54 protein-coding genes and 1 pseudogene (1 of these 55 running past the window's edge) are annotated in these 57,172 nt (G+C 63.8%); 33 read left to right on the forward strand and 22 right to left on the reverse strand.

Annotation, left to right across the window (positions count from 1 at the left end):
• Positions 1–164 precede the first annotated feature (164 nt).
• From kdpF to X739_RS157405, 7 genes and pseudogenes are all read left to right on the forward strand, one after another.
• On the forward strand, positions 165–254 hold the full coding sequence (kdpF, locus tag X739_RS21090) for a K(+)-transporting ATPase subunit F (RefSeq protein WP_015315765.1): 90 nt from the start codon (positions 165–167) through the stop codon (positions 252–254).
• 20 nt (positions 255–274) lie between these two features.
• Positions 275–1,978 (forward strand): potassium-transporting ATPase subunit KdpA, encoded by a 1,704-nt coding sequence (kdpA, locus tag X739_RS157425; RefSeq protein WP_023793814.1) that lies wholly within the window; start codon positions 275–277, stop codon positions 1,976–1,978.
• On the forward strand, positions 1,962–2,201 hold the full coding sequence (locus X739_RS157420; protein ID WP_245273799.1) for a hypothetical protein: 240 nt from the start codon (positions 1,962–1,964) through the stop codon (positions 2,199–2,201). The genes kdpA and X739_RS157420 overlap by 17 nt, the downstream gene beginning before the upstream one ends.
• Entirely contained in the window at positions 2,198–4,291 is a 2,094-nt protein-coding gene (gene kdpB / locus X739_RS157415; RefSeq protein ID WP_023781230.1) for a potassium-transporting ATPase subunit KdpB, read from the forward strand. The genes X739_RS157420 and kdpB overlap by 4 nt, the downstream gene beginning before the upstream one ends.
• Positions 4,292–4,302: 11 nt before the next feature.
• On the forward strand, positions 4,303–4,866 hold the full coding sequence (gene kdpC, locus X739_RS157410) for a potassium-transporting ATPase subunit KdpC (protein ID WP_023793817.1): 564 nt from the start codon (positions 4,303–4,305) through the stop codon (positions 4,864–4,866).
• A gap of 57 nt (positions 4,867–4,923) precedes the next feature.
• A pseudogene (locus X739_RS01000000165900) lies at positions 4,924–7,730 on the forward strand (sensor histidine kinase KdpD).
• Complete coding sequence (locus tag X739_RS157405; RefSeq protein ID WP_023770567.1) at positions 7,730–8,419, forward strand: response regulator transcription factor; 690 nt, start codon at positions 7,730–7,732, stop codon at positions 8,417–8,419. Before X739_RS01000000165900 ends, X739_RS157405 begins: the two are co-directional and overlap by 1 nt.
• Positions 8,420–8,442: 23 nt before the next feature.
• Here X739_RS157405 and X739_RS157400 read toward each other — a convergent pair whose 3' ends face one another.
• The 8 genes from X739_RS157400 to X739_RS157365 form a co-directional block, all read right to left on the reverse strand.
• Positions 8,443–9,954 carry an MFS transporter gene (locus X739_RS157400; RefSeq protein WP_023793819.1) on the reverse strand — a complete coding sequence of 504 codons (1,512 nt, stop codon included), beginning with the start codon at positions 9,952–9,954 and terminating at the stop codon, positions 8,443–8,445.
• Between the two features lie 198 nt (positions 9,955–10,152).
• Positions 10,153–10,635 carry a DUF992 domain-containing protein gene (locus X739_RS157395; RefSeq protein WP_023781232.1) on the reverse strand — a complete coding sequence of 161 codons (483 nt, stop codon included), beginning with the start codon at positions 10,633–10,635 and terminating at the stop codon, positions 10,153–10,155.
• A gap of 90 nt (positions 10,636–10,725) precedes the next feature.
• Positions 10,726–11,202, reverse strand: a complete 477-nt coding sequence (locus X739_RS157390; RefSeq protein ID WP_023770564.1) for a DUF992 domain-containing protein — start codon at positions 11,200–11,202, stop codon at positions 10,726–10,728.
• A 205-nt stretch (positions 11,203–11,407) separates the two neighbouring features.
• The gene (locus tag X739_RS157385; protein WP_023770563.1) at positions 11,408–12,250 is read right to left on the reverse strand and encodes a tetratricopeptide repeat protein; all 843 of its coding nucleotides are present in this window, start codon (positions 12,248–12,250) and stop codon (positions 11,408–11,410) included.
• 141 nt (positions 12,251–12,391) lie between these two features.
• A complete protein-coding gene (gene rpsU / locus X739_RS157380) occupies positions 12,392–12,658 on the reverse strand; it encodes a 30S ribosomal protein S21 (protein WP_010911429.1) in 267 nt (88 codons plus the stop codon).
• 175 nt (positions 12,659–12,833) lie between these two features.
• A complete protein-coding gene (locus tag X739_RS157375) occupies positions 12,834–13,220 on the reverse strand; it encodes an SET domain-containing protein-lysine N-methyltransferase (RefSeq protein ID WP_023770562.1) in 387 nt (128 codons plus the stop codon).
• A 127-nt stretch (positions 13,221–13,347) separates the two neighbouring features.
• The gene (locus tag X739_RS157370) at positions 13,348–14,106 is read right to left on the reverse strand and encodes an SDR family oxidoreductase (protein WP_023793824.1); all 759 of its coding nucleotides are present in this window, start codon (positions 14,104–14,106) and stop codon (positions 13,348–13,350) included.
• Between the two features lie 102 nt (positions 14,107–14,208).
• The gene (locus X739_RS157365) at positions 14,209–14,583 is read right to left on the reverse strand and encodes a DUF2568 domain-containing protein (protein WP_245273800.1); all 375 of its coding nucleotides are present in this window, start codon (positions 14,581–14,583) and stop codon (positions 14,209–14,211) included.
• Between the two features lie 197 nt (positions 14,584–14,780).
• Here X739_RS157365 and X739_RS157360 point away from each other — a divergent pair, with 197 nt between their 5' ends.
• From X739_RS157360 to X739_RS157325, 8 genes are all read left to right on the forward strand, one after another.
• Positions 14,781–16,034: a sarcosine oxidase subunit beta gene (locus X739_RS157360; protein ID WP_023793829.1), complete on the forward strand. Its 1,254-nt coding sequence runs from the start codon at positions 14,781–14,783 to the stop codon at positions 16,032–16,034.
• Between the two features lie 2 nt (positions 16,035–16,036).
• Positions 16,037–16,459, forward strand: a complete 423-nt coding sequence (locus X739_RS157355) for a hypothetical protein (RefSeq protein ID WP_023770559.1) — start codon at positions 16,037–16,039, stop codon at positions 16,457–16,459.
• A gap of 11 nt (positions 16,460–16,470) precedes the next feature.
• Positions 16,471–16,767, forward strand: a complete 297-nt coding sequence (locus X739_RS157350; protein ID WP_023770558.1) for a sarcosine oxidase subunit delta — start codon at positions 16,471–16,473, stop codon at positions 16,765–16,767.
• Positions 16,764–19,757: a sarcosine oxidase subunit alpha gene (locus X739_RS157345; RefSeq protein ID WP_023793831.1), complete on the forward strand. Its 2,994-nt coding sequence runs from the start codon at positions 16,764–16,766 to the stop codon at positions 19,755–19,757. Before X739_RS157350 ends, X739_RS157345 begins: the two co-directional genes overlap by 4 nt.
• Entirely contained in the window at positions 19,750–20,331 is a 582-nt protein-coding gene (locus X739_RS157340; RefSeq protein ID WP_023770556.1) for a sarcosine oxidase subunit gamma, read from the forward strand. The genes X739_RS157345 and X739_RS157340 overlap by 8 nt, the downstream gene beginning before the upstream one ends.
• A 58-nt stretch (positions 20,332–20,389) precedes the next feature.
• The gene (locus X739_RS157335) at positions 20,390–20,614 is read left to right on the forward strand and encodes a hypothetical protein (RefSeq protein ID WP_023770555.1); all 225 of its coding nucleotides are present in this window, start codon (positions 20,390–20,392) and stop codon (positions 20,612–20,614) included.
• A gap of 76 nt (positions 20,615–20,690) precedes the next feature.
• Positions 20,691–21,476, forward strand: a complete 786-nt coding sequence (locus X739_RS157330) for a ThuA domain-containing protein (protein ID WP_023770554.1) — start codon at positions 20,691–20,693, stop codon at positions 21,474–21,476.
• Positions 21,476–22,525, forward strand: a complete 1,050-nt coding sequence (locus tag X739_RS157325; RefSeq protein WP_023770553.1) for a Gfo/Idh/MocA family oxidoreductase — start codon at positions 21,476–21,478, stop codon at positions 22,523–22,525. The genes X739_RS157330 and X739_RS157325 overlap by 1 nt, the downstream gene beginning before the upstream one ends.
• Positions 22,526–22,575: 50 nt before the next feature.
• Here the strand turns inward: X739_RS157325 and X739_RS157320 are convergent, their stop codons facing one another.
• From X739_RS157320 to X739_RS157295, 6 genes are all read right to left on the reverse strand, one after another.
• The gene (locus tag X739_RS157320; protein WP_023770552.1) at positions 22,576–22,824 is read right to left on the reverse strand and encodes a DUF680 domain-containing protein; all 249 of its coding nucleotides are present in this window, start codon (positions 22,822–22,824) and stop codon (positions 22,576–22,578) included.
• Positions 22,825–23,042: 218 nt separating this feature from the next.
• On the reverse strand, positions 23,043–23,687 hold the full coding sequence (locus tag X739_RS157315; RefSeq protein WP_023770551.1) for a TetR/AcrR family transcriptional regulator: 645 nt from the start codon (positions 23,685–23,687) through the stop codon (positions 23,043–23,045).
• 119 nt (positions 23,688–23,806) lie between these two features.
• The gene (locus X739_RS157310; protein ID WP_023770550.1) at positions 23,807–24,559 is read right to left on the reverse strand and encodes an SDR family oxidoreductase; all 753 of its coding nucleotides are present in this window, start codon (positions 24,557–24,559) and stop codon (positions 23,807–23,809) included.
• 28 nt (positions 24,560–24,587) lie between these two features.
• A complete protein-coding gene (locus tag X739_RS157305; protein ID WP_023793836.1) occupies positions 24,588–25,622 on the reverse strand; it encodes a phosphotransferase in 1,035 nt (344 codons plus the stop codon).
• The gene (locus X739_RS157300; protein WP_023770549.1) at positions 25,619–26,104 is read right to left on the reverse strand and encodes a MaoC family dehydratase; all 486 of its coding nucleotides are present in this window, start codon (positions 26,102–26,104) and stop codon (positions 25,619–25,621) included. The genes X739_RS157305 and X739_RS157300 overlap by 4 nt, the downstream gene beginning before the upstream one ends.
• 39 nt (positions 26,105–26,143) lie before the next feature.
• The gene (locus X739_RS157295) at positions 26,144–26,959 is read right to left on the reverse strand and encodes an SDR family oxidoreductase (RefSeq protein ID WP_023770548.1); all 816 of its coding nucleotides are present in this window, start codon (positions 26,957–26,959) and stop codon (positions 26,144–26,146) included.
• A gap of 112 nt (positions 26,960–27,071) precedes the next feature.
• Here X739_RS157295 and X739_RS157290 point away from each other — a divergent pair, with 112 nt between their 5' ends.
• From X739_RS157290 to X739_RS157265, 6 genes are all read left to right on the forward strand, one after another.
• Positions 27,072–28,313: an acyl-CoA dehydrogenase family protein gene (locus X739_RS157290; RefSeq protein ID WP_023770547.1), complete on the forward strand. Its 1,242-nt coding sequence runs from the start codon at positions 27,072–27,074 to the stop codon at positions 28,311–28,313.
• Between the two features lie 45 nt (positions 28,314–28,358).
• Complete coding sequence (locus tag X739_RS157285; protein ID WP_023793839.1) at positions 28,359–29,396, forward strand: zinc-binding dehydrogenase; 1,038 nt, start codon at positions 28,359–28,361, stop codon at positions 29,394–29,396.
• Between the two features lie 210 nt (positions 29,397–29,606).
• Positions 29,607–30,773 (forward strand): glycosyltransferase 87 family protein, encoded by a 1,167-nt coding sequence (locus X739_RS157280; RefSeq protein WP_023770545.1) that lies wholly within the window; start codon positions 29,607–29,609, stop codon positions 30,771–30,773.
• A complete protein-coding gene (locus tag X739_RS157275) occupies positions 30,766–31,752 on the forward strand; it encodes a glycosyltransferase family 2 protein (RefSeq protein WP_023770544.1) in 987 nt (328 codons plus the stop codon). The genes X739_RS157280 and X739_RS157275 overlap by 8 nt, the downstream gene beginning before the upstream one ends.
• Complete coding sequence (locus X739_RS157270; RefSeq protein WP_023770543.1) at positions 31,749–32,567, forward strand: ChbG/HpnK family deacetylase; 819 nt, start codon at positions 31,749–31,751, stop codon at positions 32,565–32,567. The genes X739_RS157275 and X739_RS157270 overlap by 4 nt, the downstream gene beginning before the upstream one ends.
• Positions 32,564–32,971 carry a GtrA family protein gene (locus tag X739_RS157265; protein ID WP_023793842.1) on the forward strand — a complete coding sequence of 136 codons (408 nt, stop codon included), beginning with the start codon at positions 32,564–32,566 and terminating at the stop codon, positions 32,969–32,971. Before X739_RS157270 ends, X739_RS157265 begins: the two co-directional genes overlap by 4 nt.
• 6 nt (positions 32,972–32,977) lie before the next feature.
• On the opposite strand, the gene X739_RS157260 is transcribed toward X739_RS157265, so the two are convergent.
• The 3 genes from X739_RS157260 to X739_RS157250 form a co-directional block, all read right to left on the reverse strand.
• The gene (locus X739_RS157260) at positions 32,978–36,109 is read right to left on the reverse strand and encodes an efflux RND transporter permease subunit (protein ID WP_023793844.1); all 3,132 of its coding nucleotides are present in this window, start codon (positions 36,107–36,109) and stop codon (positions 32,978–32,980) included.
• The gene (locus X739_RS157255) at positions 36,106–37,266 is read right to left on the reverse strand and encodes an efflux RND transporter periplasmic adaptor subunit (protein ID WP_023781249.1); all 1,161 of its coding nucleotides are present in this window, start codon (positions 37,264–37,266) and stop codon (positions 36,106–36,108) included. Before X739_RS157255 ends, X739_RS157260 begins: the two co-directional genes overlap by 4 nt.
• A 199-nt stretch (positions 37,267–37,465) precedes the next feature.
• On the reverse strand, positions 37,466–38,293 hold the full coding sequence (locus X739_RS157250) for a MurR/RpiR family transcriptional regulator (RefSeq protein ID WP_023770541.1): 828 nt from the start codon (positions 38,291–38,293) through the stop codon (positions 37,466–37,468).
• Positions 38,294–38,438: 145 nt separating this feature from the next.
• Here X739_RS157250 and X739_RS157245 point away from each other — a divergent pair, with 145 nt between their 5' ends.
• The 12 genes from X739_RS157245 (at position 38,439) to X739_RS157190 (ending at position 52,766) form a co-directional block, all read left to right on the forward strand.
• Positions 38,439–39,257, forward strand: coding sequence for an N-formylglutamate amidohydrolase (locus tag X739_RS157245; protein ID WP_023770540.1), 819 nt, complete (start codon positions 38,439–38,441; stop codon positions 39,255–39,257).
• A gap of 21 nt (positions 39,258–39,278) precedes the next feature.
• Positions 39,279–40,835, forward strand: a complete 1,557-nt coding sequence (locus tag X739_RS157240) for an amino acid permease (protein ID WP_023770539.1) — start codon at positions 39,279–39,281, stop codon at positions 40,833–40,835.
• 88 nt (positions 40,836–40,923) lie between these two features.
• Positions 40,924–42,294: a glutamine synthetase family protein gene (locus tag X739_RS157235; RefSeq protein WP_023770538.1), complete on the forward strand. Its 1,371-nt coding sequence runs from the start codon at positions 40,924–40,926 to the stop codon at positions 42,292–42,294.
• A 103-nt stretch (positions 42,295–42,397) separates the two neighbouring features.
• Positions 42,398–43,786, forward strand: coding sequence for an aldehyde dehydrogenase family protein (locus tag X739_RS157230; RefSeq protein WP_023793848.1), 1,389 nt, complete (start codon positions 42,398–42,400; stop codon positions 43,784–43,786).
• A 16-nt stretch (positions 43,787–43,802) separates the two neighbouring features.
• Positions 43,803–44,975 carry an iron-containing alcohol dehydrogenase gene (locus tag X739_RS157225; protein ID WP_023770536.1) on the forward strand — a complete coding sequence of 391 codons (1,173 nt, stop codon included), beginning with the start codon at positions 43,803–43,805 and terminating at the stop codon, positions 44,973–44,975.
• Between the two features lie 243 nt (positions 44,976–45,218).
• Entirely contained in the window at positions 45,219–46,325 is a 1,107-nt protein-coding gene (locus X739_RS157220; protein ID WP_023770535.1) for an ABC transporter substrate-binding protein, read from the forward strand.
• A gap of 145 nt (positions 46,326–46,470) precedes the next feature.
• Positions 46,471–47,307: an ABC transporter permease subunit gene (locus X739_RS157215; protein ID WP_198019181.1), complete on the forward strand. Its 837-nt coding sequence runs from the start codon at positions 46,471–46,473 to the stop codon at positions 47,305–47,307.
• The gene (locus tag X739_RS157210; RefSeq protein ID WP_023770533.1) at positions 47,304–48,095 is read left to right on the forward strand and encodes an ABC transporter permease; all 792 of its coding nucleotides are present in this window, start codon (positions 47,304–47,306) and stop codon (positions 48,093–48,095) included. The genes X739_RS157215 and X739_RS157210 overlap by 4 nt, the downstream gene beginning before the upstream one ends.
• 16 nt (positions 48,096–48,111) lie before the next feature.
• Positions 48,112–49,176 carry an ABC transporter ATP-binding protein gene (locus tag X739_RS157205; protein ID WP_023770532.1) on the forward strand — a complete coding sequence of 355 codons (1,065 nt, stop codon included), beginning with the start codon at positions 48,112–48,114 and terminating at the stop codon, positions 49,174–49,176.
• A 158-nt stretch (positions 49,177–49,334) separates the two neighbouring features.
• Complete coding sequence (locus tag X739_RS157200) at positions 49,335–50,888, forward strand: sodium:proton antiporter (protein ID WP_023770531.1); 1,554 nt, start codon at positions 49,335–49,337, stop codon at positions 50,886–50,888.
• Between the two features lie 116 nt (positions 50,889–51,004).
• Entirely contained in the window at positions 51,005–51,913 is a 909-nt protein-coding gene (locus X739_RS157195; RefSeq protein ID WP_023770529.1) for an endonuclease/exonuclease/phosphatase family protein, read from the forward strand.
• Positions 51,914–51,920: 7 nt separating this feature from the next.
• Positions 51,921–52,766 carry an EamA family transporter gene (locus X739_RS157190; protein WP_023770528.1) on the forward strand — a complete coding sequence of 282 codons (846 nt, stop codon included), beginning with the start codon at positions 51,921–51,923 and terminating at the stop codon, positions 52,764–52,766.
• 4 nt (positions 52,767–52,770) lie between these two features.
• On the opposite strand, the gene X739_RS157185 is transcribed toward X739_RS157190, so the two are convergent.
• The 5 genes from X739_RS157185 to X739_RS157165 form a co-directional block, all read right to left on the reverse strand.
• The gene (locus tag X739_RS157185; protein ID WP_023770527.1) at positions 52,771–53,988 is read right to left on the reverse strand and encodes an MFS transporter; all 1,218 of its coding nucleotides are present in this window, start codon (positions 53,986–53,988) and stop codon (positions 52,771–52,773) included.
• A gap of 88 nt (positions 53,989–54,076) precedes the next feature.
• The gene (locus tag X739_RS157180) at positions 54,077–54,394 is read right to left on the reverse strand and encodes a Dabb family protein (RefSeq protein WP_023770526.1); all 318 of its coding nucleotides are present in this window, start codon (positions 54,392–54,394) and stop codon (positions 54,077–54,079) included.
• Between the two features lie 9 nt (positions 54,395–54,403).
• A complete protein-coding gene (locus X739_RS157175) occupies positions 54,404–56,032 on the reverse strand; it encodes a choline dehydrogenase (protein ID WP_023770525.1) in 1,629 nt (542 codons plus the stop codon).
• 12 nt (positions 56,033–56,044) lie between these two features.
• Complete coding sequence (locus tag X739_RS1000000169185; RefSeq protein WP_023770524.1) at positions 56,045–56,806, reverse strand: 3-ketoacyl-ACP reductase; 762 nt, start codon at positions 56,804–56,806, stop codon at positions 56,045–56,047.
• Positions 56,803–57,172: the 3' end of a GMC family oxidoreductase gene (locus X739_RS157165; RefSeq protein WP_023793855.1), read on the reverse strand. It continues 1,133 nt past the right edge of the window; only the last 370 of its 1,503 coding nucleotides appear in the window; its start codon lies off the right edge, out of view — the gene reads right to left on this strand; the stop codon is at positions 56,803–56,805. Before X739_RS157165 ends, X739_RS1000000169185 begins: the two co-directional genes overlap by 4 nt.

Genomic DNA, 57,172 nt, shown 5'->3' on the forward strand with positions numbered 1-57,172 from the left:
GTCTCACGGTATTGCCGACCTGTTTTTGGCAGGCGAACGGTAGAAAATGGAAGCAAGGAAAAGCACAATGGACTTTATTGTTCTCGGGGTCGGGGCTTTGTTCTTCGGCCTGTCCATCGTCTACGTCAAAGCTTGCGATAGAATTTAGGCTGAAGGATCGGACCATGCTTGTCGATTACATCCTCGGCGGTGGCGTGACCTTGTTCCTGCTCGCCTACCTCACCTACGCGCTCATTCGTCCAGAACGCTTCTGAAGGCACGGAAAGCCACAACCATGACACTGAACGGATGGATACAGATCCTGGTCTTTTGCGGGATCCTCGTTTTGCTGGTGAAGCCGCTTGGCTTCTACATGCACCGCGTCTTCAATGGCGATCGCACGCCGCTTTCACCGATCCTCGGCCCGCTTGAGCGCGGGCTTTACCGCATTTGCGGAACCAGCGAGCGCGAGGAGCAACACTGGACCACCTATGCGGTGGCTCTCCTGCTGTTCAACCTGGCGGGCTTCCTGGTGCTCTATATCCTGCAACGCCTGCAAGGCAGTCTGCCCTACAATCCCGCCGGCATGAGCGCGGTCGACCCGGCGCTCGCCTTCAACACCGCCGCCAGCTTCATGACCAACACCAACTGGCAGAACTACGGTGGTGAAAGCACCATGTCCTACCTCGTGCAGATGGCCGGGCTGACGGTCCAGAATTTCGTTTCGGCCGCCACCGGCATCGCCATTGCAATCGCGCTGATCCGCGGCTTTGCCCGCGCTTCCGGAAGATCGATCGGCAATTTCTGGGTCGATATGACGCGCGCCACGCTCTATGTGCTCTTGCCGCTCTGCATCGTGCTCACCCTGTTCTATGTCTGGCTCGGCATGCCACAGACGCTGGGGCCTTACGTGGACGCCACGACGCTCGAGGGCGCCAAGCAGACGATCGCGCTTGGGCCGGTGGCCTCGCAGGTCGCCATCAAGATGCTCGGCACCAACGGCGGCGGTTTCTTCAATGCCAACGCGGCACATCCATTCGAAAATCCCGACGCCTTCTCCAATCTGATCCAGATGCTGTCGATCTTCGTCGTCGGCGCCGCATTGACCAACGTCTTCGGCCGCATGGTCGGCAACCAGCGCCAGGGCTGGGCGATCCTCGCCTCCATGGGCGTGCTATTCATCGCCGGCGTCGCCGTCTGCTATTGGGCGGAAGCCGCGGGCAATCCGCTGGTGCATGCGCTGGGCATCGACGGCGGCAACATGGAAGGCAAGGAGACCCGCTTCGGCATCGTGCTCTCGGCTTTGTTCGCCGTCATCACGACGGCCGCTTCCTGCGGCGCGGTCAACGCGATGCATGACAGCTTCACCGCGCTCGGTGGCATGATCCCGCTCATCAACATGCAACTCGGCGAGGTCGTCGTCGGCGGCGTCGGCGCCGGCTTCTACGGCATGCTGATGTTCATCCTGATCGCCGTCTTCGTCGCCGGCCTGATGGTCGGCCGCACGCCGGAATATCTCGGCAAGAAGATCGAGGCCAAGGAGGTCAAAATGGCGATGCTGGCCATCCTGTGCCTGCCGCTGGCGATGCTGATCTTCACCGCGATCGCGGTGGTGCTGCCGAGCGCGGTGGCATCGATCGCCAATGGCGGGCCGCACGGCTTCTCCGAGATCCTCTACGCCTACACCTCGGCGGCGGCCAACAACGGTTCGGCCTTCGGCGGCCTCAGCGGCAACACGCCCTGGTACAACATCACGCTCGGCATCGGCATGCTGATGGGCCGCTTCCTGGTCATCATCCCGGCGCTCGCCATCGCCGGCGCGCTGGCGGCGAAGAAGACCGTCCCCGCCTCGGCCGGCACCTTCCCGACCGACGGTCCGCTGTTCGTCGGGTTGCTGGTCGGCGTCATCGTCATCGTCGGCGGCCTGACTTTCTTCCCGGCGCTCGCCGTCGGACCTGTCGTCGAGCACTTGGCGATGATCCATGGACAGACATTCTGAGGCAGACATGTCCTGGTTCAGCAACAAGCGCCGTAATGTCAGGCGTCGGGCCGATCCGGGCAAGGAGGGGCTGCCGCCTCCCTTCCCGACCATGTCGACGTTTCTTGGGCTTGCCGCCGCCATGATCGCGCTTTGGCTGCTGGCCTACGGGCTTCCTCATCTTTTCTCCGCATCCGACCGATCGCCGCCGCACACCAACACTGAAGCCGGAGCTTCGAAATGAGTCAGTCAAAGTCAGCCAGCATCATGGATGCCGGCATCCTGTGGCCCGCCATCGGCGGCGCCTTCCGCAAACTCGATCCGCGCACGCTGGCCCGCAACCCGGTGATGTTCGTCGTCGCCGTCGTCTCGGCGCTGACATCGGTGCTGTTCGTCAAGGACCTCGTCACCGGCGGCGGTGATTTGCTGTTCACGCTGCAGATCATCATGTGGCTGTGGTTCACCGTGCTGTTCGCCAATTTCGCCGAAGCCGTCGCCGAAGGGCGCGGCAAGGCGCAGGCGGAATCGCTGCGCAAGGCCCGCACCGAAACCCAGGCCAAGCTTTTGACGGGCGAGGACCGCACCAGGTTCAAGCTGGTGCCCGGCACCAGCCTGAAGGTCGGCGATGTCGTTCTCGTCGAGGCCGGCGACATCATCCCGTCCGATGGCGAGGTGGTGGAGGGCGTCGCCTCGGTCAACGAGGCGGCGATCACGGGGGAGTCCGCACCGGTGATCCGCGAATCCGGCGGCGACCGCTCGGCCGTCACCGGCGGCACGCAGGTGCTGTCGGACTGGATTCGCGTGCGCATCACCGCCGCCGCCGGTCACACGTTCCTCGACCGCATGATCTCGCTGGTCGAAGGCGCCGAGCGCCAGAAGACACCCAACGAGATCGCGCTCAACATCCTGCTCGTCGGCATGACGCTGATCTTCGTGCTGGCTACAGCGACCATCCCGAGCTTTGCCCACTACTCGGGCGGCTATATTTCGGTGACCGTGCTCGTCGCCCTGTTCGTGACGCTCATCCCGACCACGATCGGCGCGCTGCTGTCGGCCATCGGCATTGCCGGCATGGACCGGCTGGTGCGCTTCAATGTGCTGGCCATGTCGGGTCGCGCCGTCGAAGCCGCCGGCGACGTCGACACGCTGCTCCTCGACAAGACCGGCACCATCACGCTCGGGAACCGCCAGGCGACGGAATTTCGCCCGGTCAAGGGCGTCAGCGAGCAGGAACTGGCGGACGCGGCACAGCTTGCCTCGCTCGCCGACGAGACGCCGGAAGGCCGCTCGATCGTGGTGCTGGCCAAGGAAAAGTATGCCATCCGTGCCCGCGACATGGCGACATTGCGTGCTACCTTCGTGCCCTTCACCGCGCAGACCCGCATGAGCGGCGTAGACATCGACGGTTCCTCGGTACGCAAGGGCGCGGTCGATTCCGTGCTCGCCCATGTCAGCCAGGCGACATCGGCCAGCAGCGCGACGCGCCCGAACAGCGACACGATCAGGGATTTGCAGGCGATCGCCGATGAGGTTGCGAAATCCGGCGGCACGCCGCTGGCGGTCGAGCGGGACGGGCGCCTGCTCGGCATCGTGCACCTCAAGGACATCGTCAAGGGCGGAATCCGCGAGCGTTTCGCCGAGCTGCGCAAGATGGGCATCCGCACGGTCATGATCACCGGCGACAACCCGATGACGGCAGCGGCCATCGCGGCCGAAGCCGGCGTCGACGATTTCCTTGCCCAGGCGACACCGGAGGACAAGCTGAAGCTGATCCGCGACGAGCAGGCCAAGGGCAAGCTGGTCGCGATGTGCGGCGACGGCACCAATGATGCGCCAGCCCTCGCCCAGGCCGATGTCGGCGTCGCCATGAACACCGGCACGGTCGCTGCTCGCGAGGCCGGCAATATGGTCGACCTCGACAGTGATCCGACCAAACTTATCGAGATCGTCGAGATCGGCAAGGCGCTGTTGATGACGCGCGGCTCGCTGACCACCTTCTCCATCGCCAATGACGTGGCCAAGTATTTCGCCATCATCCCGGCCATGTTCGCCGTCTTCTACGTCGCGCCCGGCCAGACCACAGGTCCGCTTCAAGCGCTTAACATCATGCATCTGGCGACACCGCGGAGCGCCATCCTGTCGGCCATCATCTTCAACGCGCTGATCATCATCGCGCTGATCCCGTTGTCGCTGCGCGGCGTGAAGTACCGGGCGATCGGCGCGGGTGCGCTGCTCAGCCGCAACCTTCTCGTCTACGGCCTCGGCGGCATCGTCGTGCCGTTCGTCGGCATCAAGATAATCGACATGGCCGTCACGGCCCTCGGCCTTGCATAAGGATCATTCCGATGCTCAAGCAGATCAGACCCGCGATCATCATGATCGTTTTCTTTACCGTGCTGACGGGGCTCGTCTATCCCATCGGCATGACCGGCATCGCCCAGGCGCTGTTCCCGCCCCAGGCCAATGGCAGCCTGATCGAGAGGGACGGCAGGGTGATCGGCTCCGAACTGATCGGCCAGGCCTTCGCCAGCGACACGTATTTCCACGGACGGCCGTCGGCCGCCGGCAACGGCTACGATGCCAGCGCCTCCAGCGGCTCCAACCTCGGCCCGACCAACCCGAAGCTGATCGAACGCATCAAGGGCGATGCGGAAAAGCTGAAGGCTGAGAACCCGGACCAGCCGGTGCCGATGGACCTGGTGACGACGTCCGGCAGCGGCCTTGATCCACAGATCAGTCCCGAGGCCGCTTATTTCCAGGTTCCGCGCGTGGCCAAGGCAAGGCGCATCGACGAGGCCAACGTCAAGGCGCTCGTCGACAGCCAGGTCGAGGACAGGGAATTGGGCGTGCTCGGCGAGCCGGCGGTTAATGTGCTGGCCCTCAACCTGGCGCTGGATGCCGCGAAATAGGTGATGTCCGGCGCCGGGGATCGACACGGTCCCCGGCGCCATTCATGATCAGACCCGATGCCGGACGACAGAAGCTACGTCGAAAACAGACCATCTCCCGACGCGCTGCTAGAGCATGCCGAGCGGGAAGGGCGCGGCCGTCTGCGCATATTCCTGGGTGCGGCACCCGGTGTCGGCAAGACTTACGAGATGCTGATGTCGGGTCGTGCCAGGGTGGCCGACGGTGCCGACGTGGTGATCGGCGTGGTCGAGACGCATGGCCGCAAGGAAACACGGGCCCTGGTCGAGGGGTATGAAGTCATTGCCCGCCGCAGGGTCGACTACAAGGGGCGCGTCCTCGACGAGATGGATATCGATGCCATCCTTGCCCGGCGTCCGGCGCTGGTCCTGGTCGACGAACTCGCCCACACCAACGCGCCCGGCAGCCGCCACCCCAAGCGCTATCTCGATGTCCAGGAAATCCTGGCACGGGGCATAGACGTCTATACGACGCTGAACATCCAACATGTCGAAAGCCTGAACGACGTCGTCGCCCAGATTACCCGGGTCAGGGTGCGCGAGACGGTTCCAGACTCGATCATTGACCAGGCGGATGATGTCGAGATCGTCGATCTGACGCCCGACGACCTGATCAAGCGGCTGGAGGAGGGCAAGGTCTATTTCCCCAACACCGCGCAGCGCGCCGTCGAGAACTATTTTTCGCCCGGCAATCTGACGGCGTTGCGGGAACTGGCGCTGCGCCGTACCGCCCAGCGCGTCGACGAGCAGTTGCTCAACCACATGCAATCCCATGCTATCCAGGGTCCGTGGGCGGCAGGCGAAAGGGTGCTTGTCTGCGTCGATGCCCGTCCGGGCGGGGCAGCCCGCATTCGCTACGCACGCAGGCTGGCCGACAGGCTTCGTGCGCCATGGACGGCGCTTCATGTCGACACGCCTCGCTCCGCCGGCATGTCCGAGGACGACAAGGACAGGCTCGCGACACTGCTGCGCCTCGCCGAGCAGCTCGGTGCCGAGGTGACGACCATCCCTGGCCAGAGCGTCGCCCAGGACATCGTTCGCCATGCCACGGCCAACAATTTCACCCACATCGTGGTCGGCAGGCCGACCCGGTCGCGCTGGCGCGAACTGATCGAGGGGTCGCTCACCTACGATCTGATCCGCAATGCCGGAGACATCAGTGTCCATGTCATCTCCGGAACGGAGCGGGACACCGAAACGTCTTCCAGGAGAGTGAACGCGGCAGCCGAGGATAGGCATTTTCAGGCCAAGCCGTATTTGCTCGCCACGGCTTACGTTGCCGGATCATTGGCCGTCAGCACTGCTCTCGATCAGTTCCTCGACGTTCGCAATCTGGCGATCGTCTTCCTGCTCTCGGTGCTGACATCGGCGGTGGCCGGTGGTCTCTGGCCGGCGCTTTACGCCTGTTTCCTCAGTGTCCTTGCCTTCAACTATTTTTTCCTCGAGCCACGCTACACGCTGACCATCCGCGATCCCGAGAGCATCGTCGCGATTGCCGTCTTTGTCGCCGTTGCCGTCATCGCCAGCAACCTGACGGCGCGCGTGCAGCGTCAGGCCGCCGCCGCCCNGCCGTCTTTGTCGCCGTTGCCGTCATCGCCAGCAACCTGACGGCGCGCGTGCAGCGTCAGGCCGCCGCCGCCCGCTCGCGGGCGCGGGCAACCGAGGACATCTATCTGTTTTCCAAGAAGCTCGCAGGCGCCGGCACACTCGACGACGTGCTCTGGGCCACCGCCTTCCAGATCGCCTCGATGCTGAAGCTGCGCGTGGTGCTGCTGCTGCCGGAAGACGGCACGATCACCGTCAAGGCAGGCTATCCGCCCGACGACACGCTGGCCGAGGCCGACATCGCCGCCGCACGCTGGGCCTGGGAGCACAACCGTGCCGCCGGACGCGGCGCCGACACGCTTCCTGGCGCCAAGCGCCTATATCTTCCCTTGCGCACGGGACGCACCGCAATCGGCGTCGTCGGCCTCGACAATGACAAGCAGGGCCCGCTTTTGACGCCCGAGCAGCAGCGGCTGCTCGATGCGCTGGCCGATCAGGCGGCGGTGGCGATCGAACGCATCCAGCTCGTTGCCGATGTCGACCGCGCCAAGCTCGCGGCCGAAGCCGACCGGCTGCGCTCGGCGCTGCTGACCTCGATTTCGCATGACCTGAAAACGCCGCTCGCGGCCATCATGGGCGCGGCCGGCACGCTCAAGGAATTCGCGCCCAACCTTCCCGAGCAGGACAGGGCGGAGCTCCTGTCGACCGTGATCGACGAATCGGAGCGGCTGAACCGCTTCATCGCCAACCTGCTCGACATGACCAAGATCGAATCCGGGGCAATAGAGCCGAACTACTCCCTCCATTATGTCGGCGATATCGTCGGCACGGCGCTCGATCGTGCCCGCAAGATCACCAGCGCGCACAAGATCGAGGTCGATATTCCGCCCGACCTGCCGATGCTGCGGCTCGATCCCGTGCTGTTCGAACAGGTCTTGTTCAACCTTCTCGACAATGGCTCGAAATATTCGCCGCCCGGCTCGACGATCCGCGTCCAGGCCTGGGCGGACAATGGCTCCGTCATCGTGCGGATCATGGACGAAGGACCGGGCATTCCGGCGCAGGACCTGGAACGCGTCTTTGACACCTTCTACCGGGTGCGCAAGGGCGATCAGGTGCGCGCCGGCACCGGACTTGGCCTGTCGATCTGCCGTGGCTTCGTCGAGGCGATGGGCGGCACGATCGCGGCCACCAACCGGACCGACCGCCCCGGTGGCGCCTTCACCATCAGGATGCCGGTGCCGGCGCAAGCGCGCGATATCGGCAACCGTGGCGACGAGCCCAGCACGGATCAGCCTTGATGACCAATTCGAATGTCAGGATACTGGTCGTCGACGACGAGCCGCCGATCCGCAAGCTGCTGCGGGTCGGCCTCGCCAGCCAGGGTTACGCGGTCAGCGAGGCGCCGAACGCCAAGGTGGCGATCGAGCTGATGGAACAGGAGAAGCCGGACCTGGTGCTGCTCGATCTCGGCCTGCCCGGCATGGGGGGCCATGAACTCCTGCGCAAATGGCGTGAGGAGGGCGTCGACGTTCCCGTCGTCATCCTCTCCAGCCGTACCGACGAGGCCGGCATCGTCAGCGCGCTCGAACTCGGCGCCGACGACTATGTCACCAAGCCGTTCGGCATGAACGAACTGGTGGCGCGCATCCGGGTGGCGCTGCGCCACAAGTTCCAGCAACAGGGTGAGAAGCCGGTATTCCAGAGCGGTGACCTCAGCGTCGATCTGGTCAAGCGCGTCGTCAAGGTCGAGGACAGGGAGGTGAAGCTCTCGCCGAAAGAGTACGACATATTGCGCATCCTGGTGCAGCATGCCGGCAAGGTGCTGACCCACCACTTCATCCTGAAGCAGATCTGGGACGATTCGACCGACGTGCAGTACCTCAGGGTCTATGTCCGCCAGCTCAGGCAGAAGATCGAAAAAATTCCCGACCAGCCGCGCTACATCACCACCGAGACCGGTGTCGGCTACCGCCTGCGTGTCGAGTGAATTAGCCCTTCCGATAACCTGCGTCAGCCGATGGCCTGCAGAGGCCGATTTGCCGCCGCCGATGTCCGCAAGGCGGCGAGACAACCCAGAATGCCGAGCGGCACGAAGGCTAGGAACAGCCAGCTCGCGACATTGGCCGCCGCGTCATGATTCAGGCCTTGCGAAAAGCCGCTGGCATTGGCGACGATGCCGGCAAGGGCGGCGCCCACGGCATAGCCGATGCGCTGCATGGTCGGCACCGCCGCCGAGGCGATGGTCTGCTCCTCGTCGGGTGCGGAGGCGACGATGACGCGGGTCAGGAATGGCCAGGCAATGCCGAAGCCGCCGCCCTGCAGCAGGGCGCAGACCAGGATCAGCGGGATCGAGCCCAGCGGTATGGTGTAGGCGAAGCCGGCGATGCCCGCCGCGATCATCAGTGCGCCGCAGACGATGATCAGCCGTTCGCGCCGCGGCGGAGCGTTGGCGACGAGGATCGACAGGATCGACCAGGCGATCGATTCGGCGGCGATGATGTAGCCGGTGGTCAGCAGCGGAATGTCGTGCAGGCTGGTCAGCAGCAGCGGCCCGTAGACGCCGAAGGAGCAGGTCGCGATGGAAAAGGCAGCGACCATGGTCATGCCGGCGCCGACCGGCGTGCGCCAGGAGAACAGCCGCGCCGGGAACAGCCTGGAGCGCGGCTTCAGCCCGTCGACGTAGAAAAACAGCGCGAGGCTTGTCAGGCCCAGCACGATCAGCAGCGAGGACCGCAACAGGGCGATGTCGACGCCGGCGGAGGCGATCAGCACCACGGCGACGGCAAGACAGCCAAGCGCCATGAAAGGGAATGGCGGCGCCTTGCCGGCACTCATGCTGGGTCTCTTCGCCTCCGGGGTGTTGAGTACGAGGAAGCTTGCCAGCGCCATGGCGGCGCCGCCGAGTGTGAAGACGCCGAAGGCCCAGCGCCAAGACAGCAGTTCGGTCATAACAGCGCCGAGCAACGGGCCACTGAAGGCAGCGACGCCCCAGATAGCCGACATGATACCGAAAAGCTGTGGCCAGATGGCACGCGAAAACAGCCGCTCGACCGAGACGAAGGCCAGCGACACCAGCGCGCCGCCGCCGAGGCCCTCGATCAAACGGCCGGCAAGGAACAATTGCATCGAGGGCGAGGTGGCGCAGATCAGCGCCCCGGCGGCATAAAGCAAGGCCGCGACCACCATGTTGGTGCGCAGCGGGATATAACTCACCAGGCGTCCGGCTGCGGCCCCGGCGACGATGGCGCCGAGTTCGTAGATCGCCAGGGACCAGCCGACGAGCTGTACGCCGGCCAGTTCGCCGACCATGGCCGGCATGACCGTCGCCACCATCGTCTCATTGGTGGCGTGCAGCAGGATGCCGAGGCTGATGAAGCAGAAGNTGGCCGGCATGACCGTCGCCACCATCGTCTCATTGGTGGCGTGCAGCAGGATGCCGAGGCTGATGAAGCAGAAGCGGGCGAGGTCGCCGCTTGCCCACAATGCGCGCCAGTCGACCTTGTTGCTGGTGATTTCAGTCATGTCCATCCCTGCCTTGCATATCTCGATGCAGCCGCATGGCACCAGAAGCCAGCACGAGGCTTCCGGCAGGACCATGCCCGCTGCCTCGAGACGCGGCCTTGCTCGGGGCGGGTTTGTAGAACCTCAACCTCGGTTGAGCTCAAGCGATTTTCTCGAAATATGTTTGGGCCAGCGTCGTCCTGGCCGGACCGCTTGCGATCAATTCTCGGTGCTGCGCAACTGGAATTGGCTGACGCCGATGGCGAGATTGATGCCGGTCTGCGTCTGCAGGCTGAGCGGCTGCAGGGCGAAGGCCCGCGAGGAGCCGCCGACCAGGAGATTGGCGCCGGCGCCAACGGCGGCGGTAACTTCGGCGCTGGCGCCGATATAGTCACCCGCCAATGCACCCGGCGCATAGATGTTCTTCAGCGGCGTCAGCACCAGCCAGCGCATCACCGTCTGCTTGGTCGTGCCGATGTCGAGACCGTACTTGTTGACGGCGCCGAAATAGGCTTCCGGCGCGAAGGTCCTGTCGGCCGGGGTGAAGGTGCAGCTCAAATCCTTGCTCGAGCCGAAGATGAAGCCGGTGCCGCCCGATATAGCGCATTCAAGGGCGCCGAGTTCGATGCCCTGGTCCTGCGCTCGTGCGGCTCCCGCAAGCACGATCGTGGTCGCGGCAGCGGCGATGGCTGTCCTGAGCATGAGGGTCCCCTCGAAATCAAACGGCGCGGAACCATACTATCTGGTTCCGCGCCGTAGGGTGAGGGGCGTCGAGCGCGTGGCTCCATGCAATCACTTGAGCGAGTGGATCAGCTCCAGCGAGGTGACGGCGACCGCCAGGTTGACGCCGGTCTGGGCCTGGACGCTGAGCGGCTCCAGCATGAAGGCGCTGTCGAAGCCGCCGACCAGCAGGTTGGCGCCGCCACCGGTGACGACGCTCGCCTCGGCGTTGACGCCGTAGTAGCTGCCGGCAAGGTCGCCCGCGTCACGGTCGCGGGTCGCGGCAAACACCGCCCAGACCAACTGGCCCTGGTGCGTCTTGCCGAGATCGACGCCGAGCTTCGAGATGACGCCGGTGTAAATTTCAGACGGCCCGTGATGATAGGGCCGGAACACACAGGACACGCCCTTGTTGGACGTCACGAGATAGCCGGTGCCGCCATCGATGGTGCAGTCGAGCGTGCCGAGTTGCAACCTGCCGGCGCTTGCCGGAGCGGCAGCGAACATGGTCGTTGCAAGGGCGGCGGCGCAGACGAGTTTCTTGATCATGGGGGGTCCTTTCGCAATCAGTCTTCAGTAACGTCTCGAGCGCCGCGACCGTTCCGCCGAAAACTTGGCGCGAACAAGGCGAGGGTTAACGGCTTGTCGCGGGGGTTAACACAGGGTTGCCGGATTGCGGCGATCTTCAACGCCGCGTGCCCTTTCGGACACGCGGGATGCAGTGGCGCCTGGCGCGGGCCTGATGAAGCCGACGTCAGCTGACGCGAGCGAGGCCGTCCTTGGCAGGCTGGTAGCTGGGGTTGAGGCGCACGGCCTCATGATAGGCCTTCGCCGCCTTTGCCTTGTCACCGCGCCGTTCATAGATCAGCGCCTGGTTGGCCCAGGCCTCGGCGTTCTGGCCGTCGAGCTTGATGGCCATGTTGAAATCGGAGAAGGCGTTGTCCTCGTCACCGGTCGCCAGATACGAGAGGCCACGGCCGTTGTAGGGTTCGGCTGCGTCGGGAGCCAGCGAGATGGCGGTCGAGAAATCCTCGATGGCGAATTTGTGCTGGCCCTGGCTCTGATAGATCAGGCCGCGATTGTGGTATGCGCGGGCATCCGTCGTATCGAGTTGGATCGCCTTCTGGAAGTCGGTGAAGGCATCCTGGGTGCGGCCCGCCTTGCGATAGAGATTGCCGCGGCCGATATAGGCGGCATCATAATTGCCGTTAATCTGGATCGAGCGATTGTAGTCGGCAAGGGCGGCTTCCTGGTTGCCGAGGAAGCGCTGGATAAGGGCCCGGTTCGAATAGGCCTGGTAGAAATTCGGATTGAGCTGGATGGCCTGGTTGAAATCCTTGAGCGCCGCCTGGTACTGGCCGCCGCGGCCATAGGCCGAGCCGCGGACATTATAGCCTTCCGGATCCTGGGGATTGCGCTGGATGACCGCCGACAGCGAGGAGATGTTCTCGGTCGACCCTTGCGCCTTGTCGATGTTGTTGAATTCACCGGCCGGGCCCGATGTCTGGCAGCCGGCAAGCACCAGTCCGGAAAGCAGGGCCGCTGTCAGGGCGAAACCACGCAATGCGGTCCCGCGCTCCACGCTCGTTGCGTTCATGTCTGCCCTGTCCTCACTTGCGCCGTCGTTCAGGTCCGGTTCCCCCCTCCGGGCCGGGTCACATTCAAAATAAAAGGGTGGCGGCGATTCCGCATCGCGCCACCCAGGTATCCTTCGAAAAGGACGAAATATTGGCGATAATCAGCGCGGCGGACGCGCTGCACCGGCGGCACCGCCAGCAGCAACCGGACGCGGGGTCATCGGCAGCAGGCCTTCGCGCTGTGCGCGCTTGCGGGCCAGCTTGCGGGCGCGGCGAACGGCTTCGGCCTTTTCACGGGCGCGCTTCTCGGAAGGCTTCTCGTAGTGGCCGCGCATCTTCATTTCGCGGAAAATGCCTTCGCGCTGCATCTTCTTCTTGAGCGCGCGAAGCGCCTGATCAACGTTATTGTCGCGGACGAGTACCTGCACGGGCAATCCTGTCTTTCGGGTTTGATATCAACAGGCAAGCAGCCATAGCCGCAAGCCTCCGCGGCGCTCGACACCACGAATTGTGGCGGCTGATAGCAGAATCAAGCCTCGCTGTCCACAGTCGAAATGAGAGACGACGGCCAAATTGCCACGTCGGCTGGAGATAGTGTGCCCGTTACGCCGTCGCCAGGTGCAGCCGCTCGAAATCCTCGAAGAACTCACCGTAGTCGCAGGTGATCTCCTCGCCGACGGCGATATCCCGGGTCGCGGTCGCCCCTCCATATTGCGAAAAGTCGGTGTTCGGGGTCGCCGAATGGTTCATGAAACGGCCATTGTCGACCTCGTAGACCATGAAACCGGGCTTATCCGGGCTCGGATAGGCGTAGCGGTCGAGTAATTCCTTCAGGGGCTGGGGTGCCGTCTCGTACGTGTCCACCGGGATCAGCCGGTCGAAATCCGGATCCAGGCGCCAGATCGAGGCGCCTTTCCGGATCGGTTCGGCGGCGAACATGCCCACGCCTTCGATCGCGCTCTGGGCAACATAGGTTCGGACCAGCATCATGGTTTCACAACCCGTCTTGGCAAGAAGACCCGTTCGACAGCAAACGGAATCGCCAAATCGGGCCGAAAAAGCAAGAGCGGCCGCCTGCGTCACAACGACGAACAGGCCCGTTCACCGCAAAAATCCCTCACGTCCGGTTGATCGACACGCCGCCATCGGCAAACAGCGCGGTACCCGTGGTGAAGCTCGAGGCGTCAGAGGCAAGGTAAAGCGCCGAGCGGGCGATCTCTTGCGGCTGCGCCATGCGTTTCAGGGCATGGAGTCCCTCGACGAAGGCGCGGGCCTCGGGTGTTGTCGTCGTCGCGCCGGGTGTGTCGGTGCCACCCGGCAGCAGCGCGTTGACGCGCAGTCCCTTCGGTCCGTATTCGGTGGCCAACACCTGCGTCAAACCGATCAGGCCTGCCTTGGCGGCGGCGTAGGCGGCCATGCCCGGCATGCCTGCGGTGTAACCGACAAAGCTCGATGTGAAGATCAGCGAGCCGCCGCCGCGCTCCAGCATGGCCGGTATCTGATACTTCGCGCCGAGAAAGGCACTGGTCAGGTTGGTGTCCATCGTCCCGTGCCATGTCTGTGCCGGCATGTCGGGGACTGGCCCCATCAGTCCGACGGAGCCGGCATTGTTCAACGCGATGTCGAGACCACCGAAGCTGCCCACCGCCAACTCGACGAGGGCTTTCGCATAGGTCTCGTCCGTGACATCTCCCGCGAGAGCGACGGCCGTGCCGCCGGCGTCCTCGATTTCGACTGCCAGTGCATCAAGCTCCGTTTGGCGGCGAGCGGAAATGACGAGCCTGGCGCCTTCCTCGGCGAACAGTTTGGCGGCGGCGCGGCCGATGCCGGAACTGGCGCCGGTAACGATGGCGATCTTGTTGGCGAGTGCGAGCATGTTTGGCATCCTTGTCCTTCGCGCCAGCTTCGCCGGCGATCGGATGCTTGGTCGCAAATCGGCAGGACAGCAGCCACCCGAAAGCCGCGGAGATTCGCGCCACTACTGCCGCAGCAGCCATGCCAGACGATCCAGCGAGAACGCGTAGCTGATGACGATCAGCAGGGCCATGATGATGGCCGGAATGGTATGGCCTGCCAGATGGAAACCCGCCGCGCCGCCGGACAGGACGACGAATTCCAGCGCCAGCCTGACAGCGCCCGGCACAGGCACCGGTGCCCGGCCAGACCGGCTTGGATCGTTGAGGACCGCGAAGGTACCCCATGCCCCGGCTGCGGCGAGCGGCAAGGCAACGGCGAGGACCCAACGCCACGCTCCGTCCGAAAGACTCCAGCCTGCCATGGCAAGGCCAAGCAAGGCGGCAAGCTCCAGCAGGAAGCGCAATGTGAGGTTCCACCAGGCGTTGCCCATCATCATCCTCCGAATCCCAGCGCCGAGAAGTGTGACTGAAGGCAATCACGGGGGCCAGGCCGGATAGCTCTTTTTCAGCGCGGCGCAAAACGGCAAGCGCCGTCGCAAACAGCGCAAGGGTGGCAGCGCTGTTTCGCTAGTGATACACCTCGCGCGCCGGGGCTTGATGATGAACGCCCGGCTGCCATTTGCGAGGCTGGAACGTGAAGAAATATTCGGTATTCGCCATCGCCCGCGAGGCCATGCGCGGCCACAAGGGCTGGGAGGAACAATGGTCCTCGCCGGAGCCGAAGAAGGAATACGACGTCATCATCGTCGGCGCCGGCGGCCATGGGCTGGCCACCGCCTACTATCTCGCGACCGTGCACGGCATCACCAATGTCGCGGTGCTGGAAAAGGGCTGGCTGGGCGGCGGCAACACCGGCCGCAACACCACCATCATCCGTTCCAACTATCTCTACGACGAGAGCGCCGGGATTTACGACCATGCGCTGAAGCTGTGGGACGGGCTCTCTCAGGAGCTCAATTACAACGTCATGTATTCGGCGCGCGGCGTCATGATGCTGGCCCACAATGTGCACGACATCCAGGTGCTGAAGCGCCACGTGCATGCCAACCGACTCAACGGCATCGACAATGAATGGCTGACACCCGAGCAGGCGAAAGAATTCTGCCCGCCGCTCAACACCTCCAAGGACGCACGCTATCCGGTCGTCGGGGCTGCCTTGCAGCGTCGCGGCGGCACGGCGCGCCATGACGCGGTCGCCTGGGGCTATGCGCGCGGCGCCTCGGCGCGCGGCGTGCACATCATCCAGAATTGCGAGGTGACGGGCGTCAAGCGGGCTGCCAATGGCGCGGTGACGGGCGTCGACACGACGCGTGGCTTCATCGGCGCCAAGAAGGTTGGCGTCGTCGCCGCCGGCCACTCCTCCGTCATCATGAATATGGCCGGCGTGCGCATGCCGCTGGAAAGCTATCCGCTGCAGGCGCTGGTGTCGGAGCCGATCAAGCCGGTCGTGCCTTGCGTTGTGATGTCGAACACGGTGCACGCCTACATCTCGCAGTCCGACAAGGGCGAACTGGTGATCGGCGCCGGCACCGACCAGTATGTCTCCTATTCGCAGACCGGTGGGCTGCACATTCTTCAGCACACACTCGACGCCATCTGCGAAATGTTCCCGATCTTCACGCGCATGAAGATGCTGCGCTCGTGGGGCGGCATCGTCGACGTCACGCCCGACCGCTCGCCGATCCTGGCCAAGACGCCGGTGCCCGGCCTCTACGTCAATTGCGGCTGGGGCACGGGCGGCTTCAAGGCGACGCCGGGGTCCGGGCATGTCTTTGCCCACACCATTGCCAAGGACGATCCGCACCCGATCAACGCGCCCTTCACCATCGAGCGCTTCCGCACCGGCCGCCTCATCGACGAGGCGGCGGCGGCGGCGGTGGCGCACTGATGATGATGGCCGAGGTGGCAGTCGCGGTGCCGCTGATACTGGCGGGGGAACAGGGCATGTTCCATGTTCCGACGGCGCAGGAAGTGCGGCTGCAGCCGATCAGCCGTGCGGGAAACGAGACCGGCTGGCCGTTTTCGGTCGACGAGGGAATGCTCGCCTGCGTCTGGAGTGTCGGCCAGAAAGTGGTGATGTTCTTCGAAGGCAGGCCGCATGGGCTGGATGAAGACGAGGATTTCCAGCCGCGTGGCGTCATCGTTACGACAGATCCGATGCAACTGACGCTCGGCAACATTGCCAACCGCGATCTCTTCAGCGCGGCGACGAGCGTCGAGGAGCGGCTGCGGCTCGTCGCTCCCTTCATGACCATGGGCCAGAAGCTTTGCGATCAACCGGCCGGCGCGCGCGTCGGCCACGGCGAATTGTAGGAACAAACACGATGCTTCTCATCCGCTGCCCCTATTGCGAGGAAGAGCGCCCGGAACTCGAATTCCGCAACGCCGGCGAGGCGCACATCGCCCGCTCGGCCAATATGGCGGGCGAGAGCGACGACGACTTCGAGAAGTTCTTCTTCATCCGCTCGAACCCCAAGGGCATCATCTATGAGCGCTGGCGCCACATGCATGGCTGCGCGCGCTTCTTCAACGCGGTGCGCGACACCGTCACCGACAAGTTCGTCATGACCTACAAGGCCGGCGAACCGAAACCCTCCAAGCTGCCCGGAGTAGCGAAATGAGCGGCGCGTTGCGCATTCCCGGCGCCGGACGCCTCAGCCAGGCCAAGACCGCGCGGTTCAGCTTCGACGGACGGTCCTATGCCGGTATAGAGGGCGACACGCTGGCCTCGGCGCTGCTCGCCAATGGCGTGCATCTGGTCGGTCGCTCGTTCAAGTACCACCGCCCGCGCGGCATCCTGTCGGCCGGCGCGGAAGAGCCCAACGCGCTGGTGCAGATCGTGCGCGATGACGCGCGCAAGACGCCGAACGTGCGCGCCACCGTGCAGGAACTCTATGACGGGCTCGCCGCCAATTCGCAGAACCGCTGGCCGTCGCTGTCCTTCGATGTCAGCGCCGTCAACGACCTGGCGTCGCCGCTATTTTCGGCCGGCTTCTATTATAAGACCTTCATGTGGCCGAAGGCGGCTTGGAAGAGCCTTTACGAGCCTAAGATCCGCGAAGCCGCCGGCCTCGGCGTTTCGCCGGACCGACCGGATCCCGACCATTATTCCTCGCGTTACGCGCATTGCGACGTGCTGGTGCTGGGCGGCGGCGCGGCCGGCATCGCGGCGGCACTTGCCGCGGCGGAGACCGGCGTGCGCGTCATCCTGGCCGACGAGCAGGCCAAGTTCGGCGGCAGCCTGCGCTTCGAATCTGGTGCGAAGATCGACGGCCAGGACGGCTTTGCCTGGGCACAAGCGGCGATCGCCAGACTGAGCGCGATGGACAATGTCCGGGTGCTGCCGCGCACCACGGCGTTCGGCTATTACGCGCAGAATTTCGTCGGTCTGGTCGAGCGCGTCAGCGATCACCTGAAGGCCCCCGGCCATGATCTGCCGCGCGAACGGCTCTGGCAGGTCCGCGCCAAGCGCGTGGTGCTGGCCTCCGGCGCCATCGAACGCCACATGGTGTTTGCCAACAATGACCGGCCCGGCATCATGCTGGCGGGCGCGGCACGCACCTTCCTCAACCACTATGGTGTCGCGGTCGGCCGGAATGTCGGCGTCTACACCGCCAATGATTCGGCTTACGGCGCCGCGATCGACCTGAAGAAGGCCGGCATCAACGTGGCGGCGATCGTCGATTTGCGTGACAACCCGACCGGCACGGTGATCGATGAGGCCAGGGCCCTCGGCATCGAGATCAATTTCGGCCGTGCCGTGATCCGCGCCGGCGGCAAGCTACGCGTGTCGTCGATGACGGTGCAGCCGAAGAATGGCGGCGGCGAACGCACTATTCCCGTCGATGCGATCCTGATGTCCGCCGGCTGGACGCCGTCGGTGCATCTGTTCTCGCAATCGCGCGGCAAGGTCGCCTTCAACGACGAGACCAAGCGCTTCGTGCCCGGCACCTACGCGCAGGACTGCGTGTCGGTCGGCGCCTGCAACGGCAGCGACGGCCTGACGGCGACCGTGGACGAGGCCTATGCGGCGGGCGCCAAGGCGGCGAAAGAAACAGGCGGCAAGGTGTCCAAGGGCACCAAGCCGAAGGTCGAAGCCTCGGAAAGCTGGTCGCGCGGCATGCTGGGTGCTGGCCCTGGCGCCGGGCCGGACACGACGGTGAAAGCCTTCGTCGATTTCCAGAACGACGTGACCGCCAAGGACATCCGCCAGGCGGTGCATGAAGGCATGCGCTCGATCGAGCATGTCAAGCGCTTCACCACCAACGGCATGGCGACCGACCAGGGCAAGACCTCTAACATGCACGGACTGGCGATTGCCGCCGAAACGCTGGGCAAGCCGATCCCGGAAGTCGGCCTGACCACGTTCCGCGCGCCCTACACGCCTGTCACCTTCGGCGCGATCGTCAGCCACGCGCGTGGACCGCTGTTCGACCCGACACGCAGAACCGCGATCCATCCCTGGGCCGAGGCGCAAGGCGCGGTGTTCGAGGACGTCGGCCAGTGGAAGCGCGCCTGGTACTTCCCCAAGGCAGGCGAGGACATGCATGCGGCGGTCGACCGCGAATGCGTCGCCGTCCGCAACCAGGCCGGCCTGTTCGATGCCTCGACGCTGGGCAAGATCGAAGTGGTCGGCCCCGACGCGGCGAAGTTCATGGAACTGCTCTACACCAATCCGTGGGAGAAGCTGGAGCCCGGTCGCTGCCGCTATGGCATCATGCTGCGCGAGGACGGCTTCATCTATGACGACGGCGTCGTCGGCAGGCTGGCGCCGGACCGCTTCCATGTGACGACGACGACAGGCGGCGCGCCGCGCGTCATGAACCACATGGAAGATTATCTCCAGACCGAGTTCCCGCACCTTAATGTCTGGCTGACCTCGATCACCGAGCAGTGGGCGGTCATTGCCGTTCAGGGGCCGAAGTCGCGCGACATCATCGCGCCGCTGGTCGAAGGCATCGATATGTCCGACGAGGCGCTGCCGCACATGTCGGTGCGCGAGGGCAAGATCCGCGGCGTGCCGACGAGGCTGTTCCGCATGTCGTTCACCGGCGAGCGCGGTTTCGAAGTCAATGTGCCGGCCGACCATGGCCAGGCGGTCTGGGAAGCGTTGTGGGCCGAGGGCCAGAAGCATGGCGCTACGGCCTACGGCACCGAGGCGATGCACGTGCTTCGCGCCGAGAAGGGCTACATCATCGTAGGCCAGGATACCGACGGTACGGTGACGCCAAACGACGCCGGTCTCGACTGGGCGGTTGGCAAGAAGAAGGCCGATTTCGTCGGCATTCGCGGCCTGACGCGGCCTGATCTCGTCGCCAAGGGCCGCAAACAACTGGTCGGCCTGAAGACCAAGGACCCAAAGGTGGTGCTGGAAGAGGGCGCGCAGATCGTCGAGGATCCCAAGCAGGCGGTCCCGATGAAGATGATCGGCCATGTCACCTCGAGCTATTGGTCGCAAAATTGCGGCCGTTCCATCGCGCTGGGGCTTGTCGCCGGCGGGCGTGACCGGATGGGCGACACGCTCTATGTGCCGATGCCGGACGGGATCATCGAAGTGGAGGTTACCGGCATGGTGTTCTTCGACGAGACGGGAGGTCGCCTCAATGGCTAAGGCTGCCCCAAAGACGGCCACGACGGCTTCACCCTCGGCAGAGCGGCGTCCGGCATTGGCCGGGCGCACAGTCTCCGCAACGGGTGTCAAGGTCGAGGTGCTGCCGCCGGCCGAGCGTATCTCGCTGCGCGCGCCGGAGGCTTCAGTCGGTGCTCTGTCGAAGGCGCTCGGTGTGACCTTGCCGAAGAAGCCGAAAACCTCGGCGTCCAAAGCGGGGCGTACGGCGCTGTGGCTTGGCCCGGATGAATGGCTGGTCATCGACGAAGCCGGCAAGGATCCGCTCGCCGATTGCGCAGGAGTTTCCGCCTTGCATTCGTCGGTCGGTATCTCGCATCGCAACATCGCGATTTCAGTCTCCGGTCCGGCGGCGGAAGCCGCGATCAATTCGGGCTGCCCGCAGGACCTGTCGCTCGACGCCTTCCCGGTGGGCGCCGCTTCGCGCACCATTCTCGGCAAGGCCGAGATCGTGCTGCTGCGCACGGCCGACGAGGCCTTCCGGGTCGAGTGCTGGCGTTCCTTCTCCGATTATGTCTTTACTTTCCTGTCCGAGGGAGCCCGCGACGCCGCCGGCTGACCCAGGAACGTTTGCCGCCCGCGTCCGTTGAGCGGCGACAGTCGAGGGAGAGATGCCGATGCCGTCGAAGTCCGCGCCGAAATCGCCGAAAACCGCGGCGGTCCGTTCGCTCGAACACGAGCGGCATCACGAGACCGACGCCGAGGAGGAACTTGAGGAAGGCCTCGAGGACACGTTCCCGGCCAGCGATCCTGTATCGATTACCAGTTCCGCCATTCCGGGTGCACCGGCGAAACCCGGCAAGGCCAAGATCGTCCCCGGCCGCAAGGCCCGCAAGCCCTGATTTCAGAATTTTTGGTTGAAGGCCTCTTCCCAAGACGTCCGTGGACGCGATATTCAAAGCGCTTTGGAGAGGAACAATGCCTGTTAGAGCCGTTGTCTGGGGTGAAAACGTCCATGAACAGACCAATGCCGCCGTACGCGACCTCTATCCGCTGGGTATGCATGGCACCATTGCCGCCGCACTCAATCAGGACAAGGGTGTCAAAGCGACCACCGCCACCTTGCAGGAACCCGAGCATGGCCTGAGCGAGACGCGCCTGGCCGCCACCGACGTGCTTTTATGGTGGGGCCATGCCGCCCATGGCGAGGTCAAGGACGAGATCGTCGAGCGCGTGCAGAAGCGGGTCTGGGAAGGGATGGGGTTGATCGTGCTCCATTCAGGCCACTACTCGAAGATCTTCAAGCGGCTGATGGGCACGCCCTGTTCGCTGAAATGGCGCGAGGCGGGCGAGCGCGAGCGTGTCTGGGCGATTAACCGCGGCCACCCGATCGCGCAAGGCATCGGCGAATGCCTGGAGATCGGCGAGACGGAAATGTATGGTGAGCCGTTCGCCGTGCCGGAGCCGCTGGAGACGGTATTTATCTCCTGGTACGAAGGGGGCGAGGTGTTCCGATCGGGGCTGACCTATCAGCGCGGGGCGGGAAAAATCTTCTACTTCTCGCCGGGCCATGAGACCTATCCGATCTATCACAATAAAGGCGTTCAGCAGGTGCTGCGCAACGCTGTGCATTGGGCGCAGAACCCGGCCCCGGCCTGGTCCGGCATCACCAATGCGCCAAACGTGCCGACGGACAAGGCCAACGAGAAGATCGTGCAGAAAGGCCTGCGTCTGCATGCGGACGGTGATAAGGGGCTGAGCTGATGCACCGCCTGCTTTTGCTCGGCACCGGTTGGATCGCGGCGCATCATATCGAGGAGTTCGGTCAGGTCCCGGGCTGCGCCATCGTCGCTTGCGTCGACCACCTGCCGGGCCGCGCGGCGGCGTTCGCAGCCGCCAACAAAATAGGCACTTTCTTTCAAAGCCTCGATGCGGCGATCGCTTGGGGCGAGTTCGATGCCGCCATCAACGCCACGCCTGACCAGGTTCACAAGGCGACGACGCTGGCCCTGCTGGCCGCCGGGAAACATGTGTTCTGCGAAAAGCCGCTGGCGCCGAACCACGCCGATGCGCTTGCGATGAGCGATGCCGCCGAGGCGGCTGGGCTCGTCAACATGGTGAACCTGACCTATCGCAACACTCCGGTGATCCAGGAGGCGCGGCGCATGGTGGAGGCCGGCGAGATCGGCGAGTTGCGCCATGTAGAGGCGAGCTACCGGCAAAGCTGGCTGGTCAGCAAGTTTTGGGGCGATTGGCGGGTCGACGACAAATGGCTGTGGCGTCTGTCGGGCCGGCACGGTTCGACAGGTGTTTTGGGCGATGTCGGCATCCATATCCTCGACTTCGCGACCTATGGGGCGGCCGAGGATATCGTCAGCCTGCGTGCCGATCTGGTGACGTTTCCGAAGGCGGAGGGCGACCGCATCGGCGACTATGTGCTCGACGTTAATGACAGCTTGGCGATAACGGCGCGGCTCAGGTCAGGCGCGCTGGCCACGATCATGGCCAGCCGCTACACGACAGGCCACGGCAATGATTTGTCGCTGGCCCTGCACGGTACCAAGGGCGCGATCAAGGTCGAGACCGACGGCAAGGTGTCGAAACTGTCCGCTTGCCTGGGTGACGACGTCGATCAGCACCGTTGGCGGACGCTGACGCCCCCTGCCGTCAAGCACAACGCCCGGCGCTTTGTCGATGCGCTGGACACGGGACAGAACGGCGATCCGTCGTTCCGGCGGGCCGCCGACATGCAAAAGCTGATCGACGCGGCGTTCGAAAGTTCAGCGACCAAGCTGCCGGTCCCGATCGGCTGAAATCACCATCCGGCCGGCTCAGCCGGCCAGAACCGACTTGCCGAAGAAAATCAGAACGTGCTCGGCACGATCCACGGATTGATGCTGATGCCAAGCCGCGGGCCCTTGCCTTCAGCGGTGTTTTCGGTGGCGCCCTTTTTCTCGACCGAGCCGGTCGAGGCGCAATCGAGCTTCACATTGGTCTTGGTGTCGACGCAAGTCGCGGCGGGCACATGCTTGACAGGGTGGGTGGTGCTGGCGGCAACGGCCGAGCCCGAAAAGGCCAGAACGGCGGCGAGGGTGAGGAGGGTCTTTTTCACTGTCAGGTCTCCGTTTCGACGGCTGAATTCTGTCGTACGTGTACGATATGCCGTACAAATACGACCGCCGATCGCGAAGTTCAAGTCGCAATCGTACGCGTACGATAACTTTTTGCTAACCAAGAATTTACCCCCGGTCTGGCTGGGCCCCGGTCTGGCTGGGCCCCGGTCTGGCTGGGCAAGGTTGCGAGAAAATATAGAAACGAAGGAGATGTCGTTCAGCCGTTGACCGGTGCCTCGGTCAGTGGCGGCACGTTCTGCGTGCTAAGTGCGGCCATTTGGAAATCGCACATCCGCTTCACGAAGGCATACGGGTCACCGAAGGGATAGAAAGGGAAGGTGATCAGCAGCGAGATCGTGCCGTGGCCCACCGCCCACAGCATGGTGGCGATGGCACGCGGGTCGCCCTGCAGTTTGCCGGCGGCGACACAGGCTTCGACCCGGGTGATCAGCGCCTTCATCGCCGGGTTGGCCTCGTGCATCTCTTGAAAACTCCGGCCTTCCGGGGCCCTAGTCTTCTCGGTCATGAAGACAGTGCGATATTCATTGGGGTTGCCGAGCCCGAAAGCGGCATATTCGGTCATCACCGCCCGCAAGGCTTCGATCGGATCATCTGACGAGTGCTCCTCGATGCGGCGTGCCAGCGTCTCGAACGCATCTTCGGCCAGTGCAAAAAGGATATCCTGCTTGTCGGCGAAATAGGAATAGACCGACATCGGCGCGTAGCCGACCCGCTTGGCCAGTTTGCGGATGGTCAGCCCATCATAGCCTTCTTCCTGGACGAGCTTGTGTGCGGCCTCGACCAGCTCGGAGCGCAGTTCGGCCTTTTGTTTTTCGCGGCGTTTCTGGACGCTCGGCGGCAAGTCTGATGCCTTTCGGTGCTGTCTGGGTCGGTGGTGCGCGGCTAAATTATATACGCTGTACGGAAACGGACAAGAGCACGGGAAGTTCCCACGCGGCACGGGAGTCAGGATCGTGGGGGTCAGATCGCGCCGACAGCGCCATCGATGGCCAACGCATGGCCGGTCATGAAGGAATTGGCCGGGTCGGAGGCAAACAAGATGGCCATGGTGTTTTCGTCGACTTCCGCCACGCGCTTCATCGGTATGCCACGGGTCAGCTCGGCCAATGCCTCCGTCCCCGGCGCCCCGGAGACGCGCACGAAACTGTCTACCATCCCCGTTCTGGTGTGGGCGGGGCAGATGGCATCGATGCGCAGACCCTTGCTTGCACATTCGACCGCCGCCGAGCGGGTCAGGCGGACCACGCCATGCTCGGCGGCTGCATAGACCGAAAGCTTCGGCGCACCCGAAAGGCCGGCGGCCGAGGCAATGTTGACGATGGCGCCGCCCTTGCCGGTGGCCTTGAACTGCCGCTCCATTTGCGGGATCTGGTGCTTCATGGCGGAGAAGACGCCGAGCAGGTCGACCTCGAGCACCCGGCGGGCTTCGTCCGATGGAACCTGCGGCAGGCGCACGAAACTCTGAATGACACCGGCAATGTTGACGGCGACGTCCAGGCGGCCAAGTTTTTCCACCGCCAGCGCCACCAGTGCTTCCGACAGCGCTTCGTCGGCACTGCTGCCGGCCAGAATCGCCGTCTCGGTATCGAGCGTCTCGGCGAAACTCATCAGGGCCGTTTCATCCAGGTCCGAGAGAACCAGCCGGGCGCCTTCTGCGGCAAAGCCCTTGGCGGCGCCGCGGCCGAGGCCGCCGGTCGCGCCCGTGATCAGCACGGTGGCCCCATCAAAAGCGGCCCATTGCTTAGTCCTCCTTGTCGATCAGCTCGGCGGCAAGGTGCGACAGCAGCTTCACCGCCTCGCCATAGGTCCTGGCTTTTTCCGGATTGGAAGCATTGCCGTCCAGCGCCCGCTTGTAGACACCCTGGCAGATTGCAGCCAGGCGGAAGAAGGAGAAGGCGAGGAAGAACGTCCAGTTGCCGATGCCGGCGAGACCGCGCCGCCGGCAATAGGCAGCGAGATAGTCTTCTTCCAAGGGCAGGCCGAATGCCGAGCGATCGATGCCGCCAAGGCCGCGAAAGCCGGAGGCATGCGGCAGGCGCCATTGCATGCATTGATAGGCGATGTCGGCGAAGGGGTGGCCCGAGGTCGACAATTCCCAGTCGAGCACCGCCAGTACCCTCGGCTGGTCCGGCGCAAAGATCAGATTGTCCAGCCGATAGTCGCCATGCACGAGCGATATCAGGCCGTCATCGACCGGCAGGCGGGTTTCCAGCCAGGCGATCAGCCGGTCCATGTCGGCAATGGTACCGGTTTCGGAGGCACGGTACTGGCTTGTCCAGCGCGCCAGCTGCCGCTCGAAGTAATTGCCGGGGCGGCCGAAGTCGCCAAGACCTATGCCCTCGACATCGACATCGTGCAGGGCGGCGAGCGTGGCGTTCATGGCGTCGTAGATCGCGGCGCGTTCCTCGTTGCCGTGTGCCTCCGGCAGTGCCGGATCCCAGAAGATGCGGCCGTCGAGGAAATCCATGACGTAGAACATGCGGCCGATGGGCGAATCCTCCGTCGACAGGTGCAGCATTTCGGGCACTGGTACGGCGGTGCCGGAAAGCGCCTTCATCACACGGAATTCGCGGTCTACCTGGTGAGCCGATTTCAGGAGTTGGCCTGGCGGCTTGGCGCGCAGCACGTAACGGCCGCTTGCCGCCGTCAGGAGATAGGTCGGGTTGGATTGGCCGGATTTGAATTTTTCGATGGCCGCGAGTCGGGAAAAACCCGGGATATGCGCGTCGAGGTAAGGCGCGAGCGTCGCCCGGTCGAGCGCGTTGGCGTCGCTCATGCTGTCTCGGGCTGGCGTTCAAGCAAGGTCAGCGTCAGCCAACGGGCGGTGAGCGCCGGTTTTTTGGAGCCTTCGATCTCGATGGTCACGTCGTGCGCCGTCTGCACCCAGCCCGACGGCCTGACCTTGACGTCGGCCAGCACGAAACGGGTCCGGATGCGCGCGCCGGTCTTCACCGGGGCGAGGAAGCGCAACGAATCGAAACCGTGATTGACGCCCATCTTGCCGTTTTCCAGCGGCGGCATGGTCTCGAACGTCATCGCCGACAACAGCGACAGCGACAGGAAGCCATGCGCGATGGTGCCGCCGAACGGCGTTTCGCGCTTGGCCCGCTCCGGATCGCAGTGGATGAACTGGTGGTCGTCGGTGGCGTCGGCGAACTGGTCGATCATGCGTTGCGTGACCACCCGCCAGGGCGAAACGCCGACCTCCTTGCCGACACTGGCCAGAAGCACATCGAGACTGATTGGTTCCACGCTCATGTCCTCCAGTTCACCTCCGGCTTCTGCGGCCGGAAAATGTCATTCCTTGAACAAGGTCAACCCATGCTGCACCGACTGCCCGCCGTCGATCGGAAGGATGGCGCCGGTGACATAGCTGCCTGCACGGCTGCACAAATAGAGCGTTGCGCCGGCAATGTCATCCGCTGTGCCGATACGGCCGATCGGGACATGGCCGCCGACATGCCTGGCCTGTTCGTCCGTGCCGGTGGCGAAAGCGGTCATGCGGCTCTGGAAGGGACCGGGGGCAAAGGCGTTGACGGTGATGCGGCGGCCGGCGAATTCGAGCGCCAGCGTGCGTGTCAGGTGATGAACGGCCGCCTTGGAGGCGGTGTAGGAATAGGCGTCGTCGGCCAGCGGCTGCGTTCCCATCACCGATCCCAGATTGATCACGCGGGCAGGATCTTCGTCGCTGGCGGCGGCGTCGAGCAGCGGCAGCAATTCGCGCGTCAGATGGAAGACCGCGGTGACATTGACGCCGAACACGTTGGCCCATGCCGAATAAGGGAAGCTCTCCAGCGGCGCGCCCCAGGACACGCCGGCATTGTTGATGAGGATATCGAGTTTGCCGGTGCGCGCCTTGACCTCGCCGACCAAGGCGGCGATGCCGGCTTCGCTGGAGACGTCGCCGGCAAAGCCTTCCGCTTGGCCCGGAGCGCCAAGCCCGTTCAATTCACTGGCCACCTTGATGCAGTCGTCGCCCTTGCGCGAGGCGATCATCACGCTGGCGCCGGCCCTCACCAATGCGGTGGCCGCCATGCGGCCGATGCCGGTCGCCGCTCCCGTCACCAGCGCGGTCTTGCCGGTCACCGAAAACAGCTCGTCCAGATAGCTCATCACAATCCTCCGCACGGCCCGCGGGCAAACAGTTCGCGTTGACAAGGCTATCCGAAGTACGGTCATCCTTGCCACTGACAAATGCCCGGCCTGCATGAAGGGTTAGCGACCGATGACGGAGATGAATCTCGGCATGACCGAGCGGTTGAAGCCGATCCACGCCCGCGTCACGGCCATGGTGCGCGACGAGATCATGCCGCTCGACAAGGAATTCCTGAGCGAGGTCGGCAAGGCCGGCGACCGTTGGGCCTACAGCGAGCGCCAGAAGGAGATCCTTAAGGGGCTGAAGAAGACCGCACGGGAGCGCGGCCTGTGGAACTTCTGGCTGACCGGCTCGGAACGCGGCTACGGCCTGTCCACCGTCGAATACGCCTATTTGGCCGAGGAGATGGGCAAGGCGCATCTGGGCGCCGAAACCTTCAACTGTTCGGCACCCGACACCGGCAATATGGAGGTTCTGGAACGCTACGGCTCGGCAGAGCACAAGCGGGAATGGCTCGAGCCGCTGCTGGACGGAAAGATCCGCTCGGCCTATCTCATGACGGAGCCGGATGTCGCCTCTTCCGACGCCACCAACATTTCCATGCGCTGCGAGCGGCAGGGCGGCGACTATGTGCTCAACGGCGAGAAATGGTGGGCGTCGGGTGCCGGTGACCCGCGCTGCGCCATTTACATCGTCATGGTGCGGACCGCCGGCGATGAAGAGCCACAGCACCGCCGCCATTCGATGATCCTGGTCCCCTCGGGCGCGAAGGGCGTGACCAAGGTCCGGGCAATGCAGGTCTACGGCGACGATGACGCGCCGCATGGCCACATGCATCTTCGCTTCGACAATGTGCGGATATCGACGTCGAACCTGATCCTCGGTGAGGGCAGGGGCTTCGAAATCGCGCAAGGCCGGCTCGGCCCCGGCCGCATCCATCACTGCATGCGCGCCATCGGCCAGGCCGAGATGGCGCTGGAGATGCTGTGCCAGCGTTCCGTGCGCCGCGAGGCCTTCGGCCAGAAGCTGGCGAAACTCGGCGCCAATTTCGATATCATCGCCGAATGCCGCATGGAGATCGAGATGGCCCGGCTGCTCTGCCTCAAGGCGGCATGGATGATCGATCAGGGCGACGCGCGGGCCGCGGCTCCCTGGATCAGCCAGATCAAGGTTATCGCGCCGCGCGTGGCGCTCAAGGTCACCGACGAGGCGGTGCAGATGTTCGGCGCGCAAGGCATCAGCCAGGATACGCCTCTCGCCCGCTCGTGGACGCATCTCAGAACGCTCCGCCTCGCCGATGGGCCGGATGCAGTGCATCGGCGGCAGGTGGCGCGCATGGAGCTGAAGAAATACACGCAGGAAAAGGTCTGAGCGCTGCCCGGCCGCGTCGCCGCCGACAAACAAGGAATACCGTCAATGACGATCCCCTCCGAAATGAAGGCGCTGCTCTTGGTCGGTGACGGCTATACAAGGACGCCGAGCGGCAGTGCGCTCGAGGCGATGGAGCCGTATCTCGAGCCGGGCAGCATCGCCGTGCCTGCGCCCGGACCGGGCCAAGTGCTGATCAAGGTCAGCCTCGCTTCGATCAATCCATCGGATGTCGCCTTCATCAAGGGCCAGTACGGCCAGCCGCGCGCCAAGGGCCGGCCGGCCGGCTTCGAGGGTGTCGGCACGGTCGTCGCGGGCGGTGAGGAGCCCCATCCCAAGAGCCTTGTCGGCAAGCGCGTCGCTTTCGCCACCGGTCTGAGCAATTGGGGTTCGTGGGCTGAATATGCCGTCGCCGAGGCGGCGGCCTGCATTCCGCTTCTCGATACGGTTCGAGACGAGGATGGCGCCGCGATGATCGTCAATCCGCTGACCGCGATCGCCATGTTCGACATCGTCAAACAGGAAGGCGAAAAGGCCTTCGTCATGACCGCTGGTGCCAGCCAGCTCTGCAAGCTGATCATCGGGCTGGCGAGGGAGGAAGGGTTTCGGCCTCTTGTCACGGTGCGCCGCGACGAACAGATCGCGATGCTGAAAGAGCTTGGCGCGGCGCACGTCCTCAATGAGAAGGCGCCGGAATTCGAGGCCACGCTGCGCGAGGTGATGAAGGCCGAACAGCCGCGCATCTTCCTCGATGCGGTCACCGGGCCGCTGGCGTCAGCCATCTTCAACGCGATGCCGAAACGGGCGCGCTGGATCATCTATGGCCGGCTCGATCCCGAGGCAACGATCATCCGCGAGCCCGGCCAGCTGATCTTCCAGCACAAGCACATCGAAGGCTTCTGGCTGAGCGAGTGGATGCGGCAATTTAGGGATCGGCGAGGTCCGGCGGTCCTCGAGGCACAGAAGCGTTTTTCCGACGGACGCTGGTCGACCGACGTGACGGCGGTCATTCCGCTGGCCGAGGCAATGGCGCGAACGCCGGCGGAACTGGCCAAGCCCAACGGCAAAGTGTTCATCCGGCCCTGATGCCGCCTTATGCGGAGCCGGAAGGGCCTAGTCGCAGGATTTCTGGACGCTTTTCCCAGTTCGGTCGGCCATCCCTGGCGGTCCCGAAATTCATCGCCGCGTCTTTCGGCCCCTATGCCTCGTCGCTTTGTCCGTGATATGTCGCCGCCATCGAATGCCGGGACGGCGCCGGGCTGAGGCGTCTTCCCCGATGGCGTGCGGGGTGAATTGATGACGATTTCCAAGCCGGTTTTCGATCGTTTGGGGCTGGCCATGTGGATCGGGGCATTCCTGATCGTTCTCGGCCTGGTGCTATGGTCGCCCGGCACGCGCACGGTGACGCAGGCCTACGGATACGGCAGCGAAGCATTCCTGAGCGGGCGGCCGCTGTACAATCTTCAATCCGAGATGGGGTACCTGTATGCGCCAGCCTTCGCCGCGTTTTACCTGCCAGTGCTGAAGCTCGGACCGTATCTGGGCGGCGTGGTGTGGCATGCGCTGGGCTTCGCGGCGCTCACCTTCGCGGCGATGCGGCAAGTGCGCAAAATCGGCGGTGAGGAATTGCCATGGCTGCTTTCCTTCGGCCTCTTCCTTGCCCTGCCGATGGCGCTGGGTGCGATCCGCAACGGCCAGGCAACGATCCTTCTGACCGCGGCCTGCTGGCTTCTGACCCTATCGGCGTTCGAAGGGCGGCGCGCCGAAACCTTCTTCTGGGCTTCGGTCGCCATCATTGCCAAACCTACCGCGATCATCATGCTTTTGCTGGTGTCGGCGCTGCGTCTGCGGCTGATACCCGTGCTGGTGCTGGCAGTGCTGTTGGTACTGGCCATACCGTACGCGTTCGCGCCTGCCGGCTACCTGAACGAACAGTACGGCGATTTCGCCCGCATGTTGACCTCCATGGCCGTTGACAAGTCCGGCCACTTTGTGCCTACCGACTTCACGGCGCCCTTCACCTCGGCCGGGCTGCCGATGCCTGAATTCGCCGCCACGGTCGTGCGCATCGTCGTGGCACTGCTTACGCTGTCGATCGTCCTCTGGTTCGACCGCAAGCTCCAGCCTGGAATTGCCGGACTGGCGATCTTCCTGGCGGCTGCCTTCTACATGTGCGTTTTCAATCCGCGTGTCGAGCCAAATACCTATGCCATGATCGCCGTGCCCGCCGGCCTCGCTATCGCCACACTGTGGCGGGAGGAGCGTGGCGGCGTCCTGGCCTCGGTGCTGTCGACGGTATTGTTCCTCACAGGTTTGACCAGCGTCGAGCGCCACATGCATGATTTCTTCTACCCTTGGTTCCGGCCGATCGCGGTCAGCTTCATCGCCTGTTCCCTGATCTGGTGGTTCTGGGCCAAGGGGCGCGCAAAGATCGTGAGTGTCGGACCCGTTGCACATGGCTGATCCGCGTCAAAAACTCGACATCGTGGCGCCCTTCTTCAACGAGGCGCAATCGGCGCCGGCCTTTGCCGCGCTGCTCGACAGGCTCGAGGAAGCGGTATCAAGCCGTTTTGGTATGGCCGTCCACAAGATCCTGGTCGACGACGGCAGCCTCGACGATGGTGCCAGGCGATTTTCACAGGCCCTGTCGGGATCGTGGGAGATCGTTCGCCTCAGCCGCAATTTCGGCAAGGAGGTGGCGGTGCTCGCCGGCCTCGACCGGTCGCGGGGCGACATGGTGCTGATCATGGATTCCGATCTGCAGCATTCCATGGATATCAGCTTGAAGATGATCGCCGAGCTGGTGGAAAGCCAAGACATCGACGTCGTGTACGCGCAGAACGACCGCCGCGAGGCGAGCTGGCGGCGCAGCCAGCTGGCGCGGATTTTCTACAGCCTGATCAACAGCAGCCAGCGTTTCGATATTCCGGAGAATGCCGGTGATTTTCGCGTCATGCGCGGTCCCGTGGTGCGTGCGCTGACCAGCCTGCGCGACAAACGGCGCTTCAACAAGGGTCTGTTCGCCTGGGCCGGTTTCCGTCAGAAAGCCATACCCTATTCGCCGGAAAACCGCGCCATCGGCACGTCGAAATGGAGTCGGCTCAACCTGATCGCCTTTTCACTGGAAGGGTTTACATCGTTTTCCGTCATCCCGCTGCGCATCATCAGCTTGAGCGGGATGCTTGCGGCGCTGGCGGGCGTCGTTTACGGCGCCAAAGTGTTCTTCGAGGTGATGTTCTACGGAGTTGCCGTGCCTGGTTACCCCAGCCTGATGGTCGCCGTCGTGCTGCTCGGCGGCCTCAACCTCACCTTGCTCGGCCTGATCGGCGAATATGTCTGGGTCACGCTGTCGGAGAGCAAGGACCGGCCGGTCTATCTGGTGCGCGATGTGGTGCTCAGCGAGACCGCCCCCGACAATGCGCCGGGCGCGTCCAGCGGATGACGCGGCGCATTCGCCTGATCGCCGACGACTACGGGCTGGCACCAGGGGTTTGCGCAGGCATTCTCGACCTGCTCAACCGCGGGCGCCTGACCGGCACCAGCTGCATGACCGGTTTTCCGGAATGGGCCGAGGCGGCGGCGCGCATAAAGCCGCTGCGTGGCCGCGCGGCGATCGGGCTGCACCTGACCCTTACGGACCAGCCAGCGGTCACAGGCAAATCGAGCCTGGCGCCCGAGAGCCGGTTGCCGCCGCTTCGTTCGCTGGCCCTGTCGATCCTGCGCGGGCGGATCGATGAGCGCGACGTCCATGCCGAACTCGACGCGCAATATAGCCGTTTCGTCGAGGCGCTGGGCCGCAAGCCCGACTTCATCGACGGTCATCAGCACGTGCATTTCCTGCTTGTCGCGCGCGGCTGGCTGCGGACACGTTTTCCCGACGCTGCCGGCAGGCCGGTGCTGCGCGGCGCTCCAGCGCTGAGCGATGCCGTCGCCGCGCCGAAAATCGCGGCAATCGCTGCCGTGGCCGCCGGCTTCGACCAATCGATGCAGCGCGCCGGCTTTGCCGTTTTGAAGCCGCTCGCCGGCATCTATGACTGGCGGCAACCCGAAAAGTTCGCCCCCTTGCTGGAGGCTGCCGTCGAAGCGCTGTCGGACCGAGGGCTGTTCATGTGCCACCCCGGCCATGTCGACCAAACGCTGTGCGCGCGTGACCCGATGCAAGGCGTGCGCGAAGTGGAATTCGGCGTTCTGGCTTCGGATGCGTTCGGCGCGAACATGGCCCGAGCCGGTATCGAGATCATGGACGGCAGGGAATGAGCGGCGTTCAGCCCCGGCGTTCGACGGGCAGCAAGATCGTCCGTTTTGCGCTAGTCGGACTGGCAAACACGGCCATCGACCTTGCCGGTTTTTTCCTGCTTCTCAAGCTGCACGCCCCGCCGCTGTCCGCCAATGTCATCTCGTGGTCGATTGCCGTCGTCTTCTCTTTCGTGGCGAATGGCTTCTGGTCGTTCGAACGCAATCACGCCATTCGGCTGCATGATGCCTTCCTGCGCTTCGTCTCGGCTGGGGCGTTGATTTCGCTCGGCGTGTCCAGCCTGTCGATCGCACTCTTCGCCGGCATCGGCGGTGTGTGGCCGGCAAAGATCGGCGGGGTCATCGTGGCGGCCGTGCTGAACTTCCTTGCCGCGCGTTGGTCGATCGAGGGTCGGCTGCTGAAATAGGTATCTCTATTCCGCCGGTTCCACATTGGTGGAGGCGGCTTCCTCGAGTTCGCGCTTCAGCCGTGCTTCCTCATGGGTCTTCGGCGTGACGAAGCGGCCAAGCAGGAGATAGGCGACCGGGGTCAGGAACAACGTCGAGATGGTGGCCAGGCCAAGCCCGCCGACAATGACCCAGCCGAGCGCCACGCGTGCCTCGGCGCCCGCACCGGCGGCCAGCACGAGCGGGACACCGCCAAGTATGGTGCAGATCATCGTCATCATCACCGGCCGCAGACGGATGGTGGAAGCCTGCTCGATCGCTTCGCGCACCCCCCAGCCCCGATCTCGCAGCTGGTTGGCGAATTCGACGATCAGGATGCCGTTCTTGGCCATGACGCCGACCAGAAGCACCAGGCCGATCTGGCTGTAGGCGTTGAGGCTGGTGCCCGAAAGCAGCAGCGCGAAAATGGCGCAGGCGAGGCCGAGCGGCACCGTCGCCATGATGATGACGGCGCTGACGAAACTCTCGAACTGGGCGGCCAGCACCAGGAGGATGATGACCAGGGCAAAGCCGAAGATGGTGACCATCGCGCTGTTGGTTTCACCCAAAGTCGCTGCCTCGGCCAGGGGCAGGATTCGGCTTCCAGGCGGCAGGAGCGGCGTGGCGATCTGCTCGGCGCGTGTCAGCGCATCGCCAAGCGCGAAATTGCCCGAGAGGTTCGAGGTGATCGCCACCGAAGGCTGCTGCTGTTCGCGCGACAGCGACGGTGGTACGGCGCGCTCGGTCAGCGTGGCGATGGTCGACATCGGCACGAAGCGGCCATCCGCCGTCTTGAGGAAGACATTTTCCAGATCGGTCGGGTCGTTGATCGGGTTGGTGGTCGAGACCAGCTTCACGCCGTAGCTGCGGTCGGCGATGTAGACATCGACGACGTCATTGCCGTCGAGCATGGCTTGCATGGTGTTGGCGAGCCCGGTGATGTCGATGCCGAGATCGGACGCGCGCTCACGGTCTATCGCTACGGCCAGTTGCGGCTGCGTCGGGTCGATCGACAGGCGCGGCGTCTGAAAGCGCTGATCCTTCTGCATTTCGGCGATGATCTTGACCGCCGCATCGCCAAGCGCCTTGCGGTCGTTGCCAACCAGAGCGAATTGCAGGCCGTTGCCGGCGCCGCGGATGCCGAGACTGTTGGGTTGGACCGGGAAGATCCGCACGCTGGGCACCTGCCTGGTCAATCGACTGATCTCGGCCATGATCTCCTGCTGGCCGCGGCTGCGCTCGTCCCACGGCGCCAGCGTCATCACCATGAAGCCAGAATTGTAGGAGCCGTTCTGGCCGGCGTTTTCGAAGGTCGAGCGAATCTCGCCGGAATCGCGCATCGGCTGGATCAGCCGCTCGATCTTCTGCATCTGCTGTGTCGTATAGTCGAGGCTGACGCCTTGCGGGGCGTTGATGCGCAACAGCACCGCGGCGCGGTCCTCGGTCGGCGTCAGTTCCTGGCGGATGGTGCCGAACAGCGCGAAGGCGACGCCGGCAAACAGCACCGCTACCAGAATCACGATCCAGGGCGCGTCGAGGCAAGCGTGCAGCGCGCGCTTGTAGCCGGCATTCAGGACGCCGCCGATGCGAGCGCCAATGCCCTGGCCGGCCTCTCGGTGAAGCGGCGCGCTGGTCAGCATGCGCGAGGCAAGCATCGGGCAAAGCGTCAGCGCGACCACGCAGGACAGAAGCACCGACATCGCAAGCACGAAGCCGAATTCGCGGAACAGGCCGCCGGTCTGGCCGGGCAGGAACGAGATCGGTACGAAGACGGCGACAAGCGTCAGTGTCGTGGCGACGACGGCGAAGAACACTTCCTGCGCGCCGAGCACGGCCGCCGCACGCGGCCCCATGCCTTCGTTGCGCCGTCGCACGATGTTTTCCAAGACGACGATGGCGTCGTCGACGACAAGGCCGGTGGCCAGCACCAAAGCGAGCAGCGTCAGGATGTTGACGGAGAAGCCGGCCAGATAGATGGCGGCGATGGTGCCGATCATGGCGACCGGCATCGACAGGCCGGGGATGAGCGTGGCGCGCCAGTCGAGCAGGAAGATGTAGATGACGATCAGCACCATGGTAACCGACAGGCCAAGCGCGATCTCGACCTCGTGCACCGCACCCTTGACGAAGACAGCGTCGTCGCTGGTGATCTTGATCGACATGCCCTTGGGCAAGTTCTCCTGCAGCTTGGCGACGGCGGCCTGCACGCCCGTCGAAATGTCCAGCGTGTTCGATTCCGCCTGGCGGATAATGCCTAGGCCGATTCCGGTCTTACCGTCCGAACGCAGCGTCGTCTGGCCTACATCGGGGCCGAGCGTGACGGTCGCGACATCGCGGATGCGCGTTGTGCCGCCGATGATGATGTTTTCGAATTCCTCGGGCGTCGTCACGTCGGCCGTGGTGCGCACGATCAGGTCCTGGTTGGTCGTTGTGATCGACCCGGCCGGGGAATCGAAGGCGACGGAGGCAAGCGCCGTCCGAAGGTCGGCGACGGTGAAGCCGAGGCTGGCGAGCTTGTTCTGGTCGACGTCGATGCGAAAGATCTTGTCGCGGTCGCCATAGACCTGGACGTCGGCGACGCCGGGTACGGCTGCCAGTTCGTCCTCGATCTGGTCCTGGACCACCACCGTCATGTCCTGGATCGACATGGTGTCCGAAGTCACCGCCAGCCGCATCACAGCGTCGGAATTGGCATCGGCCTTGACGATGCGCGGCGGATCGGCGGTATCGGGCATCTGGTTGGCGACCCGGCCGACGGCATCACGCACATCCGAGGCGGCGACGTTCAGATCGACACCGTCGTTGAACTCGATGGTGACGCGGCTCGAGCCGAATGAGGAGGAAGACGAGATCGATTTGACGCCAGAGACGCGGGCGACGGCGCCCTCGATCGTGTCGGTCAGTTCGCGGTCGACGGTTTCGGCGGCCGCGCCTTCGAAGGTCGTGGAGACCGTGACAACAGCGCGGTCGACGTCGGGCAGTTCGCGGATCTCGACACCGTAGAAGGCAGCGAGGCCGGCAACGGCTATAAGGGTGTTCAGCACGAACGCCATGACCGGCCTGCGGATGAACAGTGCGGTGAAGCCGGTATCGCTGGCGGCGTTGACGGAGCCGGTCATGAGCCTTCCGCGGCCTTGGTGGCGCGCTGCTCCTGGTCCGCGATGCGAACCTCGCCGCCTTCGCTGACACTTTGGGTGCCTTCGGTGACCACCATGTCGCCGCTGTCGATCTCAGCGTCGATCAATACGGTCTCGGTGTTGCGCTGGATGATGCGCACCGGCACGCGCCTGGCCTTGCTGTCCTCGACCTGCCAGACATAGGCGCCGTCCGAACCCCACAGGATCGCCAGCGGGCTGACGGCCGGATAGGTCTCGCCGGGGAATTTCATGGTGATGGAGAACGACATGCCGGCGCGCAGCGAATCGGCCGGATTGGCGATGGTGGCCTTGACCAGAAGTGTGCGGCTCTTTTCGTCGATGTGATTGTCGATCGCTGAAACGGTGCCGGTGTAGGCGTTGCTCGGATTGGCGATCGGCGTCGCCGTCAATTGCGCGCCGACCTTGACGGCGGCGGCGAAGCGCTCGGGCACCTGGAAATCGACCAGGATAGAGGACCGGTCGTCAAGCGTGGCGATCGCCGACTGGTTGGTGACGTAATTGCCGGCCGAGATCGGCAGGATGCCGACCGTGCCGGTGATCGGCGCCAGTATCGAGCGGCGCTGCAGTGCAAGCTCGGCGTCCTGAAGCGCCAGCTTGGCGCCAGCCAGAACCACTTCGGCATCGGCGACCGCGACCGGTGTCGCCGCGTTTGAGGCGCGCAGCGACTTGACGCGGTCGAGCTTGGACTGAGCATCCTGCAAGGCGAGCTTGGCGCGGTCCTGTGCGATGATCTCCGTCTCGGAATCGAGCGTTGCGATGATCTGTCCCTTGTCGACATGAGTGCCGGATTCGGCCAGCAACTCGGCAAGGCGGCCGGAACTGTAGGGATTGACGGTCACCGAGGCGTTGGCACGGCCGGTGCCGATCGCCTGCAGGCGGTCGTTTATGGTGGCCGTACCGGCAGGCAAGGCGACGACGTTGACCTGCCGGACTCCATTGCGATTGCCAGCCTGTTTCGCGCCGTCCGCACCGTTTCTGGCGGGAGGCGTTGCCGCGTAGGCCCAATCCATCCCCCAGCGCGCCAGCACTTCCGGCGCGCCTGGATAGAAGCGTGCCCAGGCGGCCGCGGCGGCGAGCACGATCACAAGCGCAACGGCAATTTGCTTCCAGGTCCGCATCGACACTCCGGTTTCACGAATCGTCAGCCCTTCCCGAAGGAACGGCACAGCGACGATGCGGGCGGGAGGCAAAATTCGGCCACGCCACCCCCCAATATCAGCGGTTTATGGCAATTATCACGCAATCGTGCACATTAAATCTCGGTAACGTGAGACCGAGACGGCCGCGAAGCCGATGCATTTATCCGGAGGATTCGACCTATCGCAGGCCTTCCATCTCGCGGATGCGCCGGGCCCCGTCGGCCTCGAGTTGCCTGGTGACGGCGCCGATCAGCGTTTCGGCGACGACGAAAAGTGCCGCCGAGGAATCCCATGCGGAAGGCACGGCGGTTCGTCCGGCGATGACATGGCGAGCAAAGCGGGCGATCGGCGACAGCCACTGGTCGGTGAACAGTACGATCTGAACGCCGCGCTGATGCGCCTTTTCGGCGAAGCGGACGAGGCTGTCCTGATAGCGCCTGATGTCGAAGATCACCAGCACGTCGCGCTTGCCCATGTCGATCAGCCGGTCGCGCCACATGCTCTCCTGGCCGGCGAGGTGAAAGACATCGGGCTGGATGACGGCGAGGTGGGCGGCCATGTAGCGCGCCAGCGGGTCGGTGAAGCGGCCGCCGATCAGAAATGTCTTGCCACGCCGCTCGGCCAGCCTGGCGGCAATGTCGGCAAGCTGCTTGTCGGACAGATGCCTGAAGGTCTCGCGCATATTGTCGAGCGTCGCTTCCAGCATGGGCGACACCATGCCGCCACTAGGCGTGGGCGGGTTGAGCGTTCGTATCGCCGGCGATTGCAATTGCGCCGCCAGTTCATCCTGGAGGCTCGACTGGAACTCGGGATAATTCTGGAAACCCAGCCGGGCGACGAAACGCAGGATCGTCGGCGAGGATACGCCGGCCGCGGATGAGAATTCGGCGACCGTCTTCAGTCCGATCATCGGATAGCTCGCGATCAGCGTCTGCGCTGCGCGCCGTTCGCCGGCGGGCATCGCGCCGATACGGTCGGCAATCAATTCGGCAATGTTGGAAATCATCTTTTCCCCACCCTTGGCCCGCCGACGGTCTTTTCCCCAGATCGCATTTGACAAAGCCAAACAAACTGTATGAAATCATCCACCGGGACGCAATGAAACAAAATACGTAACATACGATACAGCGCTCCCAGGGGACGGCAGGACTATGGAGACAGCGCGGCCCGCCAGCCTTGCATCGTCTGATACCGTGGGGGTGACGAACCCTGGCGGATCGAGCCCTTTCGTACTGACCTGCGACCACGCTTCCAATTTCATGCCGGCTCAATTCGGCACGCTCGGGCTCGCCACCGAGGACCTGTCGCGTCACATCGCCTGGGATCCCGGTGCGTTGCCGGTTGCGCTGCGGATGGCGCAGGCGCTCGATGCCACGCTGATCGAAACCCGCATTTCGCGATTGGTGATCGATTGCAACCGGCCGCTCGACGCGCCGGACCTGGTGCCGCCGGTCAGCGAAACCACTGCCATACCGGGTAATACCGGCCTGTCCGAAAAACAGCGCGCGGCGCGGGTCGCCCTGTCATGGCAGCCATTTCACAGCACCATCGAGCGCATTGTCGAAGACAGGCTGGCGCGCGGGCAGGAGACCCGCCTGGTTTCCGTCCATTCCTTCACGCCGGTCTACAAGGGCCGCAACCGGCCCTGGCATATCGGCATCATCCATGACGAAGATCGCCGGCTGGCGGCACCGCTGATAGCGGCGCTACAGCGGCTTGCCGGCATCACCGTCGGCGTCAACGAACCCTATTCGCCTGCCGATCGCGTCTATTTCACGCTGGAACGGCATGCGCGCTCGCGTGGGCTGCCCTGTGCAATGATCGAAATCCGCAACGATGAGATATCCGGCGAAACCGGGCAGCGGAAATGGGCGGATCTGCTCACCGGCATTTTTTCGGATCTGGAACCAGAGGAGGCCACGCGGCCCAGATCGCATTCAGTCAGAAAGTCAGTCCAATCGGCCAGCTGAGAAACAAACAGGGGACTTCCAATGGCAGCACCGGGTTATACAGACGTTGACAAGGCGGAGGACGTAAAGGCCCTCCACAGCATGGGCTACGCCCAGGAACTGGAGCGGCGTCTCAGCCGCTTTTCAAACTTCGCCGTTTCCTTCTCCATCATCTGCATCCTGTCGGGCGGCATCAATTCGCTGGCTCAGGCAACGTCGGGCGCCGGCGGCATCGGCATCGGCATCGGTTGGCTGGTCGGCTGCTTTATTTCGTTGACCTTCGCGGTCGCCATGTCGCAGATCAGCTCGGCCTATCCAACCGCCGGCGGCCTCTATCACTGGGGCTCGATCCTCGGCAATCGCGGCACCGGCTGGGTGACGGCGTGGCTCAACCTGCTCGGCCTGATCACCGTGCTCGGCGCCATCAATGTCGGCACCTGGACGTTCTTCGTCGGCGCCTTCGGACCGGCGCTGGGCATCGAGGGCACGCTGACCAACCAGATGATCTTCCTGGTCGTCATCACCGGCGCCCAGGCGTTGATCAACCATCTCGGCATCAAGCTGACGGCCAAGCTGACGGACTTCTCCGGCTATTTGATCTTCTTCGGCTCGATCCTGATCGCGGTCGTCTGTCTGTTCTCCGCCGAGACGTGGGATTTCAGCCGCCTGTTCACCTTCCACAACTATTCGGGTGACGCCGGCGCCGGCGTCTGGCCGTCGGTCTCGAATGCGTGGGTGTTCGCACTAGGCCTCTTGCTGCCGATCTACACGATCACCGGCTATGACGCTTCGGCCCATACTTCCGAGGAAACCATCAAGGCGGCTTCCTCGGTGCCGCGCGCCATGGTCATGTCGGTGATCTGGTCGGCCGTCTTCGGCTATCTGTTCCTGGCCGCTTTCGTGCTGATGATCCCCAACATGGACGACGCCGCCAAGCAGGGCTGGAACGTGTTCTTCTGGGCCTTCGACCAGCGCGTCAGTCCCGGCCTCAAGGAGTTCGTCTATCTCGTCGTGTTCATCGCGCAGCTTCTGTGCGGTCTCGCCACCGTCACGTCGGCGTCGCGCATGATCTTCGCCTTCTCGCGTGACGGCGGCCTGCCGGGCTCGGCGGCACTCGCCAAGGTCAGCCCGACCTATCGCACGCCGGTGGCGGCGATCTGGACGGCGTCGGTCCTGTCGGTGCTGTTCGTCTGGGGGTCGACGCTGGTTTCGGTCGCCGGCACCTCGGCCTACACCATCGTCGTATCGTGCACCGTCATCTTCCTGTTCCTGTCCTTCACCGTGCCGATCGTGCTCGGCATGCTGGCCTGGGGCACGCCGAAGTGGGACAAGATGGGTCCATGGAACATGGGGCGCGGCGTGTTCATGCTGTTTGCCGTCCTGTCGATCGTGTCGATGATCCTGATCTTCGTCATCGGCATCCAGCCGCCGAACGACTGGGCGCTCTACATCACCGTCGGCTTCTTCATCCTGACGGCGATCGTCTGGTTCGCCTTCGAGCGCAACCGCTTCCAGGGTCCGCCACTCGGCGACATCATCGCCGCGCGCCAGGCGGCGATCAAGGCAGCCGAACAGGCGGTCGGCGAAACCGGCCACTGACTTCAAGCATCACCAACCATGGCCGGCATCGCGCCGGCCATGGTTTTGTTCCTCCCTTTCAACGACCAAGCACTGGAGTGCCAAAGGAATGGCCGGAAATTTCTCGTTCGATCAGTTGAAGAAAGCGGTCTCCAGCGGCGAGATCGACACTGTGCTGGCATGCATTGTCGACATGCAGGGCCGATTGGCGGGAAAGCGGTTCCTGGCGCAATACTTCGTCGATTCCGCGCATGACGAGACGCATGGCTGCAACTACCTGCTGGCGGCCGACATCGATATGGAGCCGGTGCCGGGCTACAAGGCGGCAAGCTGGTCGAAGGGCTATGGCGACTTCGTCATGAAGCCGGACCTGGCGACGCTGCGGCGCATTCCCTGGCTGGAAAAGACGGCGCTCGTCATTTGCGACGTGCTTGACCACCACACCCACGACGACCTGCCGCATTCGCCGCGCGCCATCCTGAAGAAGCAGGTCAAGCGGCTGAGCGAGCGGGGCTATATCGGCTATTTCGCTTCCGAGCTCGAATTCTACCTGTTCAACGAGACCTACGATTCCGCCCGCAAGAAGCATTGGCAGGGGCTCGATACAGCCTCGCCCTATATCGGCGACTACCAGATCGGCATCACCACCAAGGAAGAAGGCGTCATGCGCCGGCTTCGCAACGAAATGGAAGCCGCCGGCATTCCGATCGAGAACTCCAAAGGGGAGTGGGGTCCGGGCCAGGAAGAGATCAATGTGCGCTACGCAGAAGCGCTCGACATGGCCGACCGCCACGTCATCCTGAAAAACGGCGCAAAGGAGATTGCCGAGTCCGAAGGCAAGGCGATTTCCTTCATGTCCAAGTATAATTACGGTCTCGCCGGCAATTCCAGCCACATCCATAATTCGCTGTGGAGCGCGGACGGCAAGACGCCCCTGTTCTTCGACAGACAAGCCGACTGGACCTTGTCGACCCTTGGCCAGCAATGGGCGGCCGGGCAGTTGAAATACGCCAAGGAATTCACCTGGTTCCTGGCGCCCTACGTCAATTCCTACAAGCGCTTCCAAGCCGGCACTTTCGCGCCGACCAAGATCATGTGGAGCGAAGACAACCGCACCGCCGGCTTCCGCCTGTGCGGCGAGGGCACCAAGGGCATCCGCATGGAATGCCGCATCGGCGGCGCCGACCTCAACCCTTATCTCGCCTTCGCGGCGCTGATCGCGGCCGGCCTCGCCGGTATCGACGAGAAGCTGGAATTGCAGAAGCCTTTCGTCGGCGACGCCTACCAGGCTTCTCGTTTGCCGGAGATTCCAAAGACGCTGCGCGATGCGACCGAGACGCTGGCGAAGTCGAAGATGCTGAAACAGGCTCTCGGCGAGGATGTGCTCGAACATTATGTGCACACCGCGAAGTGGGAGCAGTTCGAATACGATCGGCGTATCACGGATTGGGAACTGCACAGGGGTTTCGAGCGGTACTAGGCTGACGCCGCCCCTCACCCTTACCCTCTCCCGTGAAGAAAGGTGTGAGGGGCAGCGTCAAGCCATGTGATTTCGATTGTACAGAAGTGCGAGGACTTAAACGATGACCGAAACGGTCAAACTAAAATCCCCTATCGACGGCTCGATCTATGCCGAGCGGCCGGTCGCTACCGACCAGGCGATCAACGCCGCGGTCGAGCTCGCCAGGGCGGCGCAGGAGAAGTGGGCGCGGACGCCGATCGTCGAGCGTGGCAAGTACATGCTGGCGATGCTGGAAGCACTGGTCGCGATATCAGACGAGATCGTGCCGGAGATCGCCTGGCAGATGGGGCGTCCCGTTCGTTATGGCGGCGAGTTCGGCGGCGTCAAGGAGCGTACCAACTATATGGTCGAGATCGCGGAAGCGGCGCTCAAGTCCGTGCCGGCCTCCAACCCGAAGGACGGCTTCCGGCGCTATGTGAAGAAGGATCCACTTGGGGTGGTCATGGTGATCGCGCCATGGAACTATCCCTATCTGACAGCGGTCAACACCATCGTGCCGGCGCTGATGGCCGGCAACGCCGTCATCCTCAAACATGCCGCGCAGACGTTGCTGGTCGGCGAGCGCTTCCAACAGGCGTTCGACAAGGCCGGCCTGCCAAAGGGCGTGTTCCAGAATGTCGTGCTCAACCATGCACAGACCGAAAAACTGCTGGGTTCCGGCAAGATCGACCATGTCAATTTCACCGGATCGGTCGCTGGCGGCCGTGCTATCGAAAAGGCGGCGGCAGGCACCTTCATGACGCTTGGGCTCGAACTTGGTGGCAAGGATCCGGCCTATGTGCTGCCCGACGCCAAGATGGACCATGCCGTGGCCAATCTGGTCGACGGCGCCTTCTTCAATTCCGGCCAGTGCTGCTGTGGCATCGAACGCGTCTATGTGCACGAGAAGGTCTATGACGAGTTCGTCGAAGGCTTCATCGCCGAGACCAGGAATTATGTCGTCGGCAATCCGCTGGAGCAGGCGACGACGATGGGACCGATGGCGCAGGCGCGCTTTGCCGATCTGATCCGCGAGCAGAAGACCGAAGCGCTGCGTAAGGGCGCCAAGGCGCACATCGACATGAAGCTGGCTAACGACAAGGCCGGCTCGCCCTATCTGGCGCCGGAGGTGCTGACGCAAGTCGACCACCAGATGAGCGTCATGCGCGAGGAAAGTTTCGGGCCGATCGTCGGCATCATGAAGGTGCGCAACGATGAAGAGGCGATCGCTTTGATGAACGACAGCCCCTACGGGCTGACGGCCTCGATCTGGACGCGCGACACCGAGCATGCGGTGGCGATCGGCGACCGCGTCGAGACCGGCACGGTGTTCATGAACCGCTGCGACTATCTTGATCCGGCGCTGGTCTGGACCGGCGTCAAGGACACCGGCAAGGGCGTTGCCCTGTCGGCACTGGGCTATGACAATTTGACCCGGCCGAAATCATTCCATCTGCGTGAAGCCATCTAATTTTCGAAAGACAAAAATGTCCAAGCTCATCTCCAAATGGAACTACCCCACCACTGTTCGTTTCGGCGCCGGGCGCATCAAGGAACTGCCGGAGGTGCTCGCGGCCACCGGCATCAAGCGGCCGCTTTTCGTCACCGATCCGGGATTGGCGAAACTGCCGGTCGTCGCCTCGACGCTTAGGATTCTCGACGAGGCCAAGGTGCCCTATGGCGTCTTCTCCGAGGTGAAGCCGAACCCGGTCGAGTCCAACCTCACCGCCGGCATCGCGGTGTTCAAGAAGGGCAAGCATGACGGCGTCATCGCCTTCGGCGGCGGCTCGGCGCTCGACCTCGGCAAGCTGATCGCCTTCCAGGCCGGCCAAGTCAGGCCGGTCTGGGACTTCGAGGATGTCGGCGACTGGTGGACGCGCGCCAACTCCGACGCCATCGCGCCGATCATCGCGGTGCCGACCACCGCCGGCACCGGCTCGGAGGTCGGCCGCGCCGGTGTCATCACCAACGAGGAGACGCATACCAAGAAGGTCATCTTCCATCCGAAGTTGTTGCCGGCGATCGTCATCGCGGATCCGGAGCTGTCGGTCGGCATGCCTTCCTTCATCACCGCCGGCACCGGCATGGACGCGCTTGCCCATTGCCTCGAAGCCTATTGCGCGCCGGGCTATCATCCGATGGCCGACGGCATTGCCGTCGAAGGCATACGCCTGGTGTTCGAGAACCTGCCGAAGGCCTATGCCAATGGCAAGGACCTCGTCGCCCGCGCCCACATGATGAGCGCGGCCGCCATGGGCGCCGCGGCGTTCCAGAAGGGGCTGGGTGCGATCCACTCGCTGTCGCATCCGATCGGCGCGCTCTACGACACCCATCATGGCATGACCAATGCCGTGTTCATGCCTTATGTGCTGGCCTTCAATCGCGACTCCATCGAGGAGCGTATTGCCCGGCTCGCCGCCTATTGCGGCATCAAGGGCGGTTTCGACGGCTTCGCCAAGGCCGTTATCAAGCTGCGCAAGGAGTTGAAGGTGCCGCACGCGCTGCCGGGCCTGATCAAGGGGCTCGACATGGACAAGAAGCGCAAGGGGCTGATCGCCGACATGGCGGTGGTCGATCCGACGGCCGGCGGCAACCCGGTCAAGCTGACCAAGAAGGCGGCGCTGACACTGCTCGAAAACGCCATCGCCGGGACGGTCTGAGGCCGGTTCCGGGGTGCGGAAGTTGATCGGGAAACGAGGGGAAAGGAGAGGGGAAGGGGCGATATAGGGGCGGATTAATGATTAGCCGGAAAATTAAGTGATGGCTAATTGCTACAGTCCGTTAAAAAGAGTTAACTTTTCACGCTGCGAGGCGCCGGTTTCACAAAGCTTTCATCTGGCTGTCACACGAAAACGGTACCGCATCGCAGACGTCCAACGGCGTCAGTTCAATGGAGAGAACACATGTTCAAATTCACGGGGAAAATGCTTTCCCTTTCGGCCGCGACCCTGATGGTGTCGTCGGTGATTTCGTCCGCCGCTTCGATGGACGATCTCATCAAGGCCGCCAAGGCCGAAGGCCAGCTCACCACGATCGCCTTGCCGCATGACTGGTGCGGCTATGGCGACGTCATCGCCGGCTTCAAGGCGAAGTATCCGGAAATCACCGTCAACGAACTCAACCCCGACGCCGGCTCCGGCGACGAAGTCGAGGCGATCAAGGCCAACAAGGACAACAAGGGTCCGCAGGCTCCTGATGTCATCGACGTCGGCCTGTCCTTCGGCCCGACCGCCAAGGCCGATGGCCTGTTGATGCCATACAAGGTGTCCACCTGGGACTCGATCCCGGACAGCGCCAAGGATGCCGATGGCGCCTGGTACGGCGACTATTATGGCGTGCTCTCGTTCATGGTGAACAAGGACCTGATCAAGGAGTCGCCGAAGGACTGGGCCGATCTCCTCAAGCCCGAATTCGCCAACGCGGTCGCCGTTGCCGGCGATCCGCGCGCTTCGAACCAGGCCATCCAGGCCGTCTACGCCGCGGGCCTTTCCGGTGGCGCGGCTGCTGGTGAGGCCGCTGGCACCGCTGGCCTCGACTTCTTCAAGAAGCTCAACGCCGCCGGCAATTTCGTGCCGGTCGTCGGCAAGCCGGCAACGCTTGCCCAAGGCCAGACCCCGATCCTGATCAACTGGGATTACAACGCGCTCGCCGGTCGCGACACGCTGAAGGGCAACCCGCCCGTCGACGTCATCGTGCCGAAGACCGGCGTTGTCGCAGGTGTTTATGTGCAGGCGATCAGCGCCTTCGCGCCGCATCCGAATGCTGCCAAGCTGTGGATGGAATATCTCTATTCCGACGAAGGCCAGGTCGGCTGGCTGAAGGGCTATTGCCACCCGATCCGCTTCAACGATCTTGCCAAGAACGGCAAGATCCCCGCGGACGTTCTGGCCAAGCTGCCGCCAGCGGAATCCTACGCCTCGGCCGCCTTCCCGACGCTCGACGAGCAGGGCAAGGCGAAGGAGACCATCAGCAAGAACTGGGACGCCGTTGTCGGCGCCAACGTCAAGTAACGCTTGAAATCCACCGGGCGGCCGCGAGGCCGCCCGGCTTCCCCTCGAAGACGGTAGCCGGCGCATGACCGATCTTACGCTCTCAAATCAGTCCGTTACCACCAAGCCCGCGCCGCCGAACGAGGCGACCACTTTCCGCTTTCCGATGCAGTGGATTGGCGTGGCGCCTTTCTTCATCTTCGTCCTGATGTTCCTGATCCTGCCGACGATCTATCTCGTCCTGGGCGCTTTCCAGAATGGCGACGGTCAGCTGACGCTGGATAATATCCTGCAGCTGATCAGCGATCCCTCGATCAGCGCTTCCTATTGGGTTTCGATCAAGATCAGTTTCTGGTCGGCCGTCATCGGTGCCTTCGCCGGGCTCGCGATTGCCATCGCCATCGTGCGCGGCGGCCTTCCCAACTGGACCCGCTCGGCGACCCTGACTTTTTCGGGTGTCGCCTCGAATTTCGCCGGCTTGCCGCTGGCCTTCGCCTTCCTGGCTACCCTCGGCCGCGTCGGCATCGTCACAACGCTTCTGCGTGACGTTCTCAATGTGAACATCTACGCGATGGGCTTCAATTTCCTCACGACATCGGGCCTGATCGCGGTCTATCTGTTCTTCCAGATTCCGCTGATGGTGGTCATCATCGTGCCGGCCATCGACGGCTTGAAGAAGGAATGGGGCGAGGCCGCCGCCACGCTCGGGGCCACCCAGTCGCAGTATTGGCGCATGGTGGTCATTCCGGTGATATGGCCGAGCTTCCTTGGCACCGTCATCCTGTTGTTCGCCAATTCCTTCGGCGCCATCGCCACGGCTTACGCGTTTGCCGGCCCGGCACTCAACATCGTTCCCATCAAGCTCTATTCGCAGATCAATGGCGACGTGCTGCACAACCCGCAGCTCGGCTATGCCATCGCCTTCGGCATGATCGTCATCACGGGCTTGGCCAACGTCTTCTACATCTGGTTCCGGACCCGGTCCGAAAGGTGGCTCAAATGAAGTCGGGCAAATTCTGGGCCTGGGTCGTCTTCATTGTCGGCGCGGCCTATTTCTTCATTCCGCTGATGGCGACTGTCGAGTTCTCGTTGCGCATGCGCCGCGGCGTCCATTCCTTCGACGCCTACCAGATCGTGCTGGGCGACGCTCGCTTCCAGTCGACCTTCCTGTATTCGGTGGTAGCGGCCGTCTTCACCATCATTCTCGGCGTGCTGATCGTGGTGCCGGCGGCCTATTGGATCCGGCTGCGCCTGCCGCGGCTCAGGCCGATCGTCGAATTCATCACGCTGTTGCCGCTGGTCATTCCAGCCATCGTCATCGTCTTCGGCTATATCCGGATGTACGGCTCGAATTCCCCGCTGCCGTTCCTGGGCAGCAATATGGGAGCGAATGCCCTCCTGGTGATCGGCTATGCGACGCTGGCTCTGCCTTACATGTATCGCGCCGTCGATACCGGGCTGCGCACCATCGATGTGCGGACATTGACCGAAGCAGCGCAGATCCTGGGGGCCGGCTGGGGCACGATCATTGGCCGGGTGATCCTGCCCAATGTCCTGATCGCCGTGCTGTCGGGCGCCTTCCTGACCTTTGCCATCGTCATCGGCGAGTTCACCATGGCGAGCCTCCTCAACCGTCCGGCCTTCGGCCCTTATCTGCAAAACGTCGGCGCCAACCGCGCCTATGAACCGGCAGCCCTTGCCATCATCGCCTTCGCCATTACCTGGGGCTGCATGTCGCTCATCCAGATCCTGTCCCGCTTCGCGCCGAAATCGGCGAACCGCCCGAACTGACCTGAGAGAAAAAGCCATGGCCGAGCCATTCCTGTCGATCCAGCATGTGCGAAAGTCCTACGGGTCCAACACCGTGGTGCAGGATTTCAGCCTCGACGTCGAGCCGGGCGAGTTCGTCTCGTTCCTGGGGCCATCCGGCTGCGGCAAGACGACGGTGCTGCGCATGGTCGCCGGCTTCGAGGAACCATCGGCCGGCAAGATCGTCGTCGCCGGCAAGGACATCACGCGGCTGAAGCCTAACCAGCGCAATGTCGGCATGGTGTTCCAGGCCTACGCGCTGTTCCCGAACCTGACCGTGGCGCAGAACATCGCTTTCGGGCTGAAGGTTGCCGGCATGAACAAGGCCGATGCCGACAGGCGCGTCGCCGAGATGCTCGACATGATCAGGCTGCCGCAGATGGCGGACCGCTATCCCTACCAGCTGTCCGGCGGCCAGCAGCAGCGCATCGCACTGGCGCGCGCGATCGCGCCGAAGCCGAAGCTCCTGTTGCTCGACGAGCCGCTGTCGGCGCTGGACGCCAAGGTGCGCGTGTCGCTCCGCGAAGAAATCCGCTCGATCCAGAAGAAGCTCGGCATCACCACAATCTTCGTCACCCATGACCAGGAAGAGGCGCTGTCGATCTCCGACCGCATCGCGGTGATGTATGGCGGCAAGGCCGAGCAGGTCGCGACGCCGTTCGAGATCTACAACCGGCCGGCGACCAAGTTCGTCGCCAATTTCGTCGGCACGCTGAACGTGCTCGAAGGCAAGGTCACCGACGCCGCCTCCGGCAAGGTGCAGGTCAACACGCAGGAAGTCTCGCTCAAAGGCAAGCTCAACGGCTCGAAGTCCGGCGACACGCTGTCTCTGGCGCTGCGGCCCGAGGCGATTTCGCTCGGCCGCCAGCCCGGCCGCGACTCCAGCCTGACCGGAGAGATTTCCGAAGTGCACTTCCTCGGCTCGGTTATCCGGGTCCGTGTCGGCATCGGCGGCAACACGGTGTCGCTCGACACGTTCAACAACTCCGCCACCCCGCCGCCCGCGGTCGGAGAGAAGGCCGAGATTTCGTTCTCGTCGAGCGATATGCTGGTGCTGCACTAGGTAGTCCGCTGTCGGAAGGCGCTCCCAAACGGGCGCGCCAGCCATCGGGATTTCTCATGCTGTCGGCAGCGACACGGCCCGTGCCAGAGGTGTCCCTGTTGTTTCACGACCATGACTTTGGCACTGCCAATCGCCTCGTTCGGCGGCTACGATAGAGCATGGCTCTTTTCGAACTGACGCTTATCCTCCTGTTGATTGCAGTCGCGCTGACGGCGCTGTCGCGGCGGCTGCAAGTTCCCTATCCGTCGTTGCTGGCGCTGGCGGGCGCGGGCATCGCCTTCCTGCCCGGCATGCCCACCATCGAAATCGACCCGGAACTGGCGCTGGCCTTGTTCATCGCCCCCGTGCTGCTCGACGCCGCCTATGACACCTCGTTGCGCGACCTCAATCGCAACCGGCTGCCGCTCGCGCTGTTGGCCTTGGGGGCGGTTGTTTTCACCACCGCAGCGGTTGCGCTGCTCGGCTGGAAGATGGCAGGCCTGCCGATCGCCGCGGCTGTCGCCCTTGGCGCCATCGTAGCGCCGCCCGATGCCGTCGCGGCGTCGGCCGTGCTCGGACAGTTCAAGGTGCCGCACCGCATCACCACCATCCTGCAAGGCGAGAGCCTGCTCAACGATGCAACCGCGCTGCTGATCTACCGTATCGCTGTCGCCGCCGCACTCGGTCCGTTCCTGCTGAGCAGCGCCGCGCCCATGGTCGCCTTGTCGACCGTTGGAAGCCTGGTGGCCGGCTATGTACTGGGCCGGCTGTCGCTCGCCACGCTGAGCCGCATCGAGGACGCCGCCAGCGGCACCGTTGTGCAGTTCGCCGGCACGTTCGGTGTCTGGATTCTGGCGGACAGGTTGGGTCTCTCGGCGATCATCACAATCGTCGTCTACGCCATGACTATCGCGCAGACCGCGCCACGCCGAATGTCAGCGAGAAAGCGTGTCAGTTCCTATTCGGTCTGGGAGACGGCGGTGTTCGTGCTCAACGTGCTGGCCTTCGTGCTGATGGGTCTGCAGGCGCGGTCGATCGTCGGACGGCTCGCCGGTACGGGAGAGCTCGACGCGTTCATCTTTGCCGCGGCAGTGCTGGCGGTCGTCATCGTTTCGCGCCTGATCTGGGTGCTGGGCTGCGGTGCAATCATCAGGTGGTTTGCCCGCTTTGGCGGCGCCGAGCACCAGCCGGATACGCCGTCCTTTCGCGGCGGCGTGCTCATCGGCTGGTGCGGCATGCGCGGACTGGTAACGCTTGCGGCGGCATTCGCCTTGCCGGTCGAATTTCCTGCTCGCGACCCGATCGTGCTCGCCGCCTTCACGGTCGTGCTCGGCACCCTGGTGCTGCAAGGAATGAGCCTGAAGCCGCTGCTGCGCATCCTGAAACTGGATCCCGACGAAACGGTCGACCGGGAGGTCGCGAAGGCGCGCGTCGTGGTGATGCAGGCTGCTCTCGATGTATTGAGCGGCAAGACCTCGAGCGCCGCAGCCGCTGTGCGCGAGCAATATGCCGCCCAGCGCAAGGTCGCCAAAAATCCCGAGGACGCCCAGGCCGCGACCGAATATGACAGGCTGCGTCTCTATGCCATCAAAAGCCAGCGCGATGCCCTGGAGGAGCTGCGCCGCGACGGCACCATCGGCGACGAAGCCTATCACCGTCTGGAGGAAGAGATCGACTGGACGGAGCTTGCGGCATCGCCGGCAGGGCGCTTCCAGCCGCTGACCACCGACTAGCAGATACCGCGTCTCGACCGCTGCCCTGCTGGCCCAAGCCCCATCCGTCCTCCTGCACATTGCAAGCGATCAGCCGAACCGCTACTGCCAACATCGAAAAGTGAGCCGGATAAGCAATGAAGCTGGTCAGCTACAACATCCAGTACGGATTCGGCAGCGACGGACGCTACGATCTTTCGCGTGCGGCACGCCTTGCCGCCGGCGCCGACATCATCGCCTTGCAGGAGGTCGAGCGGCACTGGCAGCGCAGCGATTTCGATGACCAGCCGGAGATGCTTTCCCAGTTGCTGGCCGGGTATCACTGGGTCTACGGCCCAGCCTTCGACATGGATGCCAGCGAGCTGCGTGACGGCCGCCTGGTCAATCGCCGCCGGCAGTTCGGCACCATGGTCATGTCGAAGCTGCCGATCGTCTGGTCGCGACTGCACGCGCTGCCGATGCGCCGCACACTGCGGCCGCTCAACACCCGCAACGCCGCGCTCGAATGCATGATCCGCACGCCGGCGGGGCCGGTCAGGGTGCTGTCGCTGCATCTCGCGCACATCGCGGCGGAAGAGCGGCTGGAGCAGATTGATTATCTCATGACCGAGCACCGCCGGGCACAATCGGAAGGCGGACCGTGGAGCGGCGCGGATGACGAACCTTCGCGTAACTGGACACATGGGGAAGTCGAGCCGGAAAATCCGCTGGCGACAATCTGGATGGGCGATTTCAACATGGAACCCGGCAGCGCCGAATATCGCCGAATTGTCGGCGGCACGCCCTATCATCGGGGTGCTGCCTATCTCGACGGCTTGGTCGATGCCGCTTCTGTCGCCAGCGAGCCGGTGGCGGATTTCCATACGCATGAGAAGATCATCGACGGCAGGCTGGCAAAGCGCCGGCTTGACCATTGCTTCGTCGGCGGCATGCTGGCCGGGCGTGTGCGTTCGGTTGGATCAGACATCGGCGAGGTGGCTTCCGACCACTTCCCGGTCCGGGTCGACATCGATCTCGAGACGCCCTTCGGCTGGGGAGGTCGATGAGCTCCCTATGACGCTTTTCGTCTTCTTCGCGGTGCTTGCCGCGGCCGCCATGCACGCGATCTGGAACGCCCTGGTCAAGGTGCATCTCGACCGCTTCCTGTCGATCACGCTGATGACGCTCGGCATGGGCACTGCTGCCCTCGTCGTGCTGCCCTTCGTCGAGGTGCCGAAGGCGGAGGTCTGGCCCTACATCATCGCTTCGGTGATCTTCCACATGGGCTATCGCACCTTCCTGATCGGAGCCTACCAAGCCGGCGATTTCGCCCAGACCTACCCGCTGGCGCGTGGCACGGCACCCCTGCTGGCCGCGATTGGCGGCATGTTCGTCGTCGCCGAAGTGCCGGCGCCGCTTGCCATCCTTGGCATCCTGCTTTTGTCGGCCGGCACGCTGGTGATGTCGTTTCGCGGTGGCGCGCATCTGGAGAAGCTGAACCTGCGCGCCGTCGGCTATGCGCTGGGCACGTCGATCTTCATCGCCAGCTACACGCTGTCCGACGGCAGCGGCGCGCGGCTGGCGGCAACGGCGCAGAGCTATGCCGCCTGGCTGTTCATCTGCGATGCATTTGGGGCGCTGGTGCTGTGCCTCGTTTTCCGAGGGCCCAAGGCGCTTCCCGTTCTGGCGCGCGACTGGAAGACGGGACTGTTCACCGGTGTGCTTTCCGGCGCCGCCTACTGGATCGTCATGTGGGCGATGACCAAGGCGCCGATCGCCTCGGTGGCGTCGCTGCGCGAGACTTCGATCCTGTTTGCCATGATGATCTCGGTCTACGCCCTCGGCGAGAAGATGACAGGCTGGCGCGGCGCCGCCGCGCTCAGCATTGTCGCGGGCGTCATCGCGCTGAGGATGGGTTGACCTCTCAGCCGAGCACCGTCATTACCTGGCCGCGCCGCTCCGGACTGAAGCGGATGACGACGATGATGCAGACGGCGACCACGCCGGCAAAAAGCGCCAGCGCATAGCCATAGCTGCCGCCGGGGGCTTCGGCGATCCCGGCCTGATATGGACCGCCATAGGAAGCGGCGAGATTGCCAGCCTGATAGATGAAGCCGGGCAAGGTGGCGCGCACCGCACCGGGAGAAAGCTCGTTGAGGTGCACGGGGATGACACCCCAAGCGCCCTGCACCGCGACCTGCATGATGAAGGCGCCGATGGCCAGCATGAACGGCGTGGAACTGTAGGCCCATAGCGGGATTGCCGGCAGGGCGATGATGCAGGCCAGGGTGATGGCGTTGACACGGCCGATCTTCTCGGACAGCGCGCCGAATGCCAGGCCGCCGACGATGGCGCCGATGTTGGCAACGATGGTGATCCAGCTCACCGTATGCGGATCAAAGCCATGTTGCTTCTTCAAAAAAGTCGGGTAGAGATCCTGTGTGCCATGGCTGAAGAAGTTGAAGAACATCATCAGCACGACAGCATAGAGCGCGACGCCCCAGTGCTTCTGTAAGGTCTCCAGCATTCCCGGTCGAGCGGTTTTCTGTGCCTCGACGAAGGCAGGAGATTCCGGCACATGCGAGCGGATGAACAGGACGATCAGCGCCGGGACGAAGGAGAGCAGGAACATGGCGCGCCAGCCGATCGTGTAGCCGCCGATCGTCTGCTGGTAGAGCAGGCCGTAGACCACCGCCGCCAGCAGATAGCCGGCAGGATAGCCGCATTGCAGGATGCCCGAGACAATGCCGCGGGCGCTCGGCGGGACGGATTCCATGGCAAGCGAGCTGCCAAGGCCCCATTCGCCGCCCATGGCGATGCCGAACAAGGCCCGCAGCGCCAGGAAGATGCCGAGATTGGGCGAGAAGGCGGCGAGCGCGCCGATCACCGAATAGCTGACGATGTTGAGCATGAGAATGGGCTTGCGCCCGTATTTGTCGGCTAGCATGCCAAAGAAGAACGCGCCGATGAAGCGCGTGGCCAAGGTCAGGAACAGTGCCTTTGATACTGCCGGGACATCCGTCTGGAATTCAGTCGCAATATCGGTGAGCAGGAATGTCAGAAGGAAGAAATCAAAAGCATCGAGCGTCCAGCCCAGGAATGAGGCCAGGACGGTTTTCTTCTGCTCGGTAGTGAGGTTCAAGGCGTCCTCCTTTGCATCCCCCAGGAACGATATGTCGCCCTGTCGGCAAAAGAGAACAGAGATCAGCCGGCTTTCGGAAGGCCGGCGGTCACTTTTTCGTAAGATCGAGATCGAAGACCATCAATCCCTCCGTGCCGCCTTCGAGGGCCGCGACCAGCCGGGCGCCGGCACGCTGATGCGCCCCATGCACGAGGTAGGAGTCGCGGGCGGCGGCATCACGGAAATCGATGGTGAAGCCATGGCTGAAACCTCGCGCGAAAGGCTCTGGGCTGACATTGGTGCTGAACCGGACGGTGCCCATGCCGTTGATGACGGAGCGAAGCGCCTCGAGATCGGCGTGAATGGCCTTGCGCTCATCGACGCCGATGTCGTTGCGGAACCTGACAAAGACACAGTGCCTGATCATTTTCTGCTCCTATGCCACGCGGTTGCCGGAAAACACCGCCGGCGGCAGCGGCTCGCGGCCGAGGATCAGGTCGGCACCCTTTTCGCCGACCATGATCGTCGGTGCATTGGTGTTGGAGGAAGGCACGCGCGGCATGACAGACGCATCGCAGACGCGCAGCCCCTCGATGCCGCGCAGTCTCAGGTCCGGCGCCACCACCGCCATGTCGTCATTGCCCATGCGGCAGGTGCCGACGGGATGGTGGTCGGTCTTGGACGTGCGGCAGGCATAGTCGATCAGCTCATCGTCGCTGGCGAGCGACGGACCGGGCAGCACCTCGCGCAGCACGTAAGGGGCAAGCGCCTTCTGCCGCATGATCTCGCGCGCCAGCCGCAGGCCCTTGAGCGACATGTCGCGGTCATAGGGATCGGACCAGTAGTTGGGGTCGATCAGCGGATGGTCGGCGGGATCAGCGCTTTTCAGCCGCACCGTGCCGCGCGAGCGCGGGCGCAGGAAGGCCGAGTTCAAGGTGACGCCCGGGTTCTTCAGCTTCTCGACGCCAGCCTCGATGCCGGAGCCAAGACCCAGATGAAACTGGATATCTGGCGAGGCGGCGGTCGGGTCGGCGTACCAGAAGCCGCCGGTCTCGAACAGGCTGGAAGCCACCGGTCCCTTCTTCAACAGCAGATATTGCAGGCCAGCCCAGGCCGTGCGGTGCAGCTTGGCATAATTGTCGTAGGTATGGTCGCCGGTGCATTCGGCGATGACGAACAGGTCGAGATGGTCCTGCATATTGGAGCCGACGCCGGGCAGGTCGTGCACCGGCGTGACGCCGACCGATTTCAGGTGGTCGGCCGGGCCGATGCCCGACTGCATCAAAAGCTTAGGCGAACCGATGGCGCCGGACGAGACGATCACCTCGCGGTCGGCGCGCAGGATTTTTGTCTCGCCGCCCGGCCTGTCGACCACCTCGACGCCGATGGCGCGGACGTTCTCGACGACGATGCGGGTGACCAGTACGTCGGTCCGGACGGTGAGGTTCTTGCGAGCGCGGATCGGCCTGAGATAGGCGACCGAGGCGGAGGAGCGCCGGGCATCCTTCTGGGTCAGCTGATAGTAGCCGACGCCTTCTTGGGCAGCGCCGTTGAAATCCGGATTGAAGGGAATGCCCATCTCCTGGCCAGCGCGGAAATAGGCCTCACAGATCGGCAGCGGCGAAATCGGGTTCGACACGCCGAGCGGGCCCTCGTCGCCGTGGAAATCGTTGGCGTAGCGCTGGTTGTTCTCGGCCCGTTTGAAATAGGGCAGCACGTCGCGGTAGCCCCAACCGGCCAGCCCTTCCTCTTTCTCCCAGGCGTCGTAGTCGCGGGCATTGCCGCGCGTGTAGATCTGGGCGTTGATGGAGGAGCCGCCACCAACCACCTTGGCCTGCGTGTACCAGAAGACGCGGTCGTTCATGTTCCTCTGCGGCACCGTCGACCAGCCCCAGGAGGCGATGCCCTTGGTCATCTTGGCGAAGCCCGCAGGCATATGGATATAGGGGTGCCAATCCTTGCCGCCGGCTTCGAGCAGCAGCACGGAATTGGAGTGATCCTCGCTCAGCCGGTTGGCCAGCACGCAGCCGGCCGGGCCGGCGCCCACGATGATATAGTCGGTCATTGTCTCATCCGTTCATAGCCGGGGCACGGAGAGCGCGCCGTCGACATTGATGATCGAGCCGGTCGAAAAGCCCAGTCTCCCGGCAGCGAGCGCGGCCACCATGGCGCCGATGTCGGACGCTTCGCCCCAGCGTTTCGCCGGCACCAGGCCGCTGTCTATCAAAGCGTCATATTTGGCGGTCACGCCCGCCGTCATGTCGGTGCGGATAATGCCCGGCCGCAGCTCGAACACGCCGATGTTTTCCGGGGCCAGCCTGAGCGCCAGATTCTTCACCCACATCGAAAGCCCTGCCTTCGAGATGCAATATTCGGAGCGTTCCGGCGAGGCCATCTCGGCGCTGACCGAGGTGATGGTGATGATCGATTTTGGATGATCGCTGGGCTGGCGGAGCATCGCCCTGGCGACCGCCTGGCTGAGGAATACGGTGCCTCGCAGGTTGACGCCAAGCGCGCGGTCGAAATTGTCGGGTTCGAGGTCGAGCAGATCGCCACGCACGACGGCGCCGATGCCGGCATTGTTGACCAGGCAATCGACGCGGCCGAGGTCGCGCATGGCGGTTTCGACCAAGGCGGCGTGGCTAGAAAGATCGGCGATGTCGCAACTGACATAGGCAAATTTCGCGCCGCGCGCGGTTATGTCAGCGGCGAGCTCGCCTGCGGCTGTTTCGGCAAGGTCGGCCACGAGAATGTCGAAGCCGGCGTCGGCCAGCGCTTCGGCGCAGGCAAGGCCGATGCCGCGCGCGCCGCCGGTGACGATGGCCGCCGGGCGGGTCATGCGGCGAGGTCCGCTTTGCGGATGTGTTCGGCGACACGCAGCGCCTGCGCCGCGATCGACAGCGCAGGGTTCACGGCGGCCGAATTCGGCAGAAAACTGGCGTCGACGACGAACAGGTTCTTATGCTCGAAGGCGCGACAGAACGGATCGAGCGGCGACGTCGCCGGATCATCGCCCATTTTCACCGTGCCGCACTGGTGCGAGGGCGTGCGTTTGTCGAAAGGGCGCGACAGCACCAGGGGATAACCGCAGGCGCGAAAATTCTCGCGCATCACCTTGGTCAGCCCGTCGAGCGACTGCATGTTGGAGCGCCGCCATTGCATGACGATGTCCTTACCGTCGACCATGATGCGGCTTTCGGGGTCG

The sequence above is a fragment of the Mesorhizobium sp. LNHC209A00 genome (genome assembly GCF_000502915.1).
Taxonomy (GTDB): domain Bacteria; phylum Pseudomonadota; class Alphaproteobacteria; order Rhizobiales; family Rhizobiaceae; genus Mesorhizobium.

Bases quoted from the DNA above. Each gene is read 5' to 3' on its own strand.
- X739_RS157190 (WP_023770528.1), top strand. From the start codon at position 51,921: ATGACGCTTTTCGTCTTCTTCGCGGTGCTTGCCGCGGCCGCCATGCAC.
- X739_RS157245 (WP_023770540.1), top strand. From the start codon at position 38,439: ATGGAGACAGCGCGGCCCGCCAGCCTTGCATCGTCTGATACCGTGGGG.
- X739_RS157370 (WP_023793824.1), bottom strand. From the start codon at position 14,106: ATGCTCGCACTCGCCAACAAGATCGCCATCGTTACCGGCGCCAGTTCC.
- X739_RS157250 (WP_023770541.1), bottom strand. From the start codon at position 38,293: ATGATTTCCAACATTGCCGAATTGATTGCCGACCGTATCGGCGCGATG.
- X739_RS157305 (WP_023793836.1), bottom strand. From the start codon at position 25,622: ATGAGCGACGCCAACGCGCTCGACCGGGCGACGCTCGCGCCTTACCTC.
- X739_RS157285 (WP_023793839.1), top strand. From the start codon at position 28,359: ATGACGATCCCCTCCGAAATGAAGGCGCTGCTCTTGGTCGGTGACGGC.
- X739_RS157300 (WP_023770549.1), bottom strand. From the start codon at position 26,104: ATGAGCGTGGAACCAATCAGTCTCGATGTGCTTCTGGCCAGTGTCGGC.
- kdpC (WP_023793817.1), top strand. From the start codon at position 4,303: ATGCTCAAGCAGATCAGACCCGCGATCATCATGATCGTTTTCTTTACC.
- X739_RS157385 (WP_023770563.1), bottom strand. From the start codon at position 12,250: ATGAACGCAACGAGCGTGGAGCGCGGGACCGCATTGCGTGGTTTCGCC.
- X739_RS157355 (WP_023770559.1), top strand. From the start codon at position 16,037: ATGATGGCCGAGGTGGCAGTCGCGGTGCCGCTGATACTGGCGGGGGAA.
- X739_RS157275 (WP_023770544.1), top strand. From the start codon at position 30,766: ATGGCTGATCCGCGTCAAAAACTCGACATCGTGGCGCCCTTCTTCAAC.
- X739_RS157200 (WP_023770531.1), top strand. From the start codon at position 49,335: ATGGCTCTTTTCGAACTGACGCTTATCCTCCTGTTGATTGCAGTCGCG.
- X739_RS157255 (WP_023781249.1), bottom strand. From the start codon at position 37,266: ATGCGGACCTGGAAGCAAATTGCCGTTGCGCTTGTGATCGTGCTCGCC.
- X739_RS157280 (WP_023770545.1), top strand. From the start codon at position 29,607: ATGACGATTTCCAAGCCGGTTTTCGATCGTTTGGGGCTGGCCATGTGG.
- X739_RS157375 (WP_023770562.1), bottom strand. From the start codon at position 13,220: ATGATGCTGGTCCGAACCTATGTTGCCCAGAGCGCGATCGAAGGCGTG.
- kdpB (WP_023781230.1), top strand. From the start codon at position 2,198: ATGAGTCAGTCAAAGTCAGCCAGCATCATGGATGCCGGCATCCTGTGG.
- kdpF (WP_015315765.1), top strand. From the start codon at position 165: ATGCTTGTCGATTACATCCTCGGCGGTGGCGTGACCTTGTTCCTGCTC.
- X739_RS157330 (WP_023770554.1), top strand. From the start codon at position 20,691: ATGCCTGTTAGAGCCGTTGTCTGGGGTGAAAACGTCCATGAACAGACC.
- X739_RS157325 (WP_023770553.1), top strand. From the start codon at position 21,476: ATGCACCGCCTGCTTTTGCTCGGCACCGGTTGGATCGCGGCGCATCAT.
- X739_RS157420 (WP_245273799.1), top strand. From the start codon at position 1,962: ATGGACAGACATTCTGAGGCAGACATGTCCTGGTTCAGCAACAAGCGC.
- X739_RS157220 (WP_023770535.1), top strand. From the start codon at position 45,219: ATGTTCAAATTCACGGGGAAAATGCTTTCCCTTTCGGCCGCGACCCTG.
- X739_RS157240 (WP_023770539.1), top strand. From the start codon at position 39,279: ATGGCAGCACCGGGTTATACAGACGTTGACAAGGCGGAGGACGTAAAG.
- X739_RS157405 (WP_023770567.1), top strand. From the start codon at position 7,730: ATGACCAATTCGAATGTCAGGATACTGGTCGTCGACGACGAGCCGCCG.
- X739_RS157215 (WP_198019181.1), top strand. From the start codon at position 46,471: ATGCAGTGGATTGGCGTGGCGCCTTTCTTCATCTTCGTCCTGATGTTC.
- X739_RS157265 (WP_023793842.1), top strand. From the start codon at position 32,564: ATGAGCGGCGTTCAGCCCCGGCGTTCGACGGGCAGCAAGATCGTCCGT.
- X739_RS157205 (WP_023770532.1), top strand. From the start codon at position 48,112: ATGGCCGAGCCATTCCTGTCGATCCAGCATGTGCGAAAGTCCTACGGG.
- X739_RS157225 (WP_023770536.1), top strand. From the start codon at position 43,803: ATGTCCAAGCTCATCTCCAAATGGAACTACCCCACCACTGTTCGTTTC.
- X739_RS157270 (WP_023770543.1), top strand. From the start codon at position 31,749: ATGACGCGGCGCATTCGCCTGATCGCCGACGACTACGGGCTGGCACCA.
- X739_RS157340 (WP_023770556.1), top strand. From the start codon at position 19,750: ATGGCTAAGGCTGCCCCAAAGACGGCCACGACGGCTTCACCCTCGGCA.
- X739_RS1000000169185 (WP_023770524.1), bottom strand. From the start codon at position 56,806: ATGACCCGCCCGGCGGCCATCGTCACCGGCGGCGCGCGCGGCATCGGC.
- kdpA (WP_023793814.1), top strand. From the start codon at position 275: ATGACACTGAACGGATGGATACAGATCCTGGTCTTTTGCGGGATCCTC.
- X739_RS157395 (WP_023781232.1), bottom strand. From the start codon at position 10,635: ATGCTCAGGACAGCCATCGCCGCTGCCGCGACCACGATCGTGCTTGCG.
- X739_RS157345 (WP_023793831.1), top strand. From the start codon at position 16,764: ATGAGCGGCGCGTTGCGCATTCCCGGCGCCGGACGCCTCAGCCAGGCC.
- X739_RS157230 (WP_023793848.1), top strand. From the start codon at position 42,398: ATGACCGAAACGGTCAAACTAAAATCCCCTATCGACGGCTCGATCTAT.
- X739_RS157260 (WP_023793844.1), bottom strand. From the start codon at position 36,109: ATGACCGGCTCCGTCAACGCCGCCAGCGATACCGGCTTCACCGCACTG.
- X739_RS157295 (WP_023770548.1), bottom strand. From the start codon at position 26,959: ATGAGCTATCTGGACGAGCTGTTTTCGGTGACCGGCAAGACCGCGCTG.
- X739_RS157175 (WP_023770525.1), bottom strand. From the start codon at position 56,032: ATGACCGACTATATCATCGTGGGCGCCGGCCCGGCCGGCTGCGTGCTG.
- X739_RS157195 (WP_023770529.1), top strand. From the start codon at position 51,005: ATGAAGCTGGTCAGCTACAACATCCAGTACGGATTCGGCAGCGACGGA.
- X739_RS157180 (WP_023770526.1), bottom strand. From the start codon at position 54,394: ATGATCAGGCACTGTGTCTTTGTCAGGTTCCGCAACGACATCGGCGTC.
- X739_RS157335 (WP_023770555.1), top strand. From the start codon at position 20,390: ATGCCGTCGAAGTCCGCGCCGAAATCGCCGAAAACCGCGGCGGTCCGT.
- X739_RS157350 (WP_023770558.1), top strand. From the start codon at position 16,471: ATGCTTCTCATCCGCTGCCCCTATTGCGAGGAAGAGCGCCCGGAACTC.
- X739_RS157210 (WP_023770533.1), top strand. From the start codon at position 47,304: ATGAAGTCGGGCAAATTCTGGGCCTGGGTCGTCTTCATTGTCGGCGCG.
- X739_RS157290 (WP_023770547.1), top strand. From the start codon at position 27,072: ATGACGGAGATGAATCTCGGCATGACCGAGCGGTTGAAGCCGATCCAC.
- X739_RS157390 (WP_023770564.1), bottom strand. From the start codon at position 11,202: ATGATCAAGAAACTCGTCTGCGCCGCCGCCCTTGCAACGACCATGTTC.
- X739_RS157365 (WP_245273800.1), bottom strand. From the start codon at position 14,583: ATGATGATGGGCAACGCCTGGTGGAACCTCACATTGCGCTTCCTGCTG.
- X739_RS157235 (WP_023770538.1), top strand. From the start codon at position 40,924: ATGGCCGGAAATTTCTCGTTCGATCAGTTGAAGAAAGCGGTCTCCAGC.